The organism is Leeuwenhoekiella marinoflava DSM 3653, from assembly GCF_900129005.1.
Classification (GTDB): Bacteria; Bacteroidota; Bacteroidia; order Flavobacteriales; family Flavobacteriaceae; genus Leeuwenhoekiella; species Leeuwenhoekiella marinoflava.
Genome location: NZ_FQUN01000014.1, coordinates 57,672 through 115,342, shown reverse-complemented (window position 1 = coordinate 115,342; position 57,671 = coordinate 57,672). Strand labels below are relative to the sequence as shown.

At 36.8% G+C, this 57,671-nt stretch carries 51 protein-coding genes, 1 tRNA gene and 1 pseudogene (1 of these 53 only partly in view); 39 read left to right on the top strand and 14 right to left on the bottom strand.

The window, feature by feature from the left end:
* Nucleotides 1-100 precede the first annotated feature (100 nt).
* Entirely contained in the window at nucleotides 101-664 is a 564-nt protein-coding gene (locus BUB91_RS13665; protein ID WP_073099850.1) for a YqgE/AlgH family protein, read from the top strand.
* Nucleotides 665-676: 12 nt separating this feature from the next.
* On the opposite strand, the gene BUB91_RS13660 is transcribed toward BUB91_RS13665, so the two are convergent.
* Both BUB91_RS13660 and BUB91_RS13655 read right to left on the bottom strand, forming a co-directional pair.
* Entirely contained in the window at nucleotides 677-1,519 is an 843-nt protein-coding gene (locus BUB91_RS13660; RefSeq protein WP_073099886.1) for an aminotransferase class IV, read from the bottom strand.
* Between the two features lie 52 nt (nucleotides 1,520-1,571).
* On the bottom strand, nucleotides 1,572-1,964 hold the full coding sequence (locus BUB91_RS13655; protein ID WP_073099849.1) for an START-like domain-containing protein: 393 nt from the start codon (nucleotides 1,962-1,964) through the stop codon (nucleotides 1,572-1,574).
* 180 nt (nucleotides 1,965-2,144) lie between these two features.
* On the opposite strand from BUB91_RS13655, the gene BUB91_RS13650 reads away from it, so the two are divergent.
* The 15 genes from BUB91_RS13650 (at nucleotide 2,145) to BUB91_RS13580 (ending at nucleotide 16,927) form a co-directional block, all read left to right on the top strand.
* Nucleotides 2,145-2,218, top strand: a tRNA-Met gene (locus BUB91_RS13650).
* 529 nt (nucleotides 2,219-2,747) lie between these two features.
* Nucleotides 2,748-3,029 (top strand): helix-turn-helix transcriptional regulator, encoded by a 282-nt coding sequence (locus tag BUB91_RS13645; RefSeq protein ID WP_073099848.1) that lies wholly within the window; start codon nucleotides 2,748-2,750, stop codon nucleotides 3,027-3,029.
* Between the two features lie 63 nt (nucleotides 3,030-3,092).
* The gene (locus BUB91_RS13640) at nucleotides 3,093-4,310 is read left to right on the top strand and encodes a primase-helicase family protein (RefSeq protein ID WP_073099847.1); all 1,218 of its coding nucleotides are present in this window, start codon (nucleotides 3,093-3,095) and stop codon (nucleotides 4,308-4,310) included.
* Between the two features lie 185 nt (nucleotides 4,311-4,495).
* Nucleotides 4,496-5,350: a toprim domain-containing protein gene (locus BUB91_RS13635; RefSeq protein ID WP_073099846.1), complete on the top strand. Its 855-nt coding sequence runs from the start codon at nucleotides 4,496-4,498 to the stop codon at nucleotides 5,348-5,350.
* 88 nt (nucleotides 5,351-5,438) lie between these two features.
* Nucleotides 5,439-5,735, top strand: coding sequence for a mobilization protein MbpA (mbpA, locus tag BUB91_RS13630; RefSeq protein ID WP_073099885.1), 297 nt, complete (start codon nucleotides 5,439-5,441; stop codon nucleotides 5,733-5,735).
* Nucleotides 5,732-6,556, top strand: a complete 825-nt coding sequence (locus tag BUB91_RS13625; RefSeq protein ID WP_073099845.1) for a relaxase/mobilization nuclease domain-containing protein — start codon at nucleotides 5,732-5,734, stop codon at nucleotides 6,554-6,556. Before mbpA ends, BUB91_RS13625 begins: the two co-directional genes overlap by 4 nt.
* Nucleotides 6,553-6,867, top strand: a complete 315-nt coding sequence (locus tag BUB91_RS13620) for a DUF6730 family protein (protein WP_073099844.1) — start codon at nucleotides 6,553-6,555, stop codon at nucleotides 6,865-6,867. Before BUB91_RS13625 ends, BUB91_RS13620 begins: the two co-directional genes overlap by 4 nt.
* Before the next feature lie 278 nt (nucleotides 6,868-7,145).
* The gene (locus tag BUB91_RS13615; RefSeq protein ID WP_073099843.1) at nucleotides 7,146-7,613 is read left to right on the top strand and encodes a DUF1905 domain-containing protein; all 468 of its coding nucleotides are present in this window, start codon (nucleotides 7,146-7,148) and stop codon (nucleotides 7,611-7,613) included.
* A 302-nt stretch (nucleotides 7,614-7,915) separates the two neighbouring features.
* Entirely contained in the window at nucleotides 7,916-8,137 is a 222-nt protein-coding gene (locus BUB91_RS13610; RefSeq protein ID WP_073099842.1) for a helix-turn-helix domain-containing protein, read from the top strand.
* Nucleotides 8,134-8,469 (top strand): HipA N-terminal domain-containing protein, encoded by a 336-nt coding sequence (locus tag BUB91_RS13605; RefSeq protein ID WP_073099841.1) that lies wholly within the window; start codon nucleotides 8,134-8,136, stop codon nucleotides 8,467-8,469. Before BUB91_RS13610 ends, BUB91_RS13605 begins: the two co-directional genes overlap by 4 nt.
* Nucleotides 8,459-9,412 (top strand): HipA domain-containing protein, encoded by a 954-nt coding sequence (locus BUB91_RS13600; RefSeq protein ID WP_073099840.1) that lies wholly within the window; start codon nucleotides 8,459-8,461, stop codon nucleotides 9,410-9,412. Before BUB91_RS13605 ends, BUB91_RS13600 begins: the two co-directional genes overlap by 11 nt.
* A 773-nt stretch (nucleotides 9,413-10,185) precedes the next feature.
* The gene (locus BUB91_RS13595) at nucleotides 10,186-13,467 is read left to right on the top strand and encodes a SusC/RagA family TonB-linked outer membrane protein (protein WP_073099839.1); all 3,282 of its coding nucleotides are present in this window, start codon (nucleotides 10,186-10,188) and stop codon (nucleotides 13,465-13,467) included.
* An 11-nt stretch (nucleotides 13,468-13,478) separates the two neighbouring features.
* A complete protein-coding gene (locus BUB91_RS13590) occupies nucleotides 13,479-15,218 on the top strand; it encodes a RagB/SusD family nutrient uptake outer membrane protein (protein WP_073099838.1) in 1,740 nt (579 codons plus the stop codon).
* Nucleotides 15,218-16,075, top strand: coding sequence for an endonuclease/exonuclease/phosphatase family protein (locus BUB91_RS13585; RefSeq protein ID WP_073099837.1), 858 nt, complete (start codon nucleotides 15,218-15,220; stop codon nucleotides 16,073-16,075). The genes BUB91_RS13590 and BUB91_RS13585 overlap by 1 nt, the downstream gene beginning before the upstream one ends.
* Nucleotides 16,076-16,168: 93 nt before the next feature.
* Nucleotides 16,169-16,927 (top strand): endonuclease/exonuclease/phosphatase family protein, encoded by a 759-nt coding sequence (locus BUB91_RS13580; RefSeq protein ID WP_083557952.1) that lies wholly within the window; start codon nucleotides 16,169-16,171, stop codon nucleotides 16,925-16,927.
* 577 nt (nucleotides 16,928-17,504) lie between these two features.
* Here BUB91_RS13580 and BUB91_RS13575 read toward each other — a convergent pair.
* Nucleotides 17,505-18,602 carry a hypothetical protein gene (locus BUB91_RS13575; protein ID WP_073099884.1) on the bottom strand — a complete coding sequence of 366 codons (1,098 nt, stop codon included), beginning with the start codon at nucleotides 18,600-18,602 and terminating at the stop codon, nucleotides 17,505-17,507.
* Between the two features lie 2 nt (nucleotides 18,603-18,604).
* The gene (locus BUB91_RS13570; protein WP_083557951.1) at nucleotides 18,605-19,402 is read right to left on the bottom strand and encodes an RNA polymerase sigma factor; all 798 of its coding nucleotides are present in this window, start codon (nucleotides 19,400-19,402) and stop codon (nucleotides 18,605-18,607) included.
* A 154-nt stretch (nucleotides 19,403-19,556) separates the two neighbouring features.
* Here BUB91_RS13570 and BUB91_RS13565 point away from each other — a divergent pair, with 154 nt between their 5' ends.
* The 12 genes from BUB91_RS13565 to BUB91_RS13520 all read left to right on the top strand — a co-directional run bounded on the left by BUB91_RS13565 (nucleotide 19,557) and on the right by BUB91_RS13520 (nucleotide 31,468).
* The gene (locus BUB91_RS13565; protein WP_073099835.1) at nucleotides 19,557-19,802 is read left to right on the top strand and encodes a hypothetical protein; all 246 of its coding nucleotides are present in this window, start codon (nucleotides 19,557-19,559) and stop codon (nucleotides 19,800-19,802) included.
* 376 nt (nucleotides 19,803-20,178) lie between these two features.
* On the top strand, nucleotides 20,179-20,427 hold the full coding sequence (locus BUB91_RS13560; RefSeq protein WP_073099834.1) for a hypothetical protein: 249 nt from the start codon (nucleotides 20,179-20,181) through the stop codon (nucleotides 20,425-20,427).
* 453 nt (nucleotides 20,428-20,880) lie between these two features.
* A complete protein-coding gene (locus BUB91_RS13555; protein WP_073099833.1) occupies nucleotides 20,881-21,300 on the top strand; it encodes a hypothetical protein in 420 nt (139 codons plus the stop codon).
* Nucleotides 21,297-22,184 carry a DUF6575 domain-containing protein gene (locus BUB91_RS13550; RefSeq protein ID WP_073099832.1) on the top strand — a complete coding sequence of 296 codons (888 nt, stop codon included), beginning with the start codon at nucleotides 21,297-21,299 and terminating at the stop codon, nucleotides 22,182-22,184. Before BUB91_RS13555 ends, BUB91_RS13550 begins: the two co-directional genes overlap by 4 nt.
* A 326-nt stretch (nucleotides 22,185-22,510) precedes the next feature.
* On the top strand, nucleotides 22,511-23,131 hold the full coding sequence (locus tag BUB91_RS13545) for a GNAT family N-acetyltransferase (RefSeq protein ID WP_073099831.1): 621 nt from the start codon (nucleotides 22,511-22,513) through the stop codon (nucleotides 23,129-23,131).
* Entirely contained in the window at nucleotides 23,113-23,511 is a 399-nt protein-coding gene (locus tag BUB91_RS13540; RefSeq protein ID WP_083557950.1) for a restriction endonuclease subunit S, read from the top strand. Before BUB91_RS13545 ends, BUB91_RS13540 begins: the two co-directional genes overlap by 19 nt.
* Nucleotides 23,502-25,793 carry a Piwi domain-containing protein gene (locus tag BUB91_RS13535; RefSeq protein ID WP_073099829.1) on the top strand — a complete coding sequence of 764 codons (2,292 nt, stop codon included), beginning with the start codon at nucleotides 23,502-23,504 and terminating at the stop codon, nucleotides 25,791-25,793. The genes BUB91_RS13540 and BUB91_RS13535 overlap by 10 nt, the downstream gene beginning before the upstream one ends.
* Complete coding sequence (locus BUB91_RS13530; RefSeq protein WP_073099828.1) at nucleotides 25,781-26,641, top strand: hypothetical protein; 861 nt, start codon at nucleotides 25,781-25,783, stop codon at nucleotides 26,639-26,641. Before BUB91_RS13535 ends, BUB91_RS13530 begins: the two co-directional genes overlap by 13 nt.
* Nucleotides 26,642-26,707: 66 nt before the next feature.
* On the top strand, nucleotides 26,708-26,848 hold the full coding sequence (locus BUB91_RS21060; protein ID WP_175551010.1) for a virulence RhuM family protein: 141 nt from the start codon (nucleotides 26,708-26,710) through the stop codon (nucleotides 26,846-26,848).
* A complete protein-coding gene (locus BUB91_RS21155; protein WP_206635275.1) occupies nucleotides 26,832-26,984 on the top strand; it encodes a virulence RhuM family protein in 153 nt (50 codons plus the stop codon). Before BUB91_RS21060 ends, BUB91_RS21155 begins: the two co-directional genes overlap by 17 nt.
* A 6-nt stretch (nucleotides 26,985-26,990) precedes the next feature.
* Nucleotides 26,991-28,331 (top strand): Fic family protein, encoded by a 1,341-nt coding sequence (locus BUB91_RS13525; protein WP_073099827.1) that lies wholly within the window; start codon nucleotides 26,991-26,993, stop codon nucleotides 28,329-28,331.
* Nucleotides 28,328-31,468, top strand: coding sequence for a type I restriction endonuclease subunit R (locus BUB91_RS13520; RefSeq protein ID WP_073099826.1), 3,141 nt, complete (start codon nucleotides 28,328-28,330; stop codon nucleotides 31,466-31,468). Before BUB91_RS13525 ends, BUB91_RS13520 begins: the two co-directional genes overlap by 4 nt.
* Nucleotides 31,469-31,655: 187 nt before the next feature.
* On the opposite strand, the gene BUB91_RS13515 is transcribed toward BUB91_RS13520, so the two are convergent.
* Together BUB91_RS13515 and BUB91_RS13510 are read right to left on the bottom strand one after the other, a co-directional pair.
* The gene (locus BUB91_RS13515; protein WP_073099825.1) at nucleotides 31,656-31,892 is read right to left on the bottom strand and encodes a hypothetical protein; all 237 of its coding nucleotides are present in this window, start codon (nucleotides 31,890-31,892) and stop codon (nucleotides 31,656-31,658) included.
* A gap of 97 nt (nucleotides 31,893-31,989) precedes the next feature.
* A complete protein-coding gene (locus BUB91_RS13510) occupies nucleotides 31,990-33,192 on the bottom strand; it encodes a site-specific integrase (protein WP_073099824.1) in 1,203 nt (400 codons plus the stop codon).
* Nucleotides 33,193-34,011: 819 nt separating this feature from the next.
* Between BUB91_RS13510 and BUB91_RS13505 the strand changes: the two are divergent.
* The 6 genes and pseudogenes from BUB91_RS13505 to BUB91_RS13480 all read left to right on the top strand — a co-directional run.
* A pseudogene (locus BUB91_RS13505) lies at nucleotides 34,012-34,210 on the top strand (ArsR/SmtB family transcription factor); the annotation flags it as partial.
* Between the two features lie 96 nt (nucleotides 34,211-34,306).
* On the top strand, nucleotides 34,307-34,777 hold the full coding sequence (locus BUB91_RS13500) for a DUF6428 family protein (RefSeq protein ID WP_073099823.1): 471 nt from the start codon (nucleotides 34,307-34,309) through the stop codon (nucleotides 34,775-34,777).
* A gap of 15 nt (nucleotides 34,778-34,792) precedes the next feature.
* The gene (locus tag BUB91_RS13495) at nucleotides 34,793-35,422 is read left to right on the top strand and encodes an arsenate-mycothiol transferase ArsC (protein WP_073099822.1); all 630 of its coding nucleotides are present in this window, start codon (nucleotides 34,793-34,795) and stop codon (nucleotides 35,420-35,422) included.
* A gap of 321 nt (nucleotides 35,423-35,743) precedes the next feature.
* Nucleotides 35,744-36,886 (top strand): efflux RND transporter periplasmic adaptor subunit, encoded by a 1,143-nt coding sequence (locus BUB91_RS13490; RefSeq protein ID WP_073099821.1) that lies wholly within the window; start codon nucleotides 35,744-35,746, stop codon nucleotides 36,884-36,886.
* A 63-nt stretch (nucleotides 36,887-36,949) separates the two neighbouring features.
* Nucleotides 36,950-40,141 (top strand): efflux RND transporter permease subunit, encoded by a 3,192-nt coding sequence (locus BUB91_RS13485; protein ID WP_073099820.1) that lies wholly within the window; start codon nucleotides 36,950-36,952, stop codon nucleotides 40,139-40,141.
* Nucleotides 40,142-40,151: 10 nt separating this feature from the next.
* The gene (locus BUB91_RS13480) at nucleotides 40,152-41,681 is read left to right on the top strand and encodes a TolC family protein (protein WP_083557949.1); all 1,530 of its coding nucleotides are present in this window, start codon (nucleotides 40,152-40,154) and stop codon (nucleotides 41,679-41,681) included.
* Between the two features lie 72 nt (nucleotides 41,682-41,753).
* Here BUB91_RS13480 and BUB91_RS13475 read toward each other — a convergent pair whose 3' ends face one another.
* A complete protein-coding gene (locus tag BUB91_RS13475; RefSeq protein WP_073099818.1) occupies nucleotides 41,754-42,455 on the bottom strand; it encodes an NUDIX hydrolase in 702 nt (233 codons plus the stop codon).
* A gap of 139 nt (nucleotides 42,456-42,594) precedes the next feature.
* On the opposite strand from BUB91_RS13475, the gene BUB91_RS13470 reads away from it, so the two are divergent.
* From BUB91_RS13470 to BUB91_RS13450, 5 genes are all read left to right on the top strand, one after another.
* Nucleotides 42,595-44,085: a xylulokinase gene (locus tag BUB91_RS13470; protein WP_073099817.1), complete on the top strand. Its 1,491-nt coding sequence runs from the start codon at nucleotides 42,595-42,597 to the stop codon at nucleotides 44,083-44,085.
* A 2-nt stretch (nucleotides 44,086-44,087) separates the two neighbouring features.
* Nucleotides 44,088-45,398, top strand: coding sequence for a xylose isomerase (xylA, locus tag BUB91_RS13465; protein WP_073099816.1), 1,311 nt, complete (start codon nucleotides 44,088-44,090; stop codon nucleotides 45,396-45,398).
* A gap of 175 nt (nucleotides 45,399-45,573) precedes the next feature.
* Nucleotides 45,574-45,954, top strand: coding sequence for a PH domain-containing protein (locus BUB91_RS13460; RefSeq protein ID WP_073099815.1), 381 nt, complete (start codon nucleotides 45,574-45,576; stop codon nucleotides 45,952-45,954).
* 156 nt (nucleotides 45,955-46,110) lie between these two features.
* On the top strand, nucleotides 46,111-46,329 hold the full coding sequence (locus tag BUB91_RS13455) for a hypothetical protein (RefSeq protein WP_073099814.1): 219 nt from the start codon (nucleotides 46,111-46,113) through the stop codon (nucleotides 46,327-46,329).
* 265 nt (nucleotides 46,330-46,594) lie between these two features.
* Nucleotides 46,595-47,053, top strand: coding sequence for a GNAT family N-acetyltransferase (locus BUB91_RS13450; protein WP_073099813.1), 459 nt, complete (start codon nucleotides 46,595-46,597; stop codon nucleotides 47,051-47,053).
* Between the two features lie 3 nt (nucleotides 47,054-47,056).
* On the opposite strand, the gene BUB91_RS13445 is transcribed toward BUB91_RS13450, so the two are convergent.
* From BUB91_RS13445 to BUB91_RS13415, 7 genes are all read right to left on the bottom strand, one after another.
* A complete protein-coding gene (locus tag BUB91_RS13445; protein ID WP_073099812.1) occupies nucleotides 47,057-47,947 on the bottom strand; it encodes a transglutaminase family protein in 891 nt (296 codons plus the stop codon).
* On the bottom strand, nucleotides 47,947-50,511 hold the full coding sequence (locus BUB91_RS13440) for a circularly permuted type 2 ATP-grasp protein (RefSeq protein ID WP_073099811.1): 2,565 nt from the start codon (nucleotides 50,509-50,511) through the stop codon (nucleotides 47,947-47,949). The genes BUB91_RS13445 and BUB91_RS13440 overlap by 1 nt, the downstream gene beginning before the upstream one ends.
* 18 nt (nucleotides 50,512-50,529) lie before the next feature.
* Nucleotides 50,530-53,886 carry a transglutaminase family protein gene (locus BUB91_RS13435; protein ID WP_073099810.1) on the bottom strand — a complete coding sequence of 1,119 codons (3,357 nt, stop codon included), beginning with the start codon at nucleotides 53,884-53,886 and terminating at the stop codon, nucleotides 50,530-50,532.
* Between the two features lie 228 nt (nucleotides 53,887-54,114).
* Nucleotides 54,115-55,134 (bottom strand): threonine aldolase family protein, encoded by a 1,020-nt coding sequence (locus BUB91_RS13430; protein WP_073099809.1) that lies wholly within the window; start codon nucleotides 55,132-55,134, stop codon nucleotides 54,115-54,117.
* 27 nt (nucleotides 55,135-55,161) lie between these two features.
* The gene (locus BUB91_RS13425) at nucleotides 55,162-55,971 is read right to left on the bottom strand and encodes an SDR family oxidoreductase (RefSeq protein ID WP_073099808.1); all 810 of its coding nucleotides are present in this window, start codon (nucleotides 55,969-55,971) and stop codon (nucleotides 55,162-55,164) included.
* Nucleotides 55,965-57,032 (bottom strand): type III polyketide synthase, encoded by a 1,068-nt coding sequence (locus BUB91_RS13420; RefSeq protein ID WP_073099807.1) that lies wholly within the window; start codon nucleotides 57,030-57,032, stop codon nucleotides 55,965-55,967. Before BUB91_RS13420 ends, BUB91_RS13425 begins: the two co-directional genes overlap by 7 nt.
* Nucleotides 57,008-57,671 carry the 3' portion of a methyltransferase domain-containing protein gene (locus tag BUB91_RS13415; protein WP_083557948.1) on the bottom strand. The gene runs 38 nt beyond the window's last position, so 664 of the gene's 702 nt are visible here — the last part of the coding sequence; its start codon lies off the right edge, out of view; the stop codon is at nucleotides 57,008-57,010. Before BUB91_RS13415 ends, BUB91_RS13420 begins: the two co-directional genes overlap by 25 nt.

The window sequence follows — 57,671 nt, the reverse complement described above, 5'->3', positions numbered from 1 at the left end:
ATAAAATTCAAAAAGCTCCCAAAAATGGGAGCTTTTTTTATATTTGTTATTTTTTTGTTAATTATAAAAAATTAGAGTAGCTTAGAACAAACACTACTTTATGACAGCAAACAAACCCCAAAAAGGCAATTTACTTATAGCTGAACCAACTATAATTGGCGATGTCTCCTTTAATCGGTCTGTTGTCTTACTGGCAAATCATTCTGATGAAGGCTCTGTTGGCTTTATCCTCAATAAACCACTCACATTTACGCTCAATGAATTGATTCCTGAGATAAATTGTGACGAAATGCAAATCTATAATGGAGGCCCTGTAGAGCAAGACAACTTATACTTTCTACATAAAGTACCAGACTTGATTCCTGACAGTATTGAGATTTCTAATGGTATTTACTGGGGAGGAGATTTTGATACGGTTATAGAACGTATTACCGCAAATGAAATTTCTCCTGATGAGATTCGTTTTTTTCTAGGGTATTCCGGTTGGGACAGTACTCAACTAGATGGTGAACTTGGAGCTAATGCCTGGATTGTAACAGAAAACACTTATAAAAAAGACATCATCAACAAATGCTTTCCTGACTTTTGGAAAGAAAAGATGATTGAATTAGGTGGTGAATATCTCCTCTGGTCAAATGCTCCGGAAAATCCTAGCAATAATTAAAACCTAATTTAATTATTTTGCCAGTCTAGCCTGTGCATTCAATTTACCTAATAGATCTTTAGCTACTTTATTAGTATAGGTTTTCTTGCGATATTTTGTTATCGGCTGAATTCCCACAATTGCATTAGTAATAAATAACTCATCGGCCTTTTGTAGCTCAAAAGGAGAAATACTGGCTTCTTCAACAGTATAGTCTTCAAGCTTTTTAAGCATTTCTATAAGTTGCTTTCTAATAATCCCCCTTAAACAACCGTCTTCTAATGATGGTGTTTTGATCACATTGCCTTTTACCAAGAATAAATTACCATTTAAAGCTTCTACAACAGCTTTATTGTTATTCAATAATAAGCAGTTTGCATAATCATTTTCTTCAGCATAGATACTTCCGGTCACGTGAATGATCTTATTAGCGGTCTTTAGAGTAGATATTAAATCTGCATTTACATAATGATCTTTATATAACTCCACTTCGTAGCTTTCTTCATTCAGAATAAAAAAAGGATTTTTAAGCTCTTTAGCAAACGCATAAAAGCCTACACCATTATCTTCTGGTAAATATTTTCCTCCTTCATTACGTGTAACGGTAAGACGAATACTAGCTGCTTTATTCTGAAACGTTTCTGCTTCAATCACTTTAAGCAGTTCCTCTTCTAGATTTTCTAAGGTAAAGTGCATAGGGATTTCCATACGAAGGATTCGCATAGACGCCATAAGTCTAAAATAATGATCTTCCCAAAAAGTTAATTTACCGCCTGTATAACGTATGGTTTCAAATACAGCATCTCCATAAAGCATACCGCGATTATAGGCCGTAAATTGCGGGTTTTCGGTAAGTGTTCCATTAAAATTGATCATAAAAAAAGTCCCTTTTTTCAAAGGGACAAATATAAGATTTAAGTACAGGTTTCTAGTTAGAACCTATAATATGTTTTAATTCTGAAATTTGATTTTCCCAAAACATCTTTCCTTCATCTACTTCATCTTTCTCTGCAAAATCAGTAACAATAAGAGAAACATCTTTTGTAATCTCATCTACAACAATACGTAATTCAAAATAATATAGATTTTCGTCTTCTACATCATCCATCCATCTAAACTTTATACGCTCATCACTCTTCTTACCCAGAAGTTTTGCTTTCTCTTCACTCCCATTCCAAATAAACGTATAATACTCTCCGCGAGAGTTTACATTATCTGCAAACCACTCAGACATACCTGAAGGTGAAGACATATATTGATACAAAAGTGACGGGGAGGCCTGTATAGGGAACTCGATTTCAAATTTTATTTTTTCTTCCATGGAATCTTTATTCGGTTGGGTCGCCAATATAAATATTAATTACAGAGTAAAAAAGATTAGTAGTATTTTTTTATTTTATATTTAAGATGCTTGCCAGCTTAATAAATGTTATTATATTTGCACCCGCTTAGGGAAATCCCTCAGCATAGTCTTTAAAGAGATTTATAGAATTACTAAAACGGCGAGGTAGCTCAGTTGGTTAGAGCGTCGGATTCATAACCCGGAGGTCGGGGGATCGTGCCCCCCTCTCGCTACTTGATTTTCAGGCAGTTACATTAATTTGTAGCTGCCTGACTCACTAAAGGTACAACATAGGTAAAACTTTAACATTTTTAACACTTGAAAATGACCGTGTTCTACCAATCTCAATCAATTGAAATCAAATTTAATTACCTACCACTTTTCTCCTGAAATAATTCAATTTCCTTTTTATACAAGCTAAAAAATCTTGTATTCTATTTACAATACTTATATTTTTTTACTTTACTTCTTCAATTAAAAGACGTTTTATAGCTCTTTGATGGGGTCTGAATTAAAACTTTCTTAGACATTAATTGTTGATAAGTCCAATAAACCTTTAAAAGATTCATTTAATTTAAAGTCTTTTGTGAGTGAAGAATTTCAATTGATGTCAAAATATATGGTTTGCTTTTATTCCATTTTGTGTATAAAAACACGCTTAGTATAAGCTTTTAAACGTACCTCCTACTTACTTTTATCAAAGGAATTCTATAAAAAATAAACAAAGCGCTTTGTTCATTATTCAATTTAAAAACGAATATCATGAACACGATTAAATTAGACGAAAGGCTTGCGCGAATTGAATCGCTTCTGCTCGCCCAGAAAAAAGTACTTACTACTGAAGAAGCTTGTGATTATACAGGTATGTCTCGCAGCTACCTTTACAAATTAACTTCTACCGGAGCAATACCACACTGCAAACCCACTGGCAAACTCATCTATTTCGATATTGATTTGCTAAATGAATGGCTTTTAAACAATCAACAAGATTCTCATTTTCAAGTTGAAGATAAGAATCGTATAACAACTTCAAATAAACGTTGATTAATTCAGTAAACACCCCATTTCCTTATGGGGTGTTCCTTTTTCATTTAAACATATCTTATTATGAAAGCCATACCATATATACGTGTAGGAACCTCTTATTACAAATCAGTTAAAGCACCTACTATTGCAGGTCACTTTAATGAATTCTTAATTCCCTGGAGTATTGAAACTATAAGACAGGATCATGGCAAAACCTATTTAAGTAAAATACTAAAGTATGATGGGTTTACCTGTATTCCAAGTCATACTGATTTTAAACCAGCATACTACCATTTTTATAATACCTACTCTCCGCTTAGCAAAAAACCAAAGGAGGGAACCATAAGTTACACTCAAAAATTTATCAAGCATATTTTTGGAGAGCACTATGAGTTAGGACTGGATTACCTGCAACTACTTTACTTGCGGCCAGTTCAGATACTGCCGATTTTATGTTTGGTATCCCGAGAACGTTCCACCGGTAAAAGCACCTTCTTAAAATGGTTGAAAATCATTTTTGAAAACAATCTCACCTATCTGACTAATGACAGTTTTACCAGTCAGTTTAATGCAGATTGGGCAAATAAACTGCTAATCTGTATTGATGAGGTGCTCTTTAATAAAGAAGAACTCACAGAACGAATCAAATACCTGAGCACAACCAATATCAATATGCTTGAAGCGAAAGGTAAAGATAAACGAGAGGTTGAGTTTTTTGGAAAGTTTATACTCTGCAGTAATAATGAGGATAATTTTATAAAGATAGATGGAAACGAGACCCGATTTTGGATTCGAAAAATTCCCAGGGTTGATCAGGAAGTAACCAATTACTTAGAACATCTAGAAGCTGAAGTCCCAGCCTTTCTTTACTTTTTGAAGCATCGTAAAATCCATTCGAAGCATGCTACCAGAATGTGGTTTCATTCGAGTCAAATTAGAACAAAAGCATTAACCCGATTAGTGCTCCATAATCGAAACCGGGTAGAAAAAGAACTTGCTGAGATTCTCCTTCTGGCATTGGATCATTTCAATCTTACTGAAATTGATCTCTGTCCCATTGATGCTTTGAATCTCTTGAGTAAAACCAGAATCAAAACAGATCTTACTCAATTGAGAAAGCTGCTTAAAAAAGATTGGAGGATCACTAACAAATCTAATACGCTTTGCTACCAAAAGCTGCTGATGTGGCAAGACGGATCGCTTCAGTTTACCGAAGCTAAAGGAAGGTATTTTACCATCACTAAGGATTTTCTAATTGAAAATTTTGATGCACTGATGAATGATGAAGCTGAAGACTAGTATTTGTAGCTATTAAAGTACTCATCATTTATTCATCTTTAAATCATCAAAATAAAAAGTGATGCAGATGAAAAAAAAAGAATGATGAGCTGATGCCCTTTTGATGATTTAAAAAAACTAGAACCCATAAGGGATAGCAGCCTAAAACATCACTTCATCAAAAAATAACTCCAAAGTAAAGGCTGATGAAAAAAGAAAAACTATCGTGTGAAAATGCCCGAAAAATTTCCATCGTGAAGGCGCTGGAATTTTTAGGACACTATCCCACTCGCAATTCGGAAAAGGAAGCTTGGTTTCTGAGTCCCCTTCGGTCAGAAACCCAAGCATCCTTTAAAGTTTCTAAAACATTAAACTGCTGGTACGATCACGGATTAGGTAAAGGCGGCAACTGTATCGATCTGGTTTGTGCCCTTTCAAAAGTATCTGTAAGCCATGCATTAGCGATTTTAGCTCAGCTTAAAACGGTTGATTATGATCTACCCAAACAGCAGGAAACCAATTTTAAGGAATCTAGAATTGAAATCAAGCATGTAAAAATGATTCAACATCCAGCACTACTAGAATATATACACGAGCGAAAAATTAGTCTGATTGCTGCAAAGCGATTCTGTAGGGAAGTCCATTATACTATTGGAAGTAAATACTATTTCTCAATTGCACTGAAGAACAATTCCGGAGGATGGGAATTTAGAAATCGCCACTGTAAATCGTCCAGTTCTCCAAAAGATCTGACTTTGGTTAAAAATGGATTTTCATATTTAATTATTCTAGAAGGAATGTTTGACCTGTTATCGCTTATTACAGTATATCCAAATTTAAAAAGAGAAGCTGATTTTCTGGTTTTAAACTCCGTTGCTTTTGCGGATAGGGCACTCCCCTATTTTGATCATTATAAACTTGTTGAACTCTACTTAGATCAGGATGAAGCCGGAAGAAAAGCCACAGCAAACTTCTTGAATTCAACTTCTAAATGTATCGATAAATCGGAATTCTATACTGCTGAAAAGGACTTGAATGCCTGGCTGATGAAAACGAATTAAAACTGATTTCTGGAAAGCAGGGCAAGATGTGTGGCTGTGGCCACAATCTTGCTTTGCTCCCGGTGGTTGCAAAGAAAAAAAACAAACGATGAAACGAGCACTTATCAAATTCAGATGCAGCGTGTATGAGAAAAAATTGCTGCAGGTAAAAGCTAAAGCTGCAGGTTCTTCTTTAAGTGCCTTTTGTAGAAATAGCCTAATGGAACAACAAATCACTCAGCGTATGAGTGAGGAGCATATGGACACCTATAAAATGCTGGTCAAGTATCACAACAACTTTAAACGCATTGGAAATATGTATAAAAAAGGAAATCCAAAGCTCAGTGAAGAAGTGATTTTAGTGGCTGAAGAAATCAAGAAACACTTAAAAACCATACTCAAATGATTGGCAAAGGAAGTTCCATATCTAGTACTCTTGGAGCTTTGCGATATGGCAATAATCAAGAGAAAGAAGCTGAACAGGTTTATAGTGACCTAATCACCGGAGAAACTGCTGAAGAGATCACTCAGGAATTTAAAGCCGTGCAAGCGCTCAATCAAAATTGTGAGCGCAATACTTTGAGTTTTATTCTAAGCCCAACGGTGACCGATGGAACTCAAATGAATACTGAGGATTTAGGCAAACTCACTAAAACCTTTATTCAAAACATGAAATTGCAAGACCGACAGGCAGTGGCTTATGTACATCGAGATAAAGCGCATACACACGTGCATCTTTATGTCAATCGTATCGATCTAAAGGGCAAGGCATATAACGACAGTTTTATAGGCAAGCAAAGTCAATTGGCTGCTGAGCGAACTGCAAAGCAAATGGGTATTCAAACCGTGCAGGACGTACAATTTGAAAAAAATAAAGAGCTCGCACATACGCGAGGTGAAATCCATAAGGCGCATCAGCAAGCCATGCAAGGCCCCTCTAAAGATCTTCAGACCTATATCAACCGAATGAGAGATCAGCAGATTGATGTTATACCGGTAATCAATAAATCCAAACAGCTGCAGGGTTTTCGTTTTGAGTACCAAGGGCAAAGTATAAAAGGTAGTGCCGTTCACCGGTCGATGTCTGCCAGTAATTTGCTCAAATCCATCAACCGTACAAAAAGTGTTGTTTTACTAGGAACAAGCGTGCCCATTGCACCAAGCCTGGCTAAAGCTGTTGCCAAAAAGGTCCTAAAAATTGTAATCGATAAAGGAATTGGAATATGACAAAGCTCGAACTAATCTCAGAACTTCTCGTTGAAGAATTACATTCCTTTAAGGAGGAAGTCAATCGCTTAGAGCAAATTGAAAAAAATCTAAAGAGTACGTCTATCAAAGCAGACAGCACACAAATTGAAAAGTTAATTGAGGAACATCTTAAAAAACTACATATAGATCTAACAACTCAACAGAAATATCGTAAAGAAATACTAAAGCGTATTAAACATTCCCGGACGATTCCGAATTGGTTGTTAGTGCTAGCTTTATTTCTTTTTCTTTCACAAGCATTTAGTATTGTTTACCTGTTGCTACGCTAATAGGTAAAACAGAAATAATTTTTTCTTTCAAAAAAAACCTAGCCGTTGTGAAGGCCTTTTCGAAAGAAAAAATAATGGGAAGGGATTTGAGTGAGATGATACTTTGTATTAAAAAGTAATTTTACGTCTTAACATCACCTTATTCTATAGTCTTTGTTTTCTTCTAATTTCAGGCTCATTTCGTAAAAGCCTATATTTATAAGGTCTCAGTGCACTAATTAATTTAAAGGCACACCTATATAATTATTAGCAATATCAAATAACGTGGAAATAAAAGAATGAAAAAAATTGTCGACAATCAAGAGCTTGAATTAATTTATAAAAGTGGAAATGGAGCTTGGACATACCATCTTGTCATACCTAATACAGCCGACATAGATGGAACTTGGGGTTCGCTAAAAGTATCTGGTTTAATAGATGATTACGAGTTAAAAGAAATGAATTTAGCACCAAGAAAAGAAGAGGACAAAATAATTTCAATAAACCAAGAAATCAGAAATGCAATAGGTAAGACCGGTGGGGATAAGGTGACTGTTACTTTATATCTGCATACCCATGACAGAATTCATAAAAATTCAGAAATTTTCCAATGTTTTGAAGATGCAAGTGTACTAGACTCGTTTAAATCATTACATAAAGATCAACAAAATGAAATTTTAAATGATATTACTTCAAAAAAAACAGAGGCCAAACAAATTGAACAAGTAAACCACCATATTAACCAATTGCTTAAACAGAATAGCTAAGCGGTTAATGGTAAGAAAGAATCTGAAAAAATTATAAAAATCAAGAATCTAATGTATTGGCTGAATCTGACAAGAAACGGATAACAAGGGGTTGAACAGATAGGATAATCTGCTTCGTTCTGTGAATCCGCTAAAAATCTATCTGAAAAAAACGGTTTCTTTCTATTCTATAATTTGAATAAAAAGTAATGCCTTATTTAAAAATTATATGTAATTACAACGATTTAAGGTTTCATTTCTTATTTATATGCTTTTAAATATAAATGACTATATTTAAATGTCTTTATATTTAAAAACATACAATGGAGAAATTATCAACGTTCTTGAAAACACGAAGAAAGGAGGTTAATCTCACGCAACAGGAATTTGCTGATCGCGTAGGAGTTGCATTAACAGTTATTAGAAAAATTGAGCAAGGAAAGACCAATCTTAATATGACTAAAGTTAACTTGGTGCTAGGTATGTTTGGTCACGAACTGGCAGTTGTGAAAACCGCAGATTTTGAAAAATCAACTAAGAAATGAGAAAAGCCCTAATCTATTATAAAGATATATTAGCCGGTCATCTTACCGAAAAAGATGATGGAGATTATATATTTCAATATACTCCTGAATATGTTTCAGCTTACAAAGATCAGTTTCTCACGTTCACCATGCCTGTAACTGAAAAGCCCTATATCAATAATCACCTTTTTGCTTTTTTTGAAGGTTTGATCCCTGAAGGATGGTTATTAGATATCGCAAGTAAAAACTGGAAATTACAACCGAACGACCGTATGGGACTATTGCTGGCTTGCTGTCAAAATTGTATCGGAGCTGTTAGTGTTCAACCAATACCAGATCCTGATGAAAAATAAATGTTTATACTGTTATGAACCCATTGAAAACGAAAAGGATTTTCATACAAAATGTAGTCAAGAATTCTTTGATACAGATCAACCTCCTATTTTAGCGTATTCTTTAGATCAAATGAATGAGTTAGCTAAGGAAGTTGTTGAGCGTAGTATTGCAGTACCTGGGGTCCAGCCAAAACTATCCCTTTCGCTATTAGATGATGTTGAAGATAAAGAGGCAGGAAGATTAACGGTTGTGGGTGCATTGGGAGGTAATTATATTTTTAAGCCGCCATCAACACTCTATCCTGAAATGCCCCAAAATGAGCATGTCACGATGCGTATTGCAGAGTCTTTTGGGATAAATGTTGTTCCGTCAAGCTTAATAAGATTAGCATCAGGTGAGCTGGCTTATATCACCAAGCGCATCGATCGAACTTCCGAGGGAGAAAAAATACATATGCTCGATATGTTCCAAATAACAGAAGCCTATGATAAGTATAAAAGCTCGATGGAGAAGATTGGGAAAGCATTGGAAGCGTACTCAACAAATACGGGGCTTGATAAAATATTCTTTTTTGAATTGGTTGTGTTTAGCTTTTTGACGGGGAATAATGATATGCATCTTAAAAATTTCTCAATGATTCTTAATGATGGGAAATGGCTTTTGGCTCCTGCCTATGATTTGCTAAATGTTTCTCTGGTTAATCCAGAAGACAAAGAAGAAATGGCCCTTACCATTAATGGAAAGAAAAATAAACTTACACAAATGGATTTTGAGTATTTAGGTGAAAATATGGGATTGACAAATAAGCAGATTTCTGGAGTTTTCAAAAGAATGATTGACAAACGTAAACTTTTTAAAAGTTGGCTTAATAAGTCCAATTTATCTAACGATATGTGCAAAGAATACGAGCGCATTTTTCTATTGAGATGTGCCCTACTCGCTTCTAAGAAAATAGCCTGATAGTATAAGCGCTTAAAGTTTACCCGCGTATTTATTGCAGTTTTTAAGATCTTCATTTTTAACGTAAAAATGGGCTCAGCCCAATAAAATCATTGATTTTTTAGCGTGAAATTAGTGCATTAAAGTATAAGTGAACTCACGCCGTTGTGCTTGCCCCGTGGCATTTAGTGCGTATCTTAAATCTCACTTTACGGGCGTACAAGCCCCCTCCACCCATTTGGGTTATTCTATAGATTGTAGGATTCTATTTTTTTTAATCAGCATTATTAAATTTGCGACACTTTAAAATTTCAATTTGAAAAAGCACGCTCACGCCCGTTGTATATGCCCTTTGACATTTAGTGAGTATCTGAGACCTCACCTTACGGGTATACAAACACCCTCCAAAATTCATAATCATCTAAAAAACCTGAAATAGAGGAAAGATTCTATCCTCTTTGTTAGCATAGAGCAAGTACCCTGAGCTATCCATTCTGTTCTATAAAAAAACCTAAAAAAACATTAACTCAACTTTTTCAAATCTTGTGATTTGTAAATCTTAGGTTAAATTTCTTACTAAAAGCATTTACTTATTAAATTTTAGATAAAATTAAGTTAATCCAATTGGATGATATAAGCCTTTCTTTTGTCTTCAAATAGATATCTAACTCCTTAAAGACAATTTTATAAGACACACCTTTTGAATTAGCCCAAAATTTAAAGCCCGTTTCTGTTGCAGCAGAAACGGGTGATTAAAAATAAAAACTACAGTACAAATCCATAGTTCTATTCTGATGAAAAACAAAATACTCCAATTTTTTAAATTGCATGCCTTTGTGCCCAAATTTTTGGTCGCATTCACCTTATTACTCTGCTCCTCCAGCTTCTTATACGCTGCTAATATTCCACCAATCTCAAACTCTGAACAACAAAAACTAACAGGAACTGTTCTTGATAATACTGGGATGCCCTTGCCGGGTGCTTCCATTATGGAAGTAAACACAACCAACGGTGCCTCTTCTGATTTTGACGGTAACTTTGAACTTAATGTATCTCAATTACCTGCCGTTATTAAAATATCCTATGTAGGCTTCACAACTCAGGAAATCACTATTGAATCCTTAGCGCCAATCCAAGTCCAATTGCAGGCCGATAATAATGCCCTGGATGAAGTGGTGGTTGTAGGTTACGGGGAAACCAGTCGAGAAAAACTTTCTACCGCCGTGAGTACCGTAAATACCGAAAACCTGGAGCAACGACCAGTAGCTGATGTCACCTCAAGCCTTCAAGGTCTAAGCCCTGGACTTAATGTTACTCAAAGTACCGGTAAAATAGGCGCAGAACCTCGTATCAATATTAGAGGTTTCACCTCTATTAATGGAGGAACACCGCTTATTCTTATCGATGGTATTGAAGGAAGCTTAAGCAACCTCAACCCAAATGATGTAGAATCAATAAGTGTCTTAAAAGATGCCGGAGCGGCAGCAATTTACGGAGCACGAGGTTCATTTGGGGTGGTCTTAGTTACCACTAAAAATGCTGATAAAGGTAATGTTCAAGTGAACCTGGGAGTGACCACTGCAATCAACTCCCCCACAATGAACACCGATTTCCTTACAGATCCTTTTAAAGCTGTATCTATCGTGGATGAGGCCTTTAGAAACAATAGTGGCGCTTCCTATACCGGTTATACCGAAGAAGATATGCAGGCTCTTTTTGAAGTTTCTCAAGATCCTTCCTTGGCACGCGTTATTATCGATCAACGTAACGGCCGAGATCAATATGTTCACTATGGATATACAGACTGGTGGAATACCTTTTTTAGAAAGACCTATCCTACACAAATCTACAATGCTTCCGTTTCCGGAGGGTCAGAAAAAATAAAAGCCTACTTCTCGTATCGTAATTTCCAATCGAAAGGAATTCTCAAAGTTCAAGATGATAGTTACGAAAAATATAATTTACGAGGTAAAGTAGACATTGAAGTCACAGATTGGTTATCATTCTCAAACAATATGCAGTACAACAGCTCAGAAGATTTGGAGCATAGCGGGAGTCAATATGGTAACTACAGTAATCTTTGGGGAAGTTTAATATGGGTACACGCACTCCCTTCGTATGTTCCTGTTAATCCTGATGGCGGGGCCTTATGGCGTACCGAACTGAATAACTATACCATTGGTGATGGTGTTTATGCCGGATTATTACAAGGCACTACAAAACAACAAACCAATAATAATGAGTTTAGTAATATAGCTTCGGTTGAACTGAAGCCTGTAAAGGGTGTGACCCTTAATGCTAACTACGCAATAAGACGTAATGAGTATAGTAGATTTCAACGTTCCACCCGTATCCCCTACTCCATTTATCCCGAGCAATTGGATCTCATGGGTAATGATTACCTCAATGAGTATCGCACAGAAAGCAAGTATGATGCACTGAATATCTATGGAGAATATAAGGGCTATTTCGGAGATCATACACTTAAAGCTACTATTGGTTTCAACCAAGAAACTTTTATTACTAAAAGTATCAACGCCAGTAAACAAAACTTGATTTCTAACGACCTGAATTCCTTAGGCCTGGCAACTTCAAATCCTACTACCTCCGGTAGTGCTTCGGAGTGGGCCCTGCAAGGTTTGTTTTACAGATTATCGTATGACTATAAAGATAAATACGTAGCTGAGTTCAATGGCAGGTATGATGCAACTTCACGCTTTCCATCTGCATACCGTTGGGGCTTTTTCCCATCTTTTTCCGGTGCATGGCTAGTGAATAAAGAGCAATTCTTTGAAAATGCTACAGGCGAAACTTTTGACCTCTTAAAATTCCGCGCCTCATATGGGTCTTTAGGAAATCAAAATATTAATAATTATGCTTATTTCCCGACCTTACCTAATGGACTGTATAACTATGTACTCAATGGTAGTCGTTTAAATTATATCGAATCTCCAGCTTTAAATCCAAGTGAAATTACTTGGGAAAAAGTAAGCACACTTGATTTTGGAGTTGATGTAGGTTTATTAAACAATCACTTATCTGCTTCTTTCGACTGGTTTCAAAGAGATACCGAAGGCATGCTTTCTCCAGGAGCAACACTTCCCAGTGTTTTAGGAACAGGATCTCCTCTAGAGAATGCAGCCGACTTAAGAACAAAAGGTTTTGAATTGTCTGTGAGTTATAACGACTATTTTGAACTTGCTGAAGATACATTCAATTGGACTGTTACTGCGAATCTATCGAACTCCAAAACAAAAATAACTGACTTCGATAATCCCAACCGCAGCCTTGTAGATTTTTACGAAGGCATGACCATTGGTGAACTTTGGGGATATCGTATCGATGGTCTTTTTCAAACCGAAGAAGAGATTGCCAATCACGCAGATCAAAGTTTTGTTTCAAATAGAATTACTTCTGGAGGTGGATTGCAACCGGGCGATGTAAAATATTTAGACCTGGATGGTGATGGATATATTGGAGAAGGTGAAAACACGGTTGACAACCCCGGGGATCGCGAAATAATCGGAAATTCTGCACCACAGTATTTATATAGTTTATTAGCTAATGCGAATTGGAAGGGCTTTGATTTTTCTGTGTTCTTTCAAGGTGTAGGTAAACAAGACTGGTATCCCAATTCTGACTCTCGTATGTTTTGGGGTCCTTACAACAGACCCTACAATTCTTTTATTAGAAAAGATATGGTAGCTGATATGTGGAGCCCGGAAAATACCGATGCCTATTATCCTCGAAATTACGGTTATATAGCCCTGGGTGGTTCTTTAGAAAAAGTAAATGATCGCTATCTGCAAAGCGTAGCCTACTTGAGACTGAAAAACTTGACTGTAGGGTATACCCTTCCTGATGGAATCATATCCAAAACCTCAGCCACCAAACTGCGTATTTACTTCAGTGGAGAGAACCTTTTGACTTTCTCTAAGTTAACCGATTATATCGATCCGGAAGCAGCAAGTGCTTCTGTTAATTTAAACAGTCCATCAACCTCTGCAAATCGCGGAACCGCACAAACCAACCCATTTTCAGAAACCTATTCCTTAGGATTATCTCTTAAATTTTAAAAAACGTCATTATGAAATTAAAACATATACTTGCCGGTTTGCTTGTTGCAACCAGCTTCAGTTCGTGCAGTGATGATTTTTTAGACAAGCAACCGCTATCTGAAATTACTGCAGAAACCTTTTTCAATACCGCTAGTGATCTTCAACTCTATACGAATGGCTTTTACCGAATGTGGCCAAGCACTTCGATTTATAACGGAGAATCTAGTACCGATAATATTATACAAACGGAACTGAGTGAAGAAATGCGAGGGGCTAGACTGGTACCTACTACAGGAGGTGGTTGGAACTGGGGATACCTGCGTGATATTAATTTTTTCCTTCAAGAATATGAAAAGTCTGATGATGAAGCGGCAAAATCCCATTATGGAGGTGTGGCTCGCTTTTTTAGAGCGCGCTTTTATTTTGATAAGTTTCAGCGTTTTGGTGCCTTACCTTGGTATGATGCCCCTATTGCTCCAGACGATACTGAAGCCCTTACAAAACCTAGAGATTCAAGACAATATGTCGTAGATAAAATGCTTGAAGATTTAGACTGGGCAATCGAAAACCTCAACGAAGAGCAAAATACGTATGAGGTGACCAAGTACACTGCTTTGGCCTTAAAATCAAGGATTGGACTTTATGAGGGTACTTATGAAAAATACCGAGGTATTGATGGTTTTGAAAAATACCTCGAAGCTTCTGTAGCTGCATCAGCAGCATTGATTGAAGATTCTCCCTATCAGATCTACAGTACCGGAAGTCCCGAACAGGATTATCTGGAGCTTTTTAATTCACACGATGCTAATGAAACCGAAGTGATATTAGCACGCGCCTATTCTGAAGATCTTAACATAGGCCATAACGTGAACTATTACACTACAACAAGTTCGTATGGTCGTCCAGGTATGCCAAAAGATCTTGTTAATAGTTATCTGAATGCCGACGGTACACGTTTTACCGATGCAGCTGGATATAATCAAATATCATTTACTGAAGAAATACAAAATCGAGATCCTCGTTTAGCACAGACGATTCGTACCCCGGGATATACGCGTAAAGGGCAAAGTATTGAACTAGCTCCTAATCTTGGCGCTACCGTAACCGGGTATCAAATTATAAAGTATGTGACCGAGCCGGTTTATGATACCAATGGGCAGTCTATTACTGACCTCCCGATATATCGTTTTGCAGAAGTACTTTTAAATTATGCAGAAGCAAAAGCTGAACTAGGCACACTATCCCAAGAAGATTTAGATAATTCCATCAATTCCTTAAGACAACGTGTAGGGATGCCTGATTTAATTATGGATGCTGCGAACGCAACACCCGATCCATTTATGGCTGCTCAATATCCTGATGTGACCGGTGTAAACGCTGGTGTTATTTTAGAAATAAGACGGGAACGTCGTATTGAATTGTATATGGAAAACTTTAGATGGGATGATGTGGTACGCTGGAAAGCCGGTCAAACACTTACCCAGCCTATTCGAGGTTTGTATTTTTCCGGACCTGGTGAATATGACCTTACCGGAGACGGTAGTATCAATGTTGTGCTTTACGAAGGAGACCGTCCCGCAAATCCTATTAGCGGAATTCAGTATTATAAATTGGGTTCAGATTTTACCTTAGATGAAAATGGGTTGATTGACCCACATCCTGATTTCAATGGAAGAAGCTTCGATGAAAATAAGGATTACTTATACCCTATACCCCGTATAGAATTACAACTCAACCCTAATCTTGAACAAAATCCAGGCTGGAAGTAATGAAAAAAATAATTTTTATGGTACTTGCACTGCTGCTGATCAGCAGTGCAAATTCTCAGGAAAACAAAAAGGAACTGAATATATGCTCCTTTAATGTGAGGTATAATAGTCCTGACGATGGGATTAATATTTGGGAAAATCGTAAGGATTGGCTTACCCACAGCATGCGATTCTATCAGGCAGATCTTATGGGTACTCAAGAAGTCACGCATACCCAACTCGTGGATATGCAAGCGCTGCTTCCTAATTATGCCTATATAGGTATAGGTCGTGAAGGTGATACCCAAGGAGAGTACTCAGCGATTTTCTATAAAAAAGATCGTTTTGAAGTGGTGGATAGTAATACTTTTTGGCTTTCTGAAACTCCGAATGTTATCGCTTCCAAAGGTTGGGATGCAGCCTTACCCCGGATTGTAACCTGGGCCTTATTTAAGGATAAACACTCTGGAGTTAGCTTCTATCATTTCAATACCCATTTTGACCACCGGGGTAAACAAGCACGAATTGAAAGTGCCGCATTACTTACTCAAAAAATAAATGAAATTGCCGGTGGATCCCCAGTTTTACTTACGGGTGATTTTAATAGTTCGCCAGATAGTGAAGCTATTGATACCTTATTGAAAAATGGATTGAAGGATCCATATCTCAATCTTGATTCGGATCAGGTATATGGTCCTGAATATAGCGCAAATGGATGGGATGCAGCAGGTAGAACCTCAGATAGTAGAATAGATTACGTATTTTACAAAGGAGCGGTGCAACCTTTAACTTTACAAATTTTAGATGGTCAACGCGGACAACGTTATATATCAGATCATTTTCCCGTAATTGCTAAAGTTGAACTTTCAAATAATTAGTAGCTTATTATTATGAACGAATACAAAGCAGTGAATCAAAAATTGACAAAAGGGATTATCTTGATGATAATCCTTTTTTTATCAAATTATCTAATGTTTTCACAAGAACGCTTACCCGCAACTTTTGAGAATCCTTCCAGTGAACTGAAGGTTTTAAGCTATAATATTCATCACGCGAATCCGCCCAAGCACAAGGATCGTATAGATGTGTCAGCTATCATTCAAGTAATTAAAGATAGTGATGCAGATCTGGTTGCCTTACAAGAAATAGATTCCAATACAGATCGTTCTGGATTAGGAAATCAGGCACAGCAGATTGGTGATGCCCTAGGAATGCAGGTATTCTTTGCGAAAGCCATAGATTTTCAAAATGGAGCATATGGAGTTGCAATTCTTTCCCGATTCCCTATTTTAGAATCTAAAGTCTATAAGCTCCCTTCAAAGCCTGAAACACAAGGAGAGCCTCGAGTTTTAGCGATGTCATTAATACAGTTACCTGATGCTCATTCCATCTGGTTTGCAAGTACACATTTAGATTCTCAAAAGGAGGATACCAACCGTATCTTACAAATAGAAGAACTCTTAAATATTACGAACCATATAAACCTACCTGTATTGGTGGCAGGAGATTTTAATGCTGTTGCAAACAGCCCGGTAATTGATTCATTAGATAGCCTATTTACAAGAACCTGTACTTCTTGTCCGCCTACAATACCGGTACAAAACCCCACTAAGGCTATTGACTTTATAGCTTTTAAACCCAAGACTTTTTTCAAGATCAAAAACCATGTCGTCATCGATGAAAAATATGCTTCAGATCATCTACCTGTATTAGCCACTTTTCAATGGTAACTTGTAATAACATAAGCTTTAAAGTTCACTCACGCCCGTTGTATATGCCCTTTGACATTTAGTGAGCGCAAACCTCACCCTACGGGTATACAAGTACCCTCGACCCTAAGGGTCAATTATATAGTTCATTCAGAGTATCTTTTACTTTTCTTTCATCAGCTTAAATTCGTTTCTTAATTTAATTAATAAGCAAGCTCACGCGTTGTATGTGCTCCGTCACACTTAGTGAGTATCTGGAATCTCACTTTACGGGTGTACAAGCACCCTCTTTTTAGTTTAGACTTTTGAGTTAGGAGTTCAGCGTTATTTATTTCTTAGATCGCCATTTGTCTTAAAAGTCAGATGTCACGCGTTGTATGTGCCCTAGAGCACTTAGTGAGTATCGATGATCTCACTTTATGGGTGTACAAGCCCCCCTTAATTAGTTTAAAATTCCAAATTATTAAATTCAAAGTCCGTTTTTACCGTCGAGTATTAATATACGATGAGCTCGCGCGTTGTATGTGCCCGTTGCACTTAGTGAGTAGCAATGATCTCACCTTATGGGTGTACAAGCACCCGCTTATTCAATTCAAATTTATCCTACGACCAATTCAATCCCAGCCTTTTCTGCTTTGTATTTGATTTTAGTCATGAGTTCGTAATAATTCCAGTTTCTAAGTACAAAATCGTTTTCCTGTGCGGCTTCTATTTTGGCTTCCTGATTCAGCAGTATCAAGGTACCGGCTTGATGCTTGACGCAAAAATCAATGAGTTTACGACTATACACGTGCAGGCGCTGATTCACATAATTAGTTTCTTTTTTCTTAAACTTTTCAACGGCTTTAAGCTTACGCTTGCGTCCGTGACCACCGCGGGAATGTACCGATCCGACCATCGCCCGTTTACGGGCGGCCTGTATCGCCAGCCTACGGTATAAAAACTCTTCTTTCGTTCCAATAGTCATTCGATTACTACCAATCTTGACGGTAATGGGATATTCTAATGATAAAGTAGCCTCGGCAACCACATTGGGCTTTAAGGCGTGTTGTTCCTGCTCGATATCAAAGACCGCCAGCCAGAAGATCTTGCCGTCTTTTAATTTGATCTGGGAGGTGCGTAAGCGCGTTTCCCCTTTGAGTACCCGGTGTAACAAAACCCGCTTATCGGAGAAGTCCCGGCCCAAATAGGTACAAAAGGGAATTTTAAACAACCGGAAACAAAAACACTTACGCTCTTCGTCATATTTAAAGCAATACATACTGTAGGGTCCAAACGGAAAGCCATTATCTCTTTTAAAATTTTGAAGGGAGCGCTCCCCACTCCAGTACTCCGGTGCATTCTTTTTAAATGCACTTTCTAAGTTCCGGTTTAAACTTGATAAGATTTCGGTAGGGATTTTACCCTTAAACCGGTCTGAGATCACGCGGTAGGTGGTGTTGATACGCGAACGGTTTAAAATGCCGTTTTCGTCTTTCTTTTGATCTGCCAGTTTATACTGAATGTCCTCGGTCAGGTAAAAGAATTCTTTGATCATTTCCTGCACATAGAGGTGCGAGACGATGATATTGGAAGCCTTAAAACAGCAGTATTGCCAGTCGTAAAGTTTGGCCATAGCCGCTTTACGCTCCTCATAATCGGACAGGTCTATGTTGAGTTGGATCTTTCGAGTAAGACTGAGCATTTTGGTTTTCATCATCAGGCGGATTGTAATTGATTGTCGTGTTGCTGTTGTAAAAACTGGAAGGCCGTGGTAAAAGCACGATGGACTTCCTTTTGAGAGAGGTTGAGTTCGTTTGCGATCTGCGCAAAAGAATAGTGTTGTTGGCAGCGGAGTTCTAATACGTGAGCTTCCTGCTTGGTTATTTCTACTGGAGGTTTGTATTGCTCTTCCCTTGTTTGATCTGTTTTCAGGATATAGCCCTGGTTGAGGATGGTTTTAATCTCCGTAATAGTTTTTTGCATCGTTATACGCGTCTCCGTGATGCTGATACCTAGCTGCTCTGAAAGGGTTTTGTACTTAAAGCCGTGTTGAAAGCAGAGTTCAATCAGACGTTTACGCTGCGTTCCCAACAGCGGTAATATATTGACCACCTGTTCATATTCCTTTTGCTTTTTTTGTTGATCATTTAAATGATCATCTACTGTAGCCGGATCATAACCCAACATATAATCCTGATAGTTTGGAAAGTTATCCAAAGCATAAAAATCCCTATCAAACTGATTTTTAGGACGTGCATAATACCACTTACATTCGCTACTAATCACCGTATATAAGAAATTAACCAAGTGCTTAGGCGATTCAATTAGTTCCCGTTTGTCCCAAAGGATTAAAAAGGTATCCTGTACCAAGGTTTCTACCACAAATACATCTTTGATCAAACTCCGTCCCATCCAGTAGATACGCCTGTGATACTGCTCATAAATCGCATTAAATGCCTGTGAACAGCCATTTTTAAATGCCTTATAATGTATATCCATTTGAAATCGCTTCATAACATTACCCGCTTTTGTTATTCTACATAGTTTTAAATTAGAAATATGATTATAGTTTGCAAAACCTTAATTGTGAAGTAAATATAATTAAATAAATTAAAGTGCGGTCTGCAAACCGCATTAAATTGTATTTCATCTACTTCCTTTGTTAGAGATGGAATATAACGAAGCTATTTACTCTTTTATCAAAAAGCTTTTTTTAGAGTCAGGCCTTTCTAAAAGAAAGTTTGCTAAGAATCACTTTATTGAGGATAGTACATTACGCGATATCCTAAGCAAAGAAGATTATCAAATATCACTAGTTACGATATACAGGATTTGTGAGGGTGAAAATTTAAATCCTGCTGACTTTTTCAAAAAAGTTGAAGAAATGTTCCCTTATGCTAAGCCTTTCAAATAATTTAGTTTAGTTCATACACTCTTCATACGCTATCATGGACTTTGCCTAGGCTTTGAGTGGGGGTTCCTATACTGCTGTCTCACCTACTTATTTTATAAGAATTAATCTAGCCTAATCCTTAAATGGCTATACAATTTAATGGGATTAAGGTATTCCGTAAGCTAGTTTATTTAGGAAGGGGTAATTTGGTTCTGTCAATCGATAAACAGGAATTATAGTTCCTGTTATCCCGGAAAAAATTAAGGGATAATGGGTATATTTATCGAGATATAACTAATTGTGCGTAAGCTGAAAAAAAAATAAAAAAGTGAATGCGAACCCAAATGTGCAATTTTAATAACAACCATACTAGTTATAAAACAAAAACTATAATTCTATGAATACTGAAAAATTAAAATTAGATACTACTATCACGGCAGTCAAAGACTCTTTAAAACAAGGTATATTCAAATGGAAAGATACAGGAAAGAACATTTCATATTATGAGTTATTAAACATATTTGAAATGAATGAGCCTCTCACCAACGAACAAGCACACAAATTATATTCTTCATTATCAAATGACTCTCGAATTGTAAATTCCTTACATCTAAAAAAGAGTGGAAATAATAATTTTATAAAATAAATAATTGTAATTCAATAAGCCAATAAGTTTCTAACTCAAAAAGACCTATCCTCCAAAATTTTAATCTTTTTTCATAAAATTACTATTGCATTACCTTTGAAGAAAAGAAATAAATACAAAGTATAGGTCACCATAAATGATGATAGCGGAAAAAGATTTGAGTTGTGAAAACAACAAACAATAGAATTCTATGATATTCCCAAGTGAATAAATTGCAAATTTAGCAATTCATAAAACAAAAGAATTCGCCGGGATCAATTAATGCAGTAATATAGTAGTATAAAAGATAGATAGCAGAAATTTGAAAACGTTTTAAAATAGCGTATAAAAATAGATGCTTGAGTCTATAAATTGATTAACAGATACGAAAGTATTAGTTAATCCGAAAAAAATAGGGTGATTGGTATATTTATCCAGATACATTTAGTTGTGCGTCATTATTAAAAGGATTTCATGAAATATTATTACGAAGAAAAAATAAAAGATTTGTTGCCTCAATGCCCTCCACCTCATTACAACAAAAAGGATAGAATCTGTTATCGATGGGTTTTTGAAAGTATAGAAAATGATGATAATTTTAAAGCACAAGCAGATAAGAATCCAAGTATTATTAATAGTAAGGATGATAAGTTAAAATGCGATTATTACGCATTATCATTTCACGACACATTAGAAAATAGTAAAAATGCTTTCGAATTTCTACAAAATACAGTTAAGAATGCAAAAAAAAGGTTAGGTAATCATATAGCTAAAGGAAAAATAGATAATTCCGATGGTGTCGCAGAAGAACCTAATAATAGAGGTCATTTTAATCTTCATCCTAGTCAAGAAAGTAACTTTGGCGAGAAATTTGTAATATTAGAAGAATTATGAGAAAGATAGAAAATACTATAAGTCTTAGCAGGTTTGATTTTGATCTAAGAAAGAAAGGAGATCTTATTTTCTTTGATGGACCATTTCTTTCTCATTTTTATGATGATAATGGAAAAGAATATTTATTACTATGGGTTGATAAGGATGATGCATACAATAGATGGATTTTATTTGAAATAGATGCCTATCTTCTCTATCAGTATTTTATACAAAAATATTCTCTAAGAGATTTAGTTTTTAAAAATAAAACTCAAATTGTCTATATAATAGATTATGACTCCGAATTGAATAGTAAAAAGATTTATTTAATAAATCAAAAAGAAATTCCTGAAGAGTACTTACCAAGTAAATCAACAAATTTCCAGTCTGATTTCTCAACGCATTATGCAAATGACCTTTCCAAGGAAATTATTCGAAGTTTTAAAAGACATCGTAGCAGGGTTAAAAGTCATAAAAGTTTCCGAAGTTTTCCCATAAAATACATAAATACTTCAACAATTGGTGGGATCCAAAAATTGAGAAATACCATAAATGTTATTGAAGCTTCTCGATTTCCATTAGAGGTTCTAAATGATAAATATAGAGGTAACAATATATACCATTATTTAATGCATAAATCGGGAATAGCAATTCACAATCCAGTTGTTAATGATATGTATTTTTATGAATTAAACAGAGAAATTGAAAATTTTACATCTTTCAATTTCCCCCTTACAATTACTATTGATAAGCAAGAAATATTTAAAAACCTAGTAATTATTACCGTACAAATAGTACAAAACAATCCATCATATAAAGCATCATTCAAAGTTTGGAAATCTGAAATCTTATCAGATGAAAAAATTTCAAAAGAGATTCAAGAAATATTAGATACTGCAAAATAACAACGCACATTCTAACAGACGAGTTCCTCCATTAGCGCAGTTATGGACTGTGCCTCTCAATTCAACTTAGCTCAGGATAAACCAAGCAGATCTTCCCCAGAAATTATCAAAACAGTCTGTATCGGCAGTCCTATAAAAGTGAAAACTTTATCCTTAGGTAGTAATTTCTTTATTTGATTATACAAAACTTGAAAGCCATACCTATCCATAAATAAGCGCTATTCAGATTTATCAATATAATATTTATTCTATTTTCAGGGATTACGATCCCCAATTATGGCAATATTTGGGGAATAGCAATATTCTAAAATTAATTAACAATAGGGATGACCACAGATCTGACACCCAATAAAACTCATCTTGCTCAACTCAAAATCTGGTTGCAACAAGCATATACAGACGGTTTCAGCAGGTTTATACAACATTGGCACCTAATAGAAGAAGCATTTGAAGAACAAAAACTGATTGTACTTAAACAGAGCAATGCAGCGATAGGCTTTGTAGTTTTTGATATTGATCATGAAATCGCTACGATTGATCTTGCCGAACTAACACCCGGTAAGCGTGGTCAAGGACTGGGAAAGCCATTTATTCTTGATACGCTAGATTACCTAAAAACTCAAGGAGCCCTTGCAGTTAAATTATATTGCGCTCCGGCGGAATCTGAAGGCTTTTGGAGAAAATGCGGGTTTGAAAGATTTGAAGCCCCTGATGATGATCACATTCATATGTTTAAGCTGTTAACCGTAACTTTAGAAACTATACTTCACTCCGGTAATACTAAAAAAGATCTTCTTAAGCTATGGGATTGCGAACCTAACGAGGCCAGACAAAAAGAACCCAAATGGATTTGGGAGTTGGATTATATAGAGAATTCTAAAACACTCATAAAACCTATAGTGATCCCGGTTTTTACTAAAAACCAAATATATCCGAAAAAAGTATAACAATATCAGCGAGAGGGGCTATAATTGGATACACCGTTTTACGAGAAGATCCTTTTTTTCCAATCGTAAGGCTAATTGTAGTGACCCCACAAAATTCCTTTGAGTTGTACTACATATATGAATGTATTAAAGATTTCAAATTTGATAACAGTAGTTCTGCACAAGGTCAACTTACTGTTCCTGATATTTCCTCTTATGAAACATTGATACCTTCTGAATATTTGCTAAAAAATTATTCTGTCATGACTTCAAAAATTTACAGCCAAATCAAAACTAATAAAATTCAATCAAAAGCTCTAGTAACACTTCAATCGGTGTTGTTAAGTAAAATGAGTAAGGTGGAAAAAGCGACTTCAAATAAAAAAGTATTATGCAATTAAATTATTTCCCAATACAGTTTGATTTTAGTTCTTATCACATAATAACAAAGGTGTATTCTGATGAACGTTTGCAGGAATTAAGGAAAACGCATAATGCTTCGTATTCGTTTTTTAGGGACGGTAATTTAATTGTAATGTCCAATAAGGAAGATGAAGAAAACCAACTGACCGGAAAAATTGAAAGACGTTCAGTATATGGTGATGGTAAGGTTACTGCATCATTGGTAAAACACCTGTTTTTTAGAACTTTTAAAGACCGCTTTCAAGGATTCATTCCGGTAGATTTTTATCCTTTTCGATTTTACTCTAGTCAGGAAAAAGATGATTTGATTTTAATGTATCTGCCTGAAAAGCTTAAACATAAAATAGCCTTCAAAAAACTTATCGAAGTTCAGCTTCGAGAAACGAATATTAATAATACCAAAGGGCTTGCCTTTGTGGTTAATATCCGAAGAAACTGGGTATTTAGTATCTCGTGCCTTGAATTACATCAAGAGGGATTTAATTTAACAGATTTTGAGGTGTTACATACCGAAACACTTCCGGGATTAGACAATGTACTTGCTCCGAACGAAGACTTTGTGGGTTCTTTGCAATCCATCAATGGAAATACCGCCATTGTATCTACAAGTGAGGGTGAAAAGAGCTATCCGTTACAAGAGCTTTTTATTCGCAAAACCAAACGTAACATTCAGGCTTATTTGAATTTCACTATTGGTGAGCCAAAGTGCAATCAAATTTTAAGAGCTGTTAGTCAGGAGCGTATCAAAAAACAAAATCCCGTACATCAGTTCAGTGAAATAAGCAATATTGCCAAGCATCTATTTTCTGATAATGGCAATCCCGTTCTGTTTCAAAATAAGGATGGATTTTGCTACAAGGTTGATACTACTCCGGTGCAGGTTCAAAACAGTATGAACTTGCAAACGCCTACGTTTATTTACGATCATGCAAGAACAAAAACAAATACGAAAAATGCCGATCAAGGCTTATCATATTATGGGCCTTACGATAGTTTAACTTTTGATATCAAAAAACCACGTATTTTATCTATTTGCCATAAAGCAAATAGAGGATCATTCACAAACTTTCTTCATAACTTAAAGGATGGTTTACCTAATTCAAGCTGGTTTAAAAAAGGGCTACTAAAAAAATACGAGCTACAGGAGGTAAATTACCATATTCGAGAAATTTCAGATTATCGACTGGAAGATTACTTAGGGATAATTAGAAACTATGATGATCAAAAACCTCATTTGGCAATCATTGAAATTCCAGATAGGTTCAAAAGTTTACCCGACCGTGAGAATCCATATTTTAAATTAAAGGCAAAATTACTCTCACTTGAAATACCGGTACAGTTTGTACGCTCAACAACAATATCAAAATATAACGAATACATACTTAACCCCTTGGCACTTCAGATCTATGCTAAGCTCGGGGGTACGCCATGGGTATTGCCTGCTCAACGCTCGGTTGATAGGGAAATTGTAATTGGAATAGGGCACAGCTGGTTGAGAAACGGAATATATAAAGGAGCTGAAAGTAGTCGTGTTGTAGGTATTACAACCTTCATGTCTAGCGACGGTCAATACCTTTTAGGTGATAAGGTAAAAGATGTGGACTACGAAAGCTATTTTGAAGAATTACTTAAAAGTTTAAAAACCTCAATTGAACGTCTTTCAGACGAATATGCATGGCAAAATGGTGATACCGTGCGTTTGATTTTTCACATTTTTAAACCCATAAAGAATGTTGAGTTTGATGTTATCAGTCAATTGGTAAAAGACATTAGTCAGTTCCACATAAAGTTTGCGTTTGTAACGATTAGCAAAAGCCATCCGAGCGTATTGTTTGATGCAAGTCAACAGGGTGAAAAAAAATATGGTTCCAATCAACTAATTGGACAGTTTATCCCTCAAAGGGGAAGCAACATTTTTATTGATGATGAAACGAGTTTGGTTCAGATGTTCGGTGCTAGAGAATTGAAGACAGCAAAACACGGTATGAGTGCTCCAATCCAAATAAAACTTAGAACACCGCAAGGAAATCATAACGATCCAGAATTGAGAGACTTAATGTTCTATGATTTAAACTATATCACACAGCAGATATATTCATTTACTTATTTATCGTGGAGAAGCTTTTTGCCAAGAGAAGAACCGGCTACCATGTTGTATTCTAATCTAATTTCAAGATTGCTTGGAAAAATGAGAAGCATACCAGAATGGGACGCTGATAAACTGAACTACACCTTAAAGAGGAAAAAATGGTTTTTATAGAAGAGAAGCATAGTTATTTAAGTAGCTTCACAGACCAGCCTAAACAAAAGGCTCTTTTTGCTTTGGTGTCTGATGAAGACTTGGCAGCTCAGCCAAATGAGATTTCTGAAACAGATGCTATCTACTACTCTTCTATACAAGGAATAAAAAAGAATGCCAAGGCAGATTTTAATAAACAGTATATAAAAATATCAAAGCGGAAAGTATCCGAGAACTCTGCTGCACCATTTGTGCATGATGACTTCCTGATCTTTACTTTGGTAATTGGAGTGCTAAAGTTTGATTGTAATAAAGACTGGCTTTTTGGTGTTATTCGAAACAGAGCAAAAAGTAAAACTACAACCACTTTTGAAAATTTAATGACCGGTAACTATCAAAGTAAAGCCAATAACCAGTCTATGATTTTGGTATTCCTGTTTTTGCTGGATAAATCTAAAATAACGAATGACCAGTTGAATGAAGCATATAGTGCAATGAGCGATACAAAAGAATCATTTAATAACGATTTTATACGTATTCTGTATTATCGAGCATTTGATATTATAATCAAATTTAAGCTACCTAGGGATACAGATGAAGTATCTCGTTTAATAGAATTTGAAACTCGCTTTAAAAGGCGAATTAATATTTTTACATATTTAGTTTACAATACTTTGTTGCTAATCCTTTTAATTGGAGCATTTAAATTATTACACTCTTTGCCAGAAAATATTAAATCGAAAATTAATGAAGTTGGACTAATTATAGGAATAGGAGGCGTTGGCCTATTAGGAAATATTATCCCGAAGTTGAAAGCAATGTTCCAAAAATTTATATTTAGAGCCTTTGGGTACAAAAAAGAATATTAGTCATCTACTTAGAATAAAAAGATAATATGACAGAAACCAGCCGTATAGCATATAAAGCTTTAAGTTATGGATAAAACTAATTTTTTACCATACACTACACCTTCTGGCGACGTCCGTTTGGATGTGGTATTAATGGAAGAAAGCATTTGGCTAACCCAAAAAGCAATGGCTGAATTGTTTTCGGTTGGGGATGCCCGCCATCAGTAAGCATTTAAGTAATATTTTTGAAAGCGGTGAGCTGCAAAAGGAACTGGTTATTTCCAAATTGGAAACAACCAAGCGCCACGGTGCTATAGCGGGGAAAACGCAAAAAATTGAATCCGATTTCGAAGGAAAAGAATAAAGAAATATGACAGAGACCAACCGCATAGAATACAAAGCTCAACTCACCAAAGAGGTAGATTTGGAAAAAGAAGTGGTAGCCTTTTTAAACTACCATGAGGGCGGTTTGGTTTATATTGGTATTGATAAACACGCCAACACCCTAGGTGTAGCAGACCCGGATGCCGATATGCTTAAAATAAAAGACCGTATTAAAAACAACATCTCCCCTTCGGCTATGGGCTTATTTGACGTGGTGGCAGAAGAAAAAGACAGTAAAACAATCATTAAAATCATAGTGGCCAGTGGTAGCGAAAAACCCTATTTCAAGAAAAAGTATGGGTTGACTGAGAAAGGCAGTTACCTACGTATTGGGACAGCTGCAGAGCCTATGCCCCAACGCATGATTGAGGAACTGTTTGCTTCCCGTACCCGTGATTCTATAGGCAAGATCAAAGCAAACCGTCAGGATCTGAACTTTGAACAATTGCGCATTTACTATCAGGAGAAAAACAAACCCCTCAATAAGCAGTATTTAAAAAACCTAGAACTCCTCACTCCACAAGGCGATCTCAACTATGCTGCTTACCTCCTGGCCGATCAAAATAACATTTCAGTTAAAGTTGCTAAGTACAACAAGGATTCCCGTGTAGATTTAGCAGAAAGCAATGAGTATGGGTATGTATCGATTATCAAGGCTACTAAAAATGTATTGGATAAAATAGCTCTTGAAAACCGTACATTAACGCAGATTACTTCAAAAGAACGTATAGAAAAACGGCTTTGGAATCCTATTGCCCTACGCGAAGCAATAATTAACGCCTTTGTCCACAACGATTATACCCGTGAGATTGCACCTAAGTTTGAATTCTTTACGGATCGTATAGAGATTACTTCGGCTGGCGCTTTACCCGAAGGTTTGAGTGAACGTGAATTTTTTGAAGGTTTTTCAGTCCCGCGTAACAAGGAATTGATGCGTGTTTTTAAAGATCTTGATTTGGTAGAACAGTTAGGTTCCGGGATTCCAAGAATACTTTCGGCCTATAGCAAAGACTGTTTTCACTTTTCTGATAATTTTCTACGCATGACATTTCCTGCTGCAGAACAAGTTACCCCGCATGTCACCCCGCAAGTCACCCCGCAAGTCACCCCGCAAGTTCAAGAGCTACTAAACCTGTTTGACGGTGAACATAAAAGACAGGATTTACAGGATAAACTAGGACTTTCAGATCGAGAACACTTTCGTAAAGTGTATATTCAACCGGCTCTTGACTTAAATTTAATTGAACTTACAATCCCTGATAAACCCAAAAGCAGCAACCAAAAATATAGACTTACAGAAAAAGGAAGAACGTTTATAAGCTTATGAAATTTACAGAAGCAAAGTTAGAGGAAGCATTTACAGCATTATTGGGAGATGAAGGTTACCCTCATTTTTTGGGCAACACGTTAAAACGTTTACCCGAAGAAGTACTTCTGGAAGATGATTTACTGGAGTATTTGCTTAATCGATATCAAAGTGATGGGCTGACCCTTACAGAAGCCCAGTCTATCGTGCTTCAGTTAAAAACCTTACCTGCATCTGATTTATACGAATCAAACAAAAAAGCCATGCTCTGGCTTTCAGACGGCTTTAGCTTTAAACGCGAAGACCGGAGCCAAAAAGATATTTGGATCTATCTTATTGATTATTCTGATGAGAATGTAAACACCTATCGGTTTGTAAATCAATTAGAAATCTTGGGCTCTCAAAAAAGAATACCCGATGGCATTATTTATGTCAATGGTATTCCAGTTGTGGTATTTGAATTTAAAACAGCTATACAAGAAAATTGCACAATCCATGATGCCTATGTGCAACTTACCACAAGATATAAACGGGATATCCCTGAGCTCTTTAAATACAATGCTTTTTGTGTCATCAGCGATGGCGTTAATACGAAAGCGGGATCTTTTTTTGCACCTTATGAATTTTTATATGCCTGGCGACGTATTTCAGGATTGGCTAAAGATGTTGACGGCATTGACAGTATGTTTACCTTAATTCAAGGAATGCTACATCAAAATCGTTTAAGGGATGTTATTCAGAACTTTATTTATATCCCTGATACTTCAAAAAAAGATGAAAAGATCGTCTGTAGATATCCGCAATATTATGCAGCCAGAGCCTTATACGAAACCATTAAAATAGCCCAAAAACCAGAAGGTGATGGTAAAGGAGGTACCTATTTTGGCGCTACAGGTAGCGGTAAAAGCTACACGATGCTCTACCTCACCAGGCTTTTGATGAAAAGTGCCTATTTTGAAAACCCCACCATTGTTCTCATCACAGACCGAACGGATTTAGACGACCAACTTTCTGGACAATTTACCAATGCAAAAACGTTTATTGGGGACAATACCATCCAAAGTGTGGAAAGCCGCGCAGACCTCAGGGATTTATTGCAAGGCAGAGCGAGTGGCGGTGTTTTTTTGACTACCATTCATAAGTTCACAGAAGATATCGAATTACTCACTGATCGCACAAATATTGTCTGCATTTCAGACGAAGCCCACCGGAGTCAAACCAATCTGGACCAAAAGGTACGCGTTACTGAACAGGGTGTAAAAAAGACCTACGGATTTGCTAAATACTTACACGATTCGTTACCTAATGCCACCTATGTAGGTTTTACGGGTACTCCTATTGATGCTACTCTTGATGTTTTTGGGAAAGTAGTGGATGCCTACACTATGACAGAGTCGGTAAAAGATGAGATTACCGTACGAATCGTTTATGAAGGTAGAGCTGCAAAAATCGCTTTACACAACAGTGAGCTTCAAAAAATTGAGGAGTATTATCAAGTTGCCGAAGAAGAAGGTGCTAACGAATATCAGGTAGAACAAAGTAAAAAAGAATCGGCTAATATGAATGCCATATTAGGAGATCCTGATCGCCTTCAAGAATTGGCTGCTGACTTTGTAAAACACTATGAGAGTCGATTAAACGAAGGAGCTACTGTCAAAGGGAAAGCCATGTTTGTTTGCAGTAGCAGAGAAATCGCCTATGCCTTTTACAAGAATGTCATAGCCTTACGCCCAGAATGGAATGAAAAACGAGTCGCTGAAGAAGGAGCTGTTTTAACTGATAAAGATAAGCGGGAAATCAAACCTATGGAGCGTATCAAAATGATTATGACACGCGGGAAAGATGACCCAAAAGAAATGTATGAGTTATTAGGCACAAAAGATTATCGAAAGGAACTGGATCGGCAATTTAAAAATGAAAAGTCCAATTTTAAAATAGCCATCGTTGTGGATATGTGGCTAACAGGTTTTGATGTGCCCTTTTTAGATAGCATTTATATTGACAAACCTATACAACAGCATAATCTAATCCAAACAATCTCAAGGGTTAATCGAAAATTCAGTGGTAAGAATAAGGGGCTTGTAGTAGATTATATAGGTATCAAAAAGCAGATGAACTTAGCCCTCAAGAAATATTCAGAAGGTGATAAGGACAATTTTGAGGACATAAAACAATCATTGATTATCGTCCGGAATCATTTAGATTTAATTGCAAAAATCCTTCACAAATTTGACGGCTCAGCCTATTTTAATGGAACACCTCTTCAGCAATTGAACACACTCAATATGGCTGCTGAATTTGTACAGCGTACTAAAGAGCTGGAGACACGATTTATGGGTTTAGTGAAAAGACTTAAAGCTGCCTATGATATTTGTGCAGGTAGTGAGGAACTTACACAGCTAGAAAGAGACTACACCCATTTTTATCTCGCAATACGCTCTATTGTTTTTAAACTGACTAAAGGTGATGCCCCAGACACCGCTCAAATGAACGCAAGAGTAAGGGATATGATTAAAGATGCCCTACAAAGTGATGGCGTTGATGAAATATTTAAACTCGGGGAAGATGTAGAAAAGGAGCAAGACTTATTTGATGAAGATTATCTTGCCAAAATTGACAAAATCAAATTGCCCAATACTAAAATTAAATTGCTTCAGCAGCTCTTAGCCCGTGCTATTGGAGAAATGAAAAAAGTGAATAAGGTAAAAGGAACCGACTTCTCTAAAAAAATGGAAGCCTTAGTTCATAAATACAATCAAAGAGATGAAAACAATGTGCTTCGTAGCGAGGTGTATGAAGAGATGGCCGATCAGCTTACTGATTTGATTTGGGATGTTTACAAAGAATTTAAATCTGGTGATGATCTAGGAATTGATTTTGAGGTCAAAGCATTTTACGATATTTTAAAGGAATTATGTGCCAAGTATGATTTTTCCTACCCTAAAGAGAAAATGATCGACCTGGCAAAAAAAGTAAAGGAGCTCGTAGATAGTCAAGCTAAATTTCCAGATTGGAATAAGCGTGAGGATATCAAGTCGGCTTTGAAGGTTGGTCTTATTCTTTTATTGGATGAATTTGGATATCCTCCAGTTGAACGCGATGAAGTCTATTCTGAAATATTCGAGCAAGCTGAAAACTATAAGAAGAATAGGGTCTAAAGAATATGAAGTTTTTGAATACTCTTTATCAAGACGATCAATATCTGAACTTATACTAACCCTCATATCAAAGCTAGTGTAGGTGTAAGCTTTATATATAGCTGTGAGCCCCCATAGATGCCCGCAAATTTCTAACTTTTCAATTATTAGATGTCCAGTTTTTTCTATAAAAAACTGGACATCTAAATTACTTTAAAACCTCCTCAAGATCCATCGTCTCTACTCTATTTCTCAATTTATAGATCAATTGAAAGGTTGTTTTGCACTGGTATCGTTTACGAAGCTCAGAGAGTTTTTTATCGATGCTACTTTCAGAATAAGGTCTTAACTTATAATGACGTAATACTTTTCTCGTCTGGATGATGGTAGCTCCGTGCGCTAGTGCGCTGATGATGTATACTTCGTATTTTGAAAGTTTATCCATATGCATATATTTAATTTCAAATTCTAAAAAATAGCTTGCTAAGAACTCTAAATTACTTTTATTTTCCGAACTAGAATTTGCTCTGCTTTAGAAAAGATTAGAAATTCACCACACTATCTAATGCATCATCTACATCATCCTGCATGAAATTGGATTGATACATAATCGTAGTAGTCACTGATGAATGCCGGTATAATTTCTGTAACATTTGAATGGGAATTTTACTCCCGGAAATGTTACCAAAGCTATGACGAGCGATATGCATACTCAGGCTTTTAGAAATTCCTAGATGCTCAGCAATCTTTTTTAAATGACGATTGCAGGTGCGGGTAACCGTTTTAATTCGTGTACGGAGTGTTTTAGCATCTTTAGGATCTACAAAACGTAACTCCTGAAATACAAAATCGTCCTCAGCCAAACTCTTATAATATTCTAGTATAGGTTTTGCCTTTTCAGGAATTTTTAAAGAAACTAACTTTTGGTTTTTTCCCATTCTATAACGTAATCTATTGTCAATAAAATCAGACCATTTCAATTGCAATACATCCCCTACTCGTATTCCTGCGAAGTAAAAACTGATTAACCATATATTCAATGCATGCTGTTGGGATGGAGTTAAGCCTTGAGCATTTTCTAAAAGTTTCACTTCTTCGACATTAAGCCCTACTTTATCTGATTCTAGAAATTTAATAGTATAACCCCCTCTACCAAAGGGATAATGATTACGTTCTGCCCACTTCTCTCCTATTGCTATATTATAAATAGTTCTTATTGCAATCATATAGTTTACTGTAGTGCGATGCGCTAAACCAATCTCATTTTTAAGATAGGCTTCAAAACGTTTTAAAAGGTCAACAGTTATTTCATTGAAGTGTAATTTATCGGATTTGGCAAAAGCCTTGAACTTATTCATTCTGCTTTTTACAACATCCCGTTGATGAAACTGACCACGCTCTTCAAGCCGTCGCAATTGAATCTTTACTGCACTAAAAAAATCAAATCGATCTTTTTTTACGATATTAGTTTTAATAGCTGAAACAGATTGATATTCTTTCTCGGACTCTGCAAGAAGCAGTCGCTTATTTGCTTCACTCAACTTTGACAGAATAAGCTGGTTAATGGAAATCGCGTCAGGATGTGACTTCCTAACCAAACCTTTTTGCTGGTTCCATTGCATTTTATCAATATACTGGCCTGTAAAAATGTAGGAAGTTTTTCTGTCTTTTGTAATTCTGATGGCGATTGGGTACAACAATCTAGCATTTGGTTTGTTTCTAAGTACTGTTTGAATAGAGGCCATAATCTGAAAATTAGACCATTAAATTACTAAATTTTAGGTACAACATAGGTACAACAAATTGCCATTTTCCTTGATATCAATTGATATTATGTAAAATAGAATTTTATCTAACTAATTGATTTTGAGTACTTTTTATGTAATTTGGAGTGCGATTTTGAATTTTCATAACCCGGAGGTCGGGGGATCGTGCCCCCCTCTCGCTACTTGATAAAAGGCTTCACAACAATGTGAAGCCTTTTTCAATTGGCTTATTTTAATTAGCAATTCTTAAGTTTCCTTGGATCAACACTAAGAAATTCTACATTTTTCACTCCTCTAAACTGAGCCCTAAAGGCTTTTATTTTTGCATTAAAAGATTTTCCAGGTCTAAAGCTTCCCATCGATACTTGATTCTTAGCCCCTGTAGGGCTTCAATGGCTAATTGCAGCTTATCCTAAGCTATTCGCATAATCCCAATAACTATACATATACTATTGATAAGATAGGAATGCTTATAGGTAAGCCCAAAGTCAGTCCGTGCTCAAACCACATTCACCCACAGATTTTGTGGTAAAGTGTGGTAGGAGTGTGGGTTCACTGTGGTTTCAGTGTGGTATCATTATGCTTTTACTTGGAAAGAGCTAGTTCGCAAAGGGGTGATAAAAAAGCGACATCAATTAAGGATGCCGCTTTTTATTATTGAGATATTTAGATTCTTTTTACATTGATTTAATAGTTTCTAAACACTTATTAATCGTAATATTGCAATAAACAAATAATAATGCGATTAACTAAGTCTGAAATATGGATCAAGCCTAATTTACACCTCAACAAAATACGATAGCAACATTTGCTAAAGTATTTTGGTCATCAAGTACGGGTTGTCATTTTAGAACACCTGTTTAAAATCAACTGTTGTGTTTTTGGAGATCTTGTGAACGAAATAGGTCTTGTACAACCTAGCATTTCTCAACATTTGAAAGAATTGAAACAAGTAGGTCTGATAAAGGGAAATATAGATACCAATGAAAGCAGTTATAAATCAATTTCTCGTTTAAGACTTAACTAAAAATCAAGATTGATGCTAAAAATTTTGCAGTGATTAATCGGAATATAACAATAAAATCTAGTGACTATGAAACTTGCAGAAGTAAAAAATCATCTCAAAAATTTAAAAACAATTTCCTTTCAGTTACCTGATGGCGAACTCGTACCGGGTCATTTTCACGTTACGGAAGTGGGTAACGTATCCAAACACTTTATAGATTGTGGTGGTGTTATTCGGAAAGAAGAAGTGGTTAACTTTCAATTATGGAATGCTAATGACTACGATCACAGATTGCATCCTGAGAAGCTGGTTCAAATTATTGAGCTTTCAGAAGAGAAACTAAATATTGATGAAAACCTAGCTGTTGAAGTTGAATATCAGGGACGCAGTATTGAAACGTTTACCTTAGAATTTGATGGGTCAAAATTCCTTTTAGTTAACAAACAAACGGATTGTTTGGCAAAAGATCAATGTGGCATTCCTGCTGAAAAGCCTAAATTAAAAATGGCTAATTTAAATTCTACTAATACTTGTACTCCGGGTGGAGGCTGTTGTTAATCCTTAAATTTTAAAATGAATACTTCAACAAAACTTTTCTCAGAACTGGTAAAAACCATTAATCAGTTAGATCTAAAAACAGTCTCTGATGAACGCAAAGCAGTTCTACAACCTTTAGCTGATTTTATTCAAGCTAAAGTGAATGCTAAGGAGGAAATTCGCATCAATTTTATTTGCACGCATAACTCCAGACGTAGTCATCTGTCTCAAGTTTGGGCGCAGACTATCGCAACTTATTTAACTTTTAAAAATGTGACGTGCTACTCTGGAGGAACTGAAGCCACTGCCCTATTCCCTATGATTGTACAGACACTTAAAAAAGCTGGTTTTCAGATCAACCAACTTTCTACAAACGAGAACCCCGTGTACAGTATAAAGTATGCTGAAAACGAGCACCCTATAATTGGATTTTCAAAAAAGCTAGATGATGCTTTCAATCCTGCATCAGACTTTGCTGCTGTGTTGACGTGTGACTCGGCTAATGAAGCGTGCCCATTTGTTCCCGGCGCCGCAAAACGTATTCCTATTACTTTTGAAGACCCAAAAGTATTTGACAACACGCCACAACAAACTGAAAAATATCAAGAACGCAGTCTTCAAATCGCAACCGAAATGCTATTTGTATTTTCTCAGATCACTAGTTAAAAAAAATCTCATTCTCAGAATAGTTCAAGCCGCCTTAGTGCGGTTTTTTTGTTTCAAAAATTACATCTAAAACTATTCAAAATGTGTCATAACCCAGCAACGACAACGTTTTCGAGATGTTGTGTGATTTTTAAATCACTTTATTTTCCGCAGAATTTCTCCACAAAAGTGTGGAGAAATTCTACACTTTTTTGTGGCATTACATAAACTCATTTTACAAAAACAACGCTAATCCCTTGTAAAGCAAGCATCACACGATGAGTATCCTATTTAGGTTTAGTTATTGGTTAATTATAAATGGAAACCTAAATAAAAAATGAAATGAAAAATATGTATACTACTCCGCGTAGCTTTAGTTTTTTTGCTCTATTACTCGGTCTTATAGTTTTAAATTCGTGTAGAGAAGAAGAAGTAGAAAATGAAGGATTACCTTTACCAGTTATTTCTTTAAAAGAAACCAGTGCTGCTAAGAATTTTGAATATGTTGGTTCTATAGAAGGCGTTGAATCTGTTGAGATTCGTCCTCAGGTTGATGGTATTTTAGAAGAAATATATGTTGATGAAGGTGAGTTTGTAACAAAAGGACAGCCATTATTTAAAGTGAATAGTCAACCGTATATGGAAGATTATAAAAATGCTGTGGCTAATGTAAATCTTGAAAAAGCAAAATTAGAAAAGGCTCAAAGTGATGTGGAGCGCTTACAACCGCTTATAGACAATGAGGTTATTTCTGAAGTGCGTATGAAATCTGTAAAAGCAGATTATCAGGTCGCATTATCTTCATTACAACAAGCGCAATCACAAGCAGCAAACATGCGTATCAATCTTGACTTTACAACCATTAAAGCACCTGTAAATGGCTTTATGGGACGTATTCCTAAGTCTATAGGTAACGTGGTGAAACAAACAGATTCTGAACCGCTTACTAATTTATCTAATGTAAATGATATTTATGTTTACTTTTCTATGAGTGAATCAGACTATTTATACTTTGAACGCGCTAAAAATGATACCTTATCAAACCGAGTTAACGATGAAGTGAAATTGGTTTTGGCTGATGGTTCTATCTACGAGAACAGCGGTCAGATCGATGCCAATTCTGGTCAGATAGACCGTACCACAGGTTCTATTATGCTTCGTGCAAAATTCAATAATCCTGATACCTTATTACGTTCTGGTAATACCGGTAAAATCTTAATGGAAGAAATTTATCCTAGTGCGATTTTGGTTCCTCAAAGCGCAACAACTTTTATTCAGGATAAGAAGTTCGTTTTTATTTTAGATGAAAACAACCTCGCTCAACGTCGTGAGATTATTACTAAAGGACGTTCAGGAGATAACTACATTGTAGATTCTAAAAGCTTATCTCCAGACGATCGCATAGTGCTTTCCGGAATTGATAAGTTGGCAAGCGGAATCAAGGTAAAACCCATACAACGGGGTCAGTTAACCAGTAGTCTGTAAGCTATCCTCAACATTTCTCAATTAGAATATTTCGTATTTAATCAATACCGAAACAACTAACCTATGTTCAAAAAAATCATAAAGAAACCAGTTTTTACGCTGGTTATCACAATAGTTTTGGTGCTTGCAGGTGCTGCCAGTATCACTTCGTTACCCGTAGAGCGTTTCCCTGAGATTGCGCCTCCAAGTGTGAGTGTTGCTGTTTATTATCCCGGTGGTAACGCAGAAACCGTTGCAAAATCGGTTTTACTGCCTATTGAAGAAGCCCTTAACGGTACCGAGAATATGACCTACGCAAACTCTACTGCAACTAACTCCGGTAGAGGGCGTGTTACCATCTACTTTAAGCCAGGAACCAATCCTGATCAGGCAGCGGTAGATATTCAAAATAGAATCTCTGTCATTACTGAAAAAATTCCTCCGGAAGTTACAGAAGCCGGTATTTCGGTAACCAAACGTATGAAAGGTAGTATCATGACGATCAATATCTTCAGTAAAGATTCTACCTACGACGAGACCTTCTTGAATGCTTATACACGTATCAATATACGTCGGGAACTGAAACGGGTTGAAGGTTTAGCCGAAGCTTCAATTCTACGTCAGCGAGATTACGCGATGCGTATCTGGTTGAATCCACAAAAAATGGCTTCGTACAACCTCACTCCGCGTGAAGTTTTTAATCAGATAAAAGATCAAAACTTTGAGGCCGCACCAGGTAAATTTGGTGAAAACTCAGACGAGCTTTTTGAGATCGTGATGAAATACGACGGGCGTTTTAATGAAATTGAAGAATATGAAAATCTTGTTATTAAAACTAACGACGACGGTGCGCAACTGCATTTAAAAGATATTGCTCGCATAGAATTTGGAGCTTCTAACTATACCAGTGAAAATCGCCTCGACGGAAAAGCTTCGGTTACCATAGATATTGTGCAAATGAATGGTGCTAACGCAAAAACCATTGATGAGCGCATTCGTGAAATACTCGAAGAACAGAAAAAATTATTCCCTGAAGGTATAGATTATGAGATAACATACAGTGTTCGTGACCAGATTGATGAGTCGATGAGTCAGGTAATGCACACCTTAGTAGAAGCATTTATTTTGGTGTTCATCGTGGTTTTTATTTTCCTTCAGGATTTTAGAGCAACCATTATTACTGCGATTTCGATTCCGGTTTCACTATTAGGTACATTCTTTTTCCTCAATATTATTGGCGCTTCAATGAACGTGTTGAGTATGCTATCGCTTGTTCTGGCGATAGGTATTGTAGTGGATGATGCCATTGTCGTAATGGAAGCCATACATGAGAAAATGACCCATCATGGTCTTTCGGCCAAACGAGCGGTTTCTGCTGCGATGGATGAAATCACGGGTGCAATTATATCAATTACGGTTGTGATTGCAGCGGTATTCCTTCCTGTGGCATTTTTAAGTGGACCTGTAGGTGTATTCTATCAAGAGTTTGCTTATACAATTATTTTTGCCGTTTTAATTTCAGCAATAAACGCATTAACCCTTACTCCTGTTCTTACTAAAATTTTCTTCGGAAAGAAAAAACGTGACAACAAAAAACGCGGAATGGCGAAGACAGTTTCTGAAATAAGACAAGTACGTAAAGCCAAAATTATGCGCCGTAAGGGTCTTCGTAAGTTCGACTCTGGTTTTGACAAATTCACCGGAAAATACCTAAAAATCGTACGTTGGTTCTTATTGCATAAATGGGTTGGTGTAGGTGCACTTGCTGCGATAATTGCTGCGACAGTGTTTCTTTCTAAAATCACTCCGAGTGCTTTTATTCCTACAGAAGATGATAACTTTTTGATTTTCTCCATGAAAATGCCAGAAGGTTCTTCATTACATCGTACCAATGCTGCATTGCGTAAAGCAGATTCTATTCTACAACTGGATGAGGCTGTAAAAGGAGTTAACACCGTTTCTGGTTTTAATGTGGTTGATAATGCTAACAGTCCATCTTCTGGATTGGGGTATGTTCAATTAAAGCCAGCTGCAGAGCGTGGTGACATCGAAGAAATTTCAGAAGTTATAGACAATCTTTTAGGCAAACTAGATCAGATAGATGAAACCGATTTTAATATGTACCCACGACCAACAATACAAGGTTTTGGTAATTTTGATGGGGTTCAGTTTATGCTTCAAGACCGTTCTGACGGTGACTTGGGAGAATTTGGTCAGATTGTAAATGAGTTTATCAATACACTGAACAATGAAAAAGAGGTGGGTAATGCGTTTACCGCCTTTAACCCTAATTTCCCTCAGTATCGTTTAGATATTGACTACGAAAAAGCAAAAGCTTTAGGGGTTAGCGTAAAAGATATGATGTTTACGATTCAGTCATATTTTGGTCGTGTACAACCGGGAGATTTCAACAGGTTTAGCAGACAGTATGGTGTGTATATGCAATCTGATATTCAGTTTAGAGAATCTCCGGAATCGTTCAATAGCATTTTTGTAAAAAATGATCGCGACGAGATGGTACCCGTAAATACGCTTGTAAAATTAGAGCAAGCATATGGACCAGAGGTTGTAAACAGATACAACTTATACAACGCTGCAAAAATTAACGTTACACCGGCAAAAGGGTATAGTACCGGTGATGTTATGAAAAAGATTGAAGAACTAACCAGTGAGAAGCTTCCTGCAACATTGAGCTATGAGTGGACAAGTATGAGTCTTGAAGAGAAGAATTCCGGGGGAGACACAGCGATTGTTTTTATCATCATTATTCTACTGGTTTACTTCATCCTTGCTTCACAATATGAGAGTTTCTTACTTCCGCTTGCGGTAATGTTTTCACTACCTGTGGGAATATTTGGTGTATTTGCTGCGATTAATTTAGCCGGGCTAGATAATAATATTTATGTACAAATAGGTATCATAATGTTGATAGGTCTGCTCGCAAAAAATGCAATTCTTATTGTGGAGTTCGTCGCACAAAAACGACGCTCCGGATTATCAGCTTTTGATGCTGTACTTAAAGCAAGTGAGTTACGTATCAGACCTATTATAATGACTTCTCTTGCATTTACCGTGGGTCTTGTGCCGCTAATGTTTGCTGAAGGTTCATCTGCACAAGGTAATCACTCTGTAAGTATAGGTACTGCCGGAGGAATGGTGGGTGGTATTGTACTTGGAATCTTTGTGATTCCGGTGATGGCTTATATCTTTCAGATGCTTCACGATAAATACAACCTAGAGCGCTTTGGCGATAAAGAAATTGAAGAAGAAAACTAACCTACCTACTATGAAATCTAATATTAATATATATACAAAAAAGAGAAAACCGAACATTAAAAACCTGATGAGTAAAGCTGCCTTCATTTTATTAAGCATACTGGTTTTAGCGAGCTGTAAAGTCGGTGAAAAATATGAGCGTCCTAATTTTGAAGAAGTTTCCGAAGAGTTTTATGTAAAAGATTCTATTTTAAATGATTCACTAGCTGAAGCTTCAGTGACTCGAGATAGTTTATTAATGTCTAGCATTCCGTGGAGAGATTTTATTGAAGACACCACGCTTGTAGCACTCGTTGACACGGCTTTAGTAAACAATATAGATTTACAAAAAGCGATGCGTAATATGGATATAGGTCTGGAATATTTAGCGCAATCTAAAGCTAACTTTCTACCTTCTGTAAATGCTACTCCGGCAGGCTTTGGAAGAGAATATTATTCTGAAAATTATAATAACTACGGTTCTAACCGCTCTAGAAGAAATCACGGAGAGAATGCACCAACAAGTTTATATACAGAACGTTTAGAATATACTTCTGCCCTTCAGGCGAATTGGGAAGTAGATATTTGGGGAAAATTAAGATGGCAAAAAGAAGCTGCACGAGCTGATTTTATGAAAAGTCAGGAGTTTAAAAAATTGATTCAAACTGAGCTTATTGCTGAAGTAGCTTCAACGTATTACAATCTGATAATGTTGAAGTCTCAAGTTGAAGTTGCTCAGAAAAACTATGCGTTGAACGACAGTACATTTAATATTGTAAAACTACAGTATGATGCAGGTGAAACGACATCTTTGGCGCTTCAGCAGACCAAATCGCAACAGCTAAAAGCAAAATCTTTGATTCCTCAATTAGAACGTCAATACACCGTTCAGGAAAATAAACTCAATCGCTTGTTAGGCAGATCACCCAGACCTATTGAATTGAATGTAGATTTTGATGAAATTGAATTTCAGAAAAGATATAAAACGGGTATCCCGTTAGAACTTATAAAAAACAGACCTGATGTTGCGATGGCCGAATATGAGCTTATCGCAAGAAATGCCAAAACCGGAGTTGCCGAAGCATTAAAATATCCGTCTCTGTCTATTGGTGCCGGCTTGGGTTTAAATTCAATGGAATTGAGCAATTTTCTAGATCCTGTGAGTTCTGCATTTGCATTACTTAATGGTTCTATTTTTCAGCCTATTTTCAATAACAGAAAGCTCAAAACCAATTATCGCGTTGCTTTGACTGAGCGTGAAATTGCACAACTGGAGTTTAAAGATAATTTGATAGCTGCGGTTGAAGATGTTTCTAATTCATTAACCCGAATTAATAAATTAAAGGAAGAATATAAGATCGCTCAAGAGCGCATCGACGTTACTCAAAAAGGACTAAAAGATGCAGCGTTACTGTTTAGAGGTGGTTTTGCAAATTACCTTGAAGTTATTACTGCACAGAGTGATGCTTTAGAAAGTGAACTCAATGAGATTAATACTAAAAAGCAAATTCTCATTGCTAACATAGAATTGTACCGAAGTCTTGGTGGCGGTTGGGAATAACAAATTTTTAAAATAAAAAAGCCCTTACAGCGCTATTCTGTAAAGGCTTTTTTTTATGCTTAGGTTTGAATTTTAAAATTCAAAATTAAATCCTTTCTCTTGAAGTTGTTGATAGGTTTCCGGATTGAATTGATACAGTTTTGCAGCTCTGTGTGAAACATCTTTTTGCTTTTCGTTCAACGGAGTTAATAAATTCATTTTTAAAATCTTTCGTCGAAAGTTGGGTTTATCCATCTCTTTACCCAGAATTTCTTCATAGAGATGCATCAGTTGCAACAAGGTAAATTTTTGTGGGAGTAAGTTAAAACCTATGGGTTCTTGTTTGATTCTTCTTCGCAAGCGTCTAAGACCAATTTCTAGAATCTGAGCATGATCATAGATTAAATCTTTTACCTCTGAAACTTTAAACCAAGCCACTTCAGATGCGGTAGCTCCTGCTTTAAGGTCATAATCTTCTTCTTTAATGAGCGCATAATAACCCACTGTTATTACCCGCGACAGCGGAAAACGATCTGGATCACTAAAGGCGCGCAATTGCTCTAAGTAAATATCTTTGATTCCGGTTAATTCTAGCAAAAGCCTGTTTGCAGCATCATCTGTACTCTCAGTATTATAAATCCATCCGCCGGGAAGTCCCCATTTATCTTTACTTATACCCTCACCGTGTCGCACCAGCAAGACTTCAAGATTACCTGCTCTAAAACCAAAAATTACACAATCTATGGTAATGCTCTCTAAAATAGCAGCCTTTTCGGCTGGTGAAGGAATATTCATGAATCTATAATTAAATCTAGGGTTGGATTTTTTGAATGCTCTAAATTATAAAAATTATACGGAATAGATTTTTATACGTATACTTGTAGTCAAATAAACTATAAGAAAATTATTTAACGTAATTAATTCAGAAACACCTATGTATTTTTTAGGAATCGATCTAGGAAGCTCTTCTATTAAGTTGGCCGTTCTTGATGGTAACAGTGGTAAAGCAATTGCAAATACAACGGTACCTGATCATGAAATGCAAATGCACGCCCCAAAATCCGGCTGGGCAGAGCAAGACCCCCAACTCTGGTGGGAATACATCTGCGATGGAATAAAGAAATTAAAAGCAGGAGGTGTTGCTGTAGATCGTATTCAGGCGTTAGGGATTTCTTATCAAATGCACGGTTTGGTTCTAACCGATGAAAATTTAAACGTTTTACGACCTTCTATAATTTGGTGTGACAGCCGGGCTGCGCCTATAGGCTCAGAAATATATACTGAAAAAGGAACCGCATTTTTTCAGGACAGGGTATTGCAAAGTCCGGGAAATTTTACAGCTTCAAAACTAAAATGGGTTCAGAACAACGAGCCTGAGTTATTTAAGAGTGTAGCTTATATGATGCTTCCGGGAGATTATATAGCGGCTAAATTTTCGGGCGTAGCCCAGATTAGTAAATCGGGTTTATCTGAAGCTGCTCTGTGGAATTTCAAAAAGCAAAGTCTCGCTACAGAAGTCTTAGAAGCGATGGAATTACCTAAAGATGTGATTCCCGAGATCGTTGATAATTTTGGGATTCAGGCTCAAATAGATTCAACACTAGCTGAAGAACTTGGCTTGTCTAAAGATGTTAAAATAACCTATCGTGCTGGAGATCAGCCTAACAATGCGCTATCGCTTAACGTCACACAACCTGGAGAAATCGCTACTACAGCAGGAACTTCTGCAGTAATTTATTCGGTAACAGATCAAGATGCATTTGATGCTGAAAATCGTGTGAACACCTTTTTACACGTGAATAATAAAGTAATGCAAAAGCGCAATGGAGTTTTGCTTTGTATCAATGGTTCTGGTATTTTGTACCAATGGCTGCGCAAAATTCTTTCAACAGAACAAGAGCAGTTGATTTCTTATGAGTACCTCAATAAATTGGCTTCACAGGTTGATGCCGGTAGCGACGGATTGCTTTTTTACCCATTTGGTAACGGAGTAGAGCGTATTTTCAATAATAAAAAATCGAGCAGCGGCATTGATAATCTCAATTTTAACCGCCACGAGACTGCTCACCTTGTCAGAGCAGCTTGTGAGGGAATTGTGTTTGCAATGAATTATGGTTTTGAAGTAATGCAAACCATTGGAGCCGGTGGTTCATTGGTAAAAGCTACACATGCCAACTTATTCTTGAGTCCGGTGTTTAGAGACATTTTTGTCAACACCACACAAACTTCATTAGAACTTTATAACACGAATGGTGCAGAAGGTGCAGCGCGCGGTGCAGCATTTGGGTTTGGTTATTATTCAAGTTTAAATGAAGCCAATCAATCTCTGCAGTTGATCAGCACTCAAGAACCTAATGCACAACTTACAGAATCGTATAAAGCCTATTATCAAAACTGGAAAAACAATATTCAAATACTAGAATAATTATGAGTACTTATTTTAAAAACATCGGTAAAATTCCTTTTGAAGGAAAAGGCAGTGATAACCCTCTTGCTTTTAAATATTATGATGAAAACAAGGTAGTTGCCGGCAAAACTTTGAAAGAACATATGCGTTTTGCCATGGCGTACTGGCATACCTTAAACAATAAAGGTGGAGATCCCTTTGGCGCACCTACAGAAACTTTTGAGTGGGATAAAAATCCTGATCCGGTAGCCCGGGCAAAAGATAAAATGGACGCCGCTTTTGAGTTTATGACCAAAATGGGTTTGCCATATTACTGTTTTCACGATGTTGATGTGGTTGACGAAGCTCCTAGTTTGGCTGAGTTTGAAAAAAGAATTCATCAGCTGGTAGATTATGCAAAAGTGAAGCAAGAAGAAAGCGGTATAAAATTACTTTGGGGTACCGCAAATCTTTTTAGCAATCCACGGTATATGAATGGTGCAGCGACTAATCCTAATTTTGATGTTTTAGCTTATGCCGGTTCTCAAATAAAAATTGCAATAGACGCTACATTAGAATTAGGCGGTGAGAATTATGTGTTTTGGGGTGGCCGCGAAGGCTATATGAGTTTGTTAAACACCGATATGAAACGCGAGCAAGATCATTTGGCTCGTTTTCTAACAATGTGTAAAGATTATGCGCGTAAAAATGGTTTTAAAGGAACTTTTTTAATTGAACCTAAACCGATGGAACCTACTAAACATCAATATGATTTTGATGCAGCAACCAGCTTAGGCTTCATCAATAAGTACGGTTTACAAGATGATTTTAAACTAAATATTGAAGTGAATCACGCAACACTTGCCAGTCATACATTTGAGCATGAATTGCAAGTTGCTGCAGATTCAGGGATGCTGGGAAGTATAGATGCAAACCGAGGTGATTACCAAAATGGCTGGGATACAGACCAGTTTCCTATAGATGTTTTTGAAGTTACACAAGCGATGCTTGTTATTTTAGAAAGTGGTGGTATTCAAGGTGGTGGTATTAACTTTGATGCCAAAGTACGCAGAAACTCTATTGACCTTGAAGATAAATTTATTGCTCATATTGCAGGTATGGATACGTTTGCAAGAGGACTAATCGCTGCAGACCATATTCTTACTAAGACAAAGTATAAAGCACTTCGTAAAAATAGATATGCATCATTTGATTCTGGTGCCGGCTCTCAATTTGAAAAGGGGGAATTAAGCTTAGAACAACTCAGCGATTTGGGGAGAAAAACTGGTGAACCTACGCCTAAAAGCGGTCAACAAGAATTGTACGAGCAAATAGTAGCAAATGCATTTTAATGTAAAATAAATTGAACAGAAAAGGCATCCCGAGTGGATGCTTTTTTTATGACCTAAACTTTTAAGACAAAAACAAAACGCAAGCTAAAATACTGTTAAACACTAAATAAGACGTAACTCTTTCTGGTTTTCTTTCGTAACTCTTAGGTATAACTAACAAATTAAAAATAAGAAAATGAGCATATTAAATAAAATATTAGGAAACGCAAGCGAAGTATCTATTGAAGATTTAACTGCTAAATATAAACGCCTTTTAACTGAAAGCGAACATATAGAATTGGGGTTCAAACTTTTTAGAGATGTTTTCATTTTTACTTCAAAACGATTAATTCTTATAGATAAACAAGGAGTCACCGGAAGCAAAACAGAATATAAATCACTTCCTTATAAAAGTATCTCCAGATTCTCTTTAGAAAGTGCAGGTACGTTTGACCTAGATTCTGAGCTTAAAATCTGGATTTCTAGTGAAAATACACCTAGCGTTAGTAAAAAATTTACAAAGGAAATTGACATATATGCTGTACAACGTTATTTAGCAGATAAAGTTCTTCAATAAAGCACTTGTATTTATACAATACTTAAACGGTTTAGTCCAAAAATTAACACTAAAACCTTGTAAATCAACTTATTTAAAACATTTCTTTAACATTATATCTGAATTCTAATTGTACTTTTAATATTCTCAAGTGTTTAATTCGCCAAAACAAAGAATATGAAAGCCGCTCTAAAAATCTCAGATCACAATTTTAAAGGTACTCAAGAAGTTGTTTTAATGTGCCTCAATAGGATTATGGAAGTGCGCGTCCTTGAAATCAATCTTAAAAAAAATATTATCGCTGTAGATTATACGAAGCCTAGTGTTTATGAGCGAATTAAAAATGAATTGAAATGCTTAGGATTATTAGTTGGTGAATATATTCCCTTAAAATAAGAATTTTTTGAAAAAGCTTAAAAACCTGCTCTCGCAGGTTTTTTTATGTTCAATATTAATCTCAATTGAGCTATCGGATGTTTATATACCATCAACTATTGATAATATATTACATATATCTAAAATTATACTGCTTCAATTTATATATACAACAGTTTTATAAGCATATATTGATAACTCTTAAAAAAATACTTTATGTAAATCTTTTAAAAAGTGTTCTAGAAATGTATCTTTCGAGTTCAACTAATCAAACATCATTTTAGACATGCTTAATCTTGTACGTACCGATTCTAAGAATGCCGATTTCTTAAAAATGATAAAAGAATTAGATCAAACCCTTAAAGTAACTGATGGTGAAGATCATGCATTCTATAATCAATTCAATTCACTAGATCGAATTAAAAATGTAGTCGTTGCTTACGATAGCGGAATACCTGTGGGTTGTGGCTCTTTTAGAGAATACGGTCCTAAGAGCGTAGAAATAAAGAGAATGTACACTAAACCTTTATATAGAAAACGCGGTTACGCAAGTGCTATTCTTGAAGCTTTAGAAAACTGGGCTAGTGAAATAGGCTATAATAAATGTATTCTTGAAACGGGAATATTTCAGCCTCCGGCTATCGCATTATATAAGAAACGTGATTATGATATCATTCCTAATTATGGGCAATACAGCGGTATAGGTGGTAGTATGTGCTTCTTAAAATATTTAGGAGCTGTCTAATTTTTAAATCACTCGTGAGATATCAACCTCAACCGCGAGTTTACTTTTTCCGCTACCGTAAACCACACCTTTTAAAGGTGGAACATCGTAATAATCTCTTCCCCAACCTACAACCAAATGTTGATCTCCGGGGATTTGATTATTTGTTGGATCAAAATCAACCCAGCCAAAACCCGGTATAAAAATAGAAAACCAAGCGTGAGAGGCATCTGCTCCCACAAGTTTTTCTTGTCCCGGAGGTGGTAAGGTTTCTATGTAACCACTTATATATCGTGCAGGCAAACTTATAGATCTTATGCAAGCAATAGCGATCTGAGCAAAATCCTGACAAACGCCTTTTCGCTCTTCCATCACCTCATCTATGGGGGTTGAAACACTTGTAAATCCTGAAACAAAATCAAAATCGGTATAAATACGTTGCATCAACTCTTCTGCTGCTTCAAAGACAGAGCGATTGGGTTTAAAACTTTGTCGGGCATAAGTTTCGACAGCTGCACTAGTCTTTTTAATGAAAATAGATTCGAGAACAAATTGTTTAGCCTCAAGAATTTCTGCTTCAGTTTTTAAAAGAGAATTTTTTGCTTGCTCCAGCGTAATCTTCACACATTTATCAGATCTGAAATCCGTTTTATATTGTTCATATTCGCGGCGTAGCTTACTCTTTGTAGTAACCTTCAATTGGCGGTGTTCCTTTTGAATAGAAAAACGAGTAATATAATTTCCGAAGAAATCTACACGCTCTGAAATTTCATCAGCTTCTGGTGAGACGACCATTTTATACTCAAGCAACTCCTGCCCTAGTGATCTTCTGGGTTTAAGTACAGCGATATTATGGCAGTAACTTACCGGCGCATCGTAATCGTATTTAGTAGTGTGCGTTACAGAATAGAGCATTATAAGGGAAAGTTTTGATCTACTAACTGACTTTGCTTGTAGGTATGATTGAAATACGTATTAGATATTGATTGTGAGGTTTCAAAAAGTAAATCACTTAATTGCTCTAGTAATATATCTAGATCTTCCCGAATGAGACTGTTCTCTCCTGCTACTGCAGCCAACTTATCTGAATTTGCCAGCCTTAAACTTGAAAATGCTTCAAATACGTTTTTCTCGTATTGCATCAGCGTATCTGATTTTTTAGAATGTGGTAATCTGGCGATATCTTTTTGCAAACGCCCCAATAAAAAGGTTAGCGATCTTGGGTATTTCAAGTCCATTAAGAGTAGACTGATAACCGGTTCAACGCGTATGAATGAACGGTAACTGTATCTGTAAATATTGAGACTTTCGTGACTACTCAACAAAGATTCTAGAATCTCATACTCGGTTTGACCAGATTGTTTTACAACCAGTAACGAACGACATTTTGTAATAGTGAGCATACTTTGCTCCAACTGAAGACCAATAAAGTAGAGTAATAACCCCTGATCTACCATAATGCTTTCTTCAATAAGCCCCATAAACGCAATCAATCTCGTAATCAATTGATTGAGGGTTTTGATCATCTTATTTACCGTAACATCTTTTTCGTTCTCCAGGCTGCGCCATAATTTTTGAATATTTTCAAAAACACGCCACATATCACTACTCCATAAATTTCTAATGGAATAATATGAATTGCTAAACATCATCATCGTATTAGCAAGACTTCCTTGTTTATTTTTATCCAGAACAACTGCGATAATTTCTTTTAATGGATTATCTATCGCAAAATTACCGGCTTTATCCTTTTCCATAAAACCGGGATAAGTACCGGTCATTTGGGTTACCGCCTTATACAGGATATTCATTTTTACAGAACATGCCTGCTGATTGGCTGCTGTATCTGGGGCATTCATTTGCTTGAGTACCATTCTTAAAAACCGTGCATTCACCAATGTACGCCCCACGTACCTTCCGGCCCAATACAAATTCTCTGCAGTTAAACTCGGAAGGTCGTCAAGACCACTCACCGAAACTGCAGACCTTCGGTTCCAGCTATAATTTTGCCGCTCTTCATTTTTAGAATCGCCGATGATCCAAAAGTCTTTACTCGTACCTCCACGCTGATTAGAAACTCTTAGTTTTCCACGCTCTGGTGCTACTCGAACCAAGCCACCCGGCATTACATTATAACCGTTCTTACCAGCCATTGTAAATGTTCGGGCAACCATATTGCGTGGTTCAAAAGTGCCTTTGCTGTAGTTAGGAGTTGTAGAAAAACTAATGCGCTCCTGAGCCACAAAATGATATGGCTTTTTTATTATTTCTTTTTTAAGGTCTTCCCTTTGTTTCTCAGACATCAGAGTCCCAAAATGAATATGTTCTCTATTCGTACGATCTATTGGTTTTATTACCAGATTAGAAAGATTCTCGAGTACATATTTCTTTTCTTTTTCTTGACCACACCACCAAGATGCTATCTGCGGAAGCTGTAATTCTTCATTTAAAAAGAATTTACAAATAGCTGGCATAAAAGGAATCAACCCGGGGTTTTCTAAAACTCCGCTTCCAATGGGGTTTACCACTGCTACGTTTTGTCTTCTTACTACATCGAGTAAACCCGCAACACCCAAATGCGAATCTTCACGTAATTCTAAGGGATCAGTAAATATATCATCTACCCTGCGCAATACTACGTGCACGCGCTTTAGCCCTTTAAGCGATTTCATAAATAAGAAACCATCTCTCACCACAAGATCATTACCTTGTACTAAAGGATATCCTAAAAACGAAGCTAAATAGGCATGTTCAAAATAGGTCTCGTTATGAGAACCCGGTGTAAGTATTACAATATTGGGATTTTCTATTTTTTCTGGTGATACTTCTAAAAGCAACTCATTGAATTCTTTAAAAAATTCTGAAAGTCGCTTGATATTCATATCTGCAAAAACATCTGAAAGAACACGATTTGCAGTAGCTCTGTTTTCTAAGGCGTAACCCATTCCCGAGGGTGCCTGAGAGCGGTCATTTACCACCCACATTCTACCATCACTACCGCGAGCAAGATCTGCTGCATAAAGCAGTAAATGCTTATCTATTTTATAGTTGATTTTATCACATTGTCTCAAGAAACCTCTATGACCATAAATAACCTCGTGCGGCACAATACCTTCTTTTATAAGTTTTCGCTCCCCATAAATATCTTTAAGAACAAGATCTAAAAGATGTGCACGTTGTTTCAGCCCTTTTTCTATCTGGCTCCATTCATCAGACTGCAAAATAAAAGGCACGACATTGAGGTTCCAAGGTCTGTTAAGACCGTTGGGATCGTTATAAACATTATACGTTACCCCGTTTTCCTCCAGCAGCCAGTTGATGTCATTTTGCCGCTGCGTTAAACCATCAATACCTATACGCTTAAAGTTCTCTAAAAGTTCCTGCCAATCTTCTTTAACGCTGAGATTGGGGGTAAACATCTCATCGTAGGTATAGTCTGTAAAATACTTGGTAAACCAAGCATTAGTAGCCACCGTCATATTCAGGGTTGTAAGTAATTATTTCTTCCGCAAATCTAGTAAATGTGGAAATTCTGGATTTACTGGAATCTCTTTAAAATTAAATGTTTTTTCTGAAGTGGTAGATTTTAATGTGCGCCCTACCAATTTACTATCTGGCTCTTTTTCAGCATAAACCAAATTGCCTTGGGTATGCCCCATATCCCAGAATCGATTAATTCTTCTAGATTCTGCTTCAAGACTATTAATAGGATGTGTCTCGTAAGAGCGTCCTCCCGGATGCGAAACAAAATAGGTACAACCTCCTATAGAGCGTTGATTCCATAGATCTACAATGTCAAAAACCAAGGGTGTATCTACCGGAATCGTTGGATGCAATGCAGACCAAGGCTGCCAGGCTTTATAACGGACCCCTGCAACATATTCTCCTTTTACTCCTGTATTACTCAATTGTACTTTAACACCGTTACATGTAAGTACATAACGTGCGTCATTAAAGTTTGAAACTTTAATTTGCACACGCTCTAACGAAGAATCTACGTAGCGGGAAGTTCCGCCGCCGGTCATCTCTTCACCCAGAACATTCCAAGGTTCAATTGCCGCACGCAATTCAACATTCATATCTTTAATATCAACCATTCCATAAAGTGGAAAACGGAACTCAAAGAACGGATCAAACCAATCAACTTTAAACGGATATCCTGCAGCGTTGAGTTGCTCTACGATGTCTTGAATATCTTCTCGAACATAATGTTCCATCAGGAATTTATCGTGTAATTGCGTTCCCCAGCGGGTTAACTTGTGCTTATACGGCTCTTTCCAAAACCAAGAAACCAGCGTACGCACGAGTAACATTTGCATCAGACTCATTTGAGCATGTGGTGGCATATCAAAAGCTCTTAGCTCTAAAATACCCAATCTTCCTGAAGAAGAATCCGGACTGTATAATTTATCGATACAGAATTCTGCACGGTGTGTGTTACCGGTTATATCGGTCAATAAATGTCTAAACAAACGATCGGTTAACCAAAACGGTACATCTTCATCTTCGGGTATTTGATTAAAGGCAATCTCCAACTCGTATAAATTTTCTTGTCGTCCTTCGTCTATACGCGGCGCCTGACTGGTAGAGCCTATAAATCCACCAGAAAACAAATACGAAAGTCCCGGGTGATGTTGCCAGAACGTCAATAAACTGCGCAATAAATCTGGTCTGCGCAATAACGGACTATCAGCCGGACTAACCCCTCCTAAAGTCACATGGTTTCCTCCACCGGTACCGGTATGTTTGCCATCAAGCATAAACTTTTCAGTACCCAGACGACTCTTTTTTGCTTCTTCATAAAGGGTTAGCGTATTTTTAGTAAGTTCATCCCAGTTCTTCGCAGGATGCACATTTACCTCAATAACTCCAGGATCTGGCGTTACTTTCAACACTTCAAGACGGTTATCTCTTGGTGGCTCGTAGCCCTCTATAAGCACCGGAATATTCAGTTGTTTTGCAGTAGTTTCAATAGATGCTATTAAATCTATAAACGTTTCTGCATCATCTAAAGGCGGTAGAAAGAGGTAGAGTTTTTTATCGCGTACCTCAGCACATATTGCCGTACGCGCAAACGGATTTTTCTCCTTTTTATCTGCGTTATAATCAACCCTTCCATCTTTAGTTTTCGCTTTCGCGGAAGCTTTACGATTTTCCAAAGCTTCCCCATAGGGACCAAAAGGCTTGCGTTTGTCAAACAAATCGGGATCTGCTATAGGTTGAGTTTCAACCTCAGGATCTTCAATTAAAGAATTGAGCGGTAACCGAAGCCCCACAGGTGAATTCCCCGGAATCAAGAATAAATGGTTTTGTCTAAATTTCCACGGGTTTGTAACCCATTTTCCTTGAATATTAGCCAAAGGCAAAACATGCCCTATCTTTTTATCCAGACCTTGTTCTAATATTTTATTTAAACGGTTACGCACTGAAGTAACGGTATCGTCCCCTTTCATAGGATCAACATCTACTGGTAGCCTGCTCTCTTCCCACATAAAATAGAAAACATCTTCGTAAGCAGGAATAATATACTCCAGACGAATACCGAGATTGATTGCTAATTCTTGTAAAAATTGCTTAGAAATACCTTCAGGTAAGTTATATTCTTTATTGAAAGAAGCCATAAGGCTTTCATCTTTCCAAAGCGGTAAACCGTCTTTACGCCAATGAATACCTATAGACCAGCGCGGTATAGGCTCGCCGGGATACCATTTTCCCTGAGCGTGATGAAACATCCCACCACTAGCAAATTTATGTAACAATCTGGTTGATAAATCTTCAGAGAGTTTTCGCTTTTCTGGTCCGTCTGCAGCGGTATTCCACTGTTCAGATTCCATATCATCAACAGATACAAAAGTGGGTTCCCCACCCATTGTGAGACGCACATCACCGGCTTGTAATTCTTTTTCTACTTCAAAACCCAAATCATAAATCTCTTTCCACTGGTTTTCAGTATAGGGTTTTGTTACTCGCGGAGATTCAAAAATACGCGTCACCGAATTGTCAAATTCAAACTCCGTTTCGGCAGGATCAGAAAAACCGGTTACCGGTGCTGCACTTTCAAACGAAGGCGTACACGCCAATGGTATGTGACCTTCTCCTGCTAAAAGCCCGGAAGTAGAATCTAAACCAATCCATCCAGCTCCGGGAATATATACTTCTGCCCAAGCATGTAAATCTGTAAAATCTTCTTCAGGACCAGATGGACCATCCAGAGATTTTTCATCAGATTTCAACTGCACTAAATAACCCGAAACAAAACGCGCAGCCAAACCTAAATGTCGTAAAGATTGAACCAGTAACCAGGCAAAATCACGACAAGAACCTAATTTCTTCTCTAACGTTTCTTCACAAGTTTGTACACCGGGCTCCATACGAACGGTATAATTTAAGTACTCGTTAATGTGACGATTAATGCCTATTAAAAAGTAAATAGTAAGCTGCTCTGAAACGTCTATGGTTTTTAAAAACTCTTTAAGTAAGGGACCGTCATCTGTAATTTCCAGATAAGGCAATAATTCCTTTTTTAAGGATTCTTTGTATTTAAAAGGAAAATCTTCAACTGCTTCCTCAACAAAAAAATCAAACGGATTTATTGTTTTTAGATCAGCTAAAATTTCAACATCTATAGAAAGTTCGTCTGTCTTTTCAGGAAAAACCACACGAGCCAGATAGTTACCAAAAGGATCCTGCTGCCAGTTAAAAAAATGATTTTCAGGTGTTATCTTTAAGGAATACGCTTCAATAGGAGTTCTACTGTGTGGTGCCGGACGCAATCTAAAAATATGTGGAGAAAGCGAAATACGTTTGTCATATTTATATTTCGTTTTATGGGAGATTGCAACTTTTAAAGCCATAAAGAACTGGTTTTGAATATTTTTAGCACAAAAGCACTAATGGGTTAACTATATACTAAGATAGTATACCGCAAAGAAAATCAAGCACTAAGCTTTAAAAACTCCTATTTAATCATAAACTTTTAGAAAATCGATAATTTATAGGAGTTTGAGCCTTATTTCATTAATCAAAACACCATATTTATCCTAAAAGATAGCATATTGGCTTTTATTAAAGGCAGTTTAAAATTATAACTTACCTAAAAACTCTAAGAAACGAGTATGCATTTCTGCGGTATAATCATAATGTGTTACGATACGTAATTTTCCTTTTCCTAAAGCACTTATGTGAATATCTGCATCTTTCAGTTTGGCTATAAATTGAGATTCATCAACGTCTGCACGTAGTTTAAAAATCAAGATATTGGTCTCAACCGGTTCTACGTGTGCGACATCATTTATTTGGTTTAAAGCGACTGAAAGTTCCTGAGCGCGTTTGTGATCTTCTTCCATATGCTGCCAGTGATGCTCTATAGCATAAAGCCCTGAAGCTGCTGCAAAACCTACCTGTCGCATACCACCGCCCAACACTTTACGCACACGTATTGCTTTATCCATAAACTCTTTTTTACCCACAAGCACAGAGCCCATAGGTGCACCTAAGCCTTTTGATAAACACACCGAAATGGTATCAAAAGCAGCCCCGTAATCTTTAGGAGATTCATCAGTAACAACCAATGCATTCCATAAACGAGCGCCGTCTAAGTGAAGGCCTAACCCGTGGTCATCACATACTTTTCTAATTTTAAGTATTTCTCGAAAATCATAACAGGCTCCACCACCTTTATTGGTTGTGTTCTCCAAGCAAACTAAAGAAGTCAACGGACTGTGATAAAAATCAGGCGGATTGATGTTTTCTTCAACTTGATCTGCAGTGATCATACCGCGATGCCCGTCTATCAATTTACAGGAAACGCCGCTGTTAAACGAAACACCACCACCTTCATAGTTGTAAACGTGTGCATATTTATCAGCGATTAATTGTTCGCCGGGTTGCGTATGAATTTTAATCGCAGCCTGGTTGGTCATACTTCCGGTAGGAAAATACAAAGCTGAATCCATCCCAAAAAGTTCTGCTATATGTTGTTCCAGCTTGTTTACACTAGGATCTTCTTTATATACATCGTCACCCACTTCTGCAGTCATCATCGCGTCTAACATTGCGGGTGTTGGTTTTGTAACGGTATCGCTACGTAAATCAATCTTCATTATAGTATTCTATTAATTGGTTGTCAATTATCTTAAATGTTCTCCACCATCTACGGGAATTACAGCCCCGTTAATCCAGCTAGCTTCAGGCTTGCTCAATAAATACACAGCGTTAGCCACATCTTGCGGAGTTGTGAGTCGTTTTTGTGGATTGCGGACTAAGGCTTGTTCTATTAAAACGTCACTACCCGGTATGAGCTGCAAACTCTCAGTATTCGTTACTCCTGCTTGTATACAATTTGCCGTTATTTTTAAAGGAGCAAGTTCAAAAGCCAGACTTCTTACAATCGCTTCAAGAGCTGCTTTTGCTGCCGAAACGGCTGCGTAATTGGGCAAAGGTTTTGTACTTCCTTCACTGGTAAATGTGAGGATTCTTCCGTTTTCTTTAAATAGTTTTGCTTTCGCGAAAGCGCTTGCCCAATCATATAAACTTACTGCCATAGCCTCGGCTGTTAATAAAAAGTCTTTACCAGTCAAGGTTACTTCCTCTGTATTTTCTGAATAAATAGGCTTTAGATTTCCCTTTGCAATGCTGTGTAAAAGCACCAAAATTTCAGCATTCTTATCTTTAAAAAACTGAATCATCTCTGCAATAGTATCAGCATTCATTGCATCTTTATTAAAAGCCACTACCTCAACACCATCCCCTCTTAGCGATTCACAAATTGATTCAAATTCTTTGAGTTTACTTCTGCGTGTGCGGTGAATGATGCAAACATTCAAACCTTTATTTGCTAATTTTTGAGCTGATGCAAAGCCTAAACCGCTACTTCCTCCCAGAATAAGTGCCCAAGAATAAGAACCGGGTTTTGTATTGAATTCAAAGTTATTTACCATTTTAATAAAATACGTTGTGCTGAAAAACCTGGACCAAAACTAAGCATCAATCCATAATCTTCTGCAGGAATTTTTCGATTTAAAAACCGCTCCAAAACATACAACACCGTTACGCTGCTCATATTGCCATAAAGCCTCAAAACTTCTTTAGTGTCGTCTATGTTTTTTCCACGTTTTCCAAAAAGCTCTTCAACAGTCTGAACAATTTTTTTTCCACCGGGATGAAAAACAAGATTATTCACATCTGCTATCGTAATCCCATTTCGTTCTAAAAACGGATCGATAATATCAGGAAAATTAGAAGCAATCGTTTCCGGCACACTCGGATCTAAAATCATTTTTAGTCCGGTATTGGTCAACTTAAAGCCCATCATTTCTTCAGCATCAAAAAAATGATACATTCCTGTATCAACTATTTGCGGACCTTGATCTTCTTCTTTTGAAGAAAGCAAAACACAAGCACCACCATCGCCAAAAATCGCCGCGCTCACCACATTTGCCATCGAATAATCATTAAGCTGAAAAGTCGCCGTGGGACTTTCAACCGCAATAACAGCTGCTCGTTTGCCGGGATTAGCTTTTAAGAAATCATTAGCATATAAAATGCCACTAATGCCTGCCGCGCAACCCATTTCGGTAACCGGAAGCCGCGTAATATCTTGCCTTAAATTTAATTTATTAATAAGATATGCGTCCAAAGAAGGGATCATAATCCCGGTACAACTCACCGTAATTATATAATCTAAACTCTGCGCGTCCCAACCGGTTTTATCTAAAGCATCCGTAAGAGCTTGCTCCCCAAGTTTGATGACTTCGCGACTGTAAATGTCATTTTTACCCTCAAAAGAAGTCGCGGTAAAAACCTCTTCAGGAGCCATAATACTGTAGCGTTTATCAACGGCTGCATTGCTAAAAATCTTTTTAACCTTACGCACAAATCGTTCTTCCTGGCCTGCTAACCAACTATCTAAAAGAGGTAGAATATCAGGGGTTTCCCGGTGATATTTCGGTATTGCTTTAGCTACTCCTGCTATCTTTACTGCTGTTTTTCTAGAATCCATAAATATCGGAAAGCCCAGCGCCATTTTAATTTATAAGACTCTAGCGGAAGCTTTTGGGTAAAAGTTAATAATTCGTTTTTTGTAAATGCTCTTTTGATAGAAATTAAACCATCATGTCGCGCAATATGCGTCTTCATAAACACAGTGCTGAAGACTTTAAATAAGACGTAAGCAATGCGGCTTCGTTGCAAATCGTTGATGACGACACCTAATTTTGAAATGGAAAGAAACTGTTTTAAAAAAGCTTCAATCTCCACGTCTGTAAAATGATGCATCGTAAGTGTCGAAGTAAAAACATCACAACCGAAGCCGTCTTGATTCAATTCTAAAATGTCTTTTTGCAGGTATTCTATTTCGGGGTAATCTACAGATTTAGATTTTGCTAATGCAATACTTATTTCGTTTAGATCTAATCCTAAAAGTTGAAAATCAAGCTTCATTTTTCTGGCATAGTCTGCTATTTTTCGAAGCATTGCGCCATCTCCACAACCCAAATCCACTATACTGTATGTTTTCTGCGGAAACTTCCCTGTAAAATGTTTGATACCATCTATGGTGACCTGTTGACCACCCAGATAACGATTTACCAGAGTCACGTCTTTTAATGCTGCTTGCAAGCGATCTTCATCCAACTTGGGA

Coding starts and splice junctions, on each gene's coding strand:
- BUB91_RS13665 (WP_073099850.1), top strand. CDS start 101: ATGACAGCAAACAAACCCCAAAAAGGCAATTTACTTATAGCTGAACCA.
- BUB91_RS13660 (WP_073099886.1), bottom strand. CDS start 1,519: ATGATCAATTTTAATGGAACACTTACCGAAAACCCGCAATTTACGGCC.
- BUB91_RS13655 (WP_073099849.1), bottom strand. CDS start 1,964: ATGGAAGAAAAAATAAAATTTGAAATCGAGTTCCCTATACAGGCCTCC.
- BUB91_RS13645 (WP_073099848.1), top strand. CDS start 2,748: ATGAACACGATTAAATTAGACGAAAGGCTTGCGCGAATTGAATCGCTT.
- BUB91_RS13640 (WP_073099847.1), top strand. CDS start 3,093: ATGAAAGCCATACCATATATACGTGTAGGAACCTCTTATTACAAATCA.
- BUB91_RS13635 (WP_073099846.1), top strand. CDS start 4,496: ATGAAAAAAGAAAAACTATCGTGTGAAAATGCCCGAAAAATTTCCATC.
- mbpA (WP_073099885.1), top strand. CDS start 5,439: ATGAAACGAGCACTTATCAAATTCAGATGCAGCGTGTATGAGAAAAAA.
- BUB91_RS13625 (WP_073099845.1), top strand. CDS start 5,732: ATGATTGGCAAAGGAAGTTCCATATCTAGTACTCTTGGAGCTTTGCGA.
- BUB91_RS13620 (WP_073099844.1), top strand. CDS start 6,553: ATGACAAAGCTCGAACTAATCTCAGAACTTCTCGTTGAAGAATTACAT.
- BUB91_RS13615 (WP_073099843.1), top strand. CDS start 7,146: ATGAAAAAAATTGTCGACAATCAAGAGCTTGAATTAATTTATAAAAGT.
- BUB91_RS13610 (WP_073099842.1), top strand. CDS start 7,916: ATGGAGAAATTATCAACGTTCTTGAAAACACGAAGAAAGGAGGTTAAT.
- BUB91_RS13605 (WP_073099841.1), top strand. CDS start 8,134: ATGAGAAAAGCCCTAATCTATTATAAAGATATATTAGCCGGTCATCTT.
- BUB91_RS13600 (WP_073099840.1), top strand. CDS start 8,459: ATGAAAAATAAATGTTTATACTGTTATGAACCCATTGAAAACGAAAAG.
- BUB91_RS13595 (WP_073099839.1), top strand. CDS start 10,186: ATGAAAAACAAAATACTCCAATTTTTTAAATTGCATGCCTTTGTGCCC.
- BUB91_RS13590 (WP_073099838.1), top strand. CDS start 13,479: ATGAAATTAAAACATATACTTGCCGGTTTGCTTGTTGCAACCAGCTTC.
- BUB91_RS13585 (WP_073099837.1), top strand. CDS start 15,218: ATGAAAAAAATAATTTTTATGGTACTTGCACTGCTGCTGATCAGCAGT.
- BUB91_RS13580 (WP_083557952.1), top strand. CDS start 16,169: ATGTTTTCACAAGAACGCTTACCCGCAACTTTTGAGAATCCTTCCAGT.
- BUB91_RS13575 (WP_073099884.1), bottom strand. CDS start 18,602: ATGAAAACCAAAATGCTCAGTCTTACTCGAAAGATCCAACTCAACATA.
- BUB91_RS13570 (WP_083557951.1), bottom strand. CDS start 19,402: ATGAAGCGATTTCAAATGGATATACATTATAAGGCATTTAAAAATGGC.
- BUB91_RS13565 (WP_073099835.1), top strand. CDS start 19,557: ATGGAATATAACGAAGCTATTTACTCTTTTATCAAAAAGCTTTTTTTA.
- BUB91_RS13560 (WP_073099834.1), top strand. CDS start 20,179: ATGAATACTGAAAAATTAAAATTAGATACTACTATCACGGCAGTCAAA.
- BUB91_RS13555 (WP_073099833.1), top strand. CDS start 20,881: ATGAAATATTATTACGAAGAAAAAATAAAAGATTTGTTGCCTCAATGC.
- BUB91_RS13550 (WP_073099832.1), top strand. CDS start 21,297: ATGAGAAAGATAGAAAATACTATAAGTCTTAGCAGGTTTGATTTTGAT.
- BUB91_RS13545 (WP_073099831.1), top strand. CDS start 22,511: ATGACCACAGATCTGACACCCAATAAAACTCATCTTGCTCAACTCAAA.
- BUB91_RS13535 (WP_073099829.1), top strand. CDS start 23,502: ATGCAATTAAATTATTTCCCAATACAGTTTGATTTTAGTTCTTATCAC.
- BUB91_RS13530 (WP_073099828.1), top strand. CDS start 25,781: ATGGTTTTTATAGAAGAGAAGCATAGTTATTTAAGTAGCTTCACAGAC.
- BUB91_RS21060 (WP_175551010.1), top strand. CDS start 26,708: ATGGATAAAACTAATTTTTTACCATACACTACACCTTCTGGCGACGTC.
- BUB91_RS21155 (WP_206635275.1), top strand. CDS start 26,832: ATGCCCGCCATCAGTAAGCATTTAAGTAATATTTTTGAAAGCGGTGAG.
- BUB91_RS13525 (WP_073099827.1), top strand. CDS start 26,991: ATGACAGAGACCAACCGCATAGAATACAAAGCTCAACTCACCAAAGAG.
- BUB91_RS13520 (WP_073099826.1), top strand. CDS start 28,328: ATGAAATTTACAGAAGCAAAGTTAGAGGAAGCATTTACAGCATTATTG.
- BUB91_RS13515 (WP_073099825.1), bottom strand. CDS start 31,892: ATGGATAAACTTTCAAAATACGAAGTATACATCATCAGCGCACTAGCG.
- BUB91_RS13510 (WP_073099824.1), bottom strand. CDS start 33,192: ATGGCCTCTATTCAAACAGTACTTAGAAACAAACCAAATGCTAGATTG.
- BUB91_RS13500 (WP_073099823.1), top strand. CDS start 34,307: ATGAAACTTGCAGAAGTAAAAAATCATCTCAAAAATTTAAAAACAATT.
- BUB91_RS13495 (WP_073099822.1), top strand. CDS start 34,793: ATGAATACTTCAACAAAACTTTTCTCAGAACTGGTAAAAACCATTAAT.
- BUB91_RS13490 (WP_073099821.1), top strand. CDS start 35,744: ATGAAAAATATGTATACTACTCCGCGTAGCTTTAGTTTTTTTGCTCTA.
- BUB91_RS13485 (WP_073099820.1), top strand. CDS start 36,950: ATGTTCAAAAAAATCATAAAGAAACCAGTTTTTACGCTGGTTATCACA.
- BUB91_RS13480 (WP_083557949.1), top strand. CDS start 40,152: ATGAAATCTAATATTAATATATATACAAAAAAGAGAAAACCGAACATT.
- BUB91_RS13475 (WP_073099818.1), bottom strand. CDS start 42,455: ATGAATATTCCTTCACCAGCCGAAAAGGCTGCTATTTTAGAGAGCATT.
- BUB91_RS13470 (WP_073099817.1), top strand. CDS start 42,595: ATGTATTTTTTAGGAATCGATCTAGGAAGCTCTTCTATTAAGTTGGCC.
- xylA (WP_073099816.1), top strand. CDS start 44,088: ATGAGTACTTATTTTAAAAACATCGGTAAAATTCCTTTTGAAGGAAAA.
- BUB91_RS13460 (WP_073099815.1), top strand. CDS start 45,574: ATGAGCATATTAAATAAAATATTAGGAAACGCAAGCGAAGTATCTATT.
- BUB91_RS13455 (WP_073099814.1), top strand. CDS start 46,111: ATGAAAGCCGCTCTAAAAATCTCAGATCACAATTTTAAAGGTACTCAA.
- BUB91_RS13450 (WP_073099813.1), top strand. CDS start 46,595: ATGCTTAATCTTGTACGTACCGATTCTAAGAATGCCGATTTCTTAAAA.
- BUB91_RS13445 (WP_073099812.1), bottom strand. CDS start 47,947: ATGCTCTATTCTGTAACGCACACTACTAAATACGATTACGATGCGCCG.
- BUB91_RS13440 (WP_073099811.1), bottom strand. CDS start 50,511: ATGACGGTGGCTACTAATGCTTGGTTTACCAAGTATTTTACAGACTAT.
- BUB91_RS13435 (WP_073099810.1), bottom strand. CDS start 53,886: ATGGCTTTAAAAGTTGCAATCTCCCATAAAACGAAATATAAATATGAC.
- BUB91_RS13430 (WP_073099809.1), bottom strand. CDS start 55,134: ATGAAGATTGATTTACGTAGCGATACCGTTACAAAACCAACACCCGCA.
- BUB91_RS13425 (WP_073099808.1), bottom strand. CDS start 55,971: ATGGTAAATAACTTTGAATTCAATACAAAACCCGGTTCTTATTCTTGG.
- BUB91_RS13420 (WP_073099807.1), bottom strand. CDS start 57,032: ATGGATTCTAGAAAAACAGCAGTAAAGATAGCAGGAGTAGCTAAAGCA.